This window comes from Persicirhabdus sediminis, assembly GCF_016595495.1.
Classification (GTDB): domain Bacteria; phylum Verrucomicrobiota; class Verrucomicrobiia; order Verrucomicrobiales; family Akkermansiaceae; genus Persicirhabdus; species Persicirhabdus sediminis.
Window position 1 is genome coordinate 216513 of the sequence record NZ_JAENIM010000041.1, and the last position, 57671, is coordinate 274183.

53 protein-coding genes and 1 tRNA gene (1 of these 54 only partly in view) are annotated in these 57671 nt (G+C 48.3%); 23 read left to right on the plus strand and 31 right to left on the minus strand.

Going from position 1 to position 57671, the window contains the following annotated elements; genetic code table 11:
• On the plus strand, positions 1 to 666 hold a 666-nt coding region (locus tag JIN82_RS11630; RefSeq protein WP_425511516.1), incomplete at its 5' end, for a transposase.
• A gap of 140 nt (positions 667 to 806) precedes the next feature.
• On the opposite strand, the gene JIN82_RS11635 is transcribed toward JIN82_RS11630, so the two are convergent.
• From JIN82_RS11635 to JIN82_RS11670, 8 genes are all read right to left on the minus strand, one after another.
• The gene (locus tag JIN82_RS11635; RefSeq protein ID WP_200311822.1) at positions 807 to 2786 is read right to left on the minus strand and encodes a glycoside hydrolase family 97 protein; all 1980 of its coding nucleotides are present in this window, start codon (positions 2784 to 2786) and stop codon (positions 807 to 809) included.
• Between the two features lie 125 nt (positions 2787 to 2911).
• Positions 2912 to 3400, minus strand: a complete 489-nt coding sequence (locus JIN82_RS11640) for an MOSC domain-containing protein (protein ID WP_200311823.1) — start codon at positions 3398 to 3400, stop codon at positions 2912 to 2914.
• Positions 3401 to 3404: 4 nt separating this feature from the next.
• Positions 3405 to 4397, minus strand: a complete 993-nt coding sequence (gene moaA / locus JIN82_RS11645; protein WP_200311824.1) for a GTP 3',8-cyclase MoaA — start codon at positions 4395 to 4397, stop codon at positions 3405 to 3407.
• 2 nt (positions 4398 to 4399) lie between these two features.
• A complete protein-coding gene (locus tag JIN82_RS11650; protein WP_200311825.1) occupies positions 4400 to 4711 on the minus strand; it encodes a hypothetical protein in 312 nt (103 codons plus the stop codon).
• A complete protein-coding gene (locus JIN82_RS11655) occupies positions 4704 to 5099 on the minus strand; it encodes a 4Fe-4S dicluster domain-containing protein (RefSeq protein ID WP_200311826.1) in 396 nt (131 codons plus the stop codon). Before JIN82_RS11655 ends, JIN82_RS11650 begins: the two co-directional genes overlap by 8 nt.
• A 21-nt stretch (positions 5100 to 5120) precedes the next feature.
• Positions 5121 to 5945, minus strand: a complete 825-nt coding sequence (locus tag JIN82_RS11660; protein ID WP_200311827.1) for a hypothetical protein — start codon at positions 5943 to 5945, stop codon at positions 5121 to 5123.
• A gap of 28 nt (positions 5946 to 5973) precedes the next feature.
• Positions 5974 to 8400, minus strand: a complete 2427-nt coding sequence (locus tag JIN82_RS11665) for a molybdopterin-dependent oxidoreductase (RefSeq protein WP_234041958.1) — start codon at positions 8398 to 8400, stop codon at positions 5974 to 5976.
• Between the two features lie 34 nt (positions 8401 to 8434).
• Positions 8435 to 8665: a hypothetical protein gene (locus tag JIN82_RS11670; protein WP_200311828.1), complete on the minus strand. Its 231-nt coding sequence runs from the start codon at positions 8663 to 8665 to the stop codon at positions 8435 to 8437.
• Between the two features lie 151 nt (positions 8666 to 8816).
• On the opposite strand from JIN82_RS11670, the gene JIN82_RS11675 reads away from it, so the two are divergent.
• From JIN82_RS11675 to JIN82_RS11690, 4 genes are read left to right on the plus strand one after another with little or no spacing between them, the layout of a single operon-like run.
• Complete coding sequence (locus JIN82_RS11675) at positions 8817 to 9479, plus strand: hypothetical protein (protein WP_200311829.1); 663 nt, start codon at positions 8817 to 8819, stop codon at positions 9477 to 9479.
• A gap of 11 nt (positions 9480 to 9490) precedes the next feature.
• Positions 9491 to 10447 carry a 4Fe-4S dicluster domain-containing protein gene (locus JIN82_RS11680; protein ID WP_200311830.1) on the plus strand — a complete coding sequence of 319 codons (957 nt, stop codon included), beginning with the start codon at positions 9491 to 9493 and terminating at the stop codon, positions 10445 to 10447.
• 24 nt (positions 10448 to 10471) lie between these two features.
• On the plus strand, positions 10472 to 11740 hold the full coding sequence (dsrP, locus tag JIN82_RS11685; RefSeq protein WP_234041959.1) for a sulfate reduction electron transfer complex DsrMKJOP subunit DsrP: 1269 nt from the start codon (positions 10472 to 10474) through the stop codon (positions 11738 to 11740).
• 7 nt (positions 11741 to 11747) lie between these two features.
• Complete coding sequence (locus JIN82_RS11690) at positions 11748 to 12170, plus strand: RrF2 family transcriptional regulator (protein WP_200311831.1); 423 nt, start codon at positions 11748 to 11750, stop codon at positions 12168 to 12170.
• 122 nt (positions 12171 to 12292) lie between these two features.
• Here JIN82_RS11690 and phoU read toward each other — a convergent pair whose 3' ends face one another.
• The 5 genes from phoU to JIN82_RS11715 form a co-directional block, all read right to left on the minus strand.
• Positions 12293 to 13015, minus strand: coding sequence for a phosphate signaling complex protein PhoU (gene phoU, locus JIN82_RS11695; RefSeq protein ID WP_200311832.1), 723 nt, complete (start codon positions 13013 to 13015; stop codon positions 12293 to 12295).
• Positions 13016 to 13057: 42 nt separating this feature from the next.
• Entirely contained in the window at positions 13058 to 13876 is an 819-nt protein-coding gene (gene pstB, locus JIN82_RS11700; protein WP_200311944.1) for a phosphate ABC transporter ATP-binding protein PstB, read from the minus strand.
• A 101-nt stretch (positions 13877 to 13977) separates the two neighbouring features.
• Positions 13978 to 16131 (minus strand): PstA family ABC transporter permease, encoded by a 2154-nt coding sequence (locus JIN82_RS17720; protein WP_200311833.1) that lies wholly within the window; start codon positions 16129 to 16131, stop codon positions 13978 to 13980.
• A 21-nt stretch (positions 16132 to 16152) separates the two neighbouring features.
• On the minus strand, positions 16153 to 18123 hold the full coding sequence (gene pstC, locus JIN82_RS11710) for a phosphate ABC transporter permease subunit PstC (protein WP_200311834.1): 1971 nt from the start codon (positions 18121 to 18123) through the stop codon (positions 16153 to 16155).
• 185 nt (positions 18124 to 18308) lie between these two features.
• Positions 18309 to 19121 carry a phosphate ABC transporter substrate-binding protein gene (locus JIN82_RS11715; protein WP_200311835.1) on the minus strand — a complete coding sequence of 271 codons (813 nt, stop codon included), beginning with the start codon at positions 19119 to 19121 and terminating at the stop codon, positions 18309 to 18311.
• Between the two features lie 177 nt (positions 19122 to 19298).
• On the opposite strand from JIN82_RS11715, the gene JIN82_RS11720 reads away from it, so the two are divergent.
• Both JIN82_RS11720 and JIN82_RS11725 read left to right on the plus strand, forming a co-directional pair.
• Entirely contained in the window at positions 19299 to 19973 is a 675-nt protein-coding gene (locus JIN82_RS11720; RefSeq protein WP_200311836.1) for a response regulator transcription factor, read from the plus strand.
• A gap of 162 nt (positions 19974 to 20135) precedes the next feature.
• The gene (locus JIN82_RS11725) at positions 20136 to 21224 is read left to right on the plus strand and encodes an ATP-binding protein (protein ID WP_200311837.1); all 1089 of its coding nucleotides are present in this window, start codon (positions 20136 to 20138) and stop codon (positions 21222 to 21224) included.
• 103 nt (positions 21225 to 21327) lie between these two features.
• On the opposite strand, the gene JIN82_RS17725 is transcribed toward JIN82_RS11725, so the two are convergent.
• From JIN82_RS17725 to JIN82_RS11760, 7 genes are all read right to left on the minus strand, one after another.
• The gene (locus JIN82_RS17725) at positions 21328 to 21942 is read right to left on the minus strand and encodes a hypothetical protein (RefSeq protein ID WP_200311953.1); all 615 of its coding nucleotides are present in this window, start codon (positions 21940 to 21942) and stop codon (positions 21328 to 21330) included.
• 177 nt (positions 21943 to 22119) lie between these two features.
• A complete protein-coding gene (locus JIN82_RS11735) occupies positions 22120 to 23085 on the minus strand; it encodes a thioredoxin domain-containing protein (RefSeq protein ID WP_200311838.1) in 966 nt (321 codons plus the stop codon).
• 193 nt (positions 23086 to 23278) lie between these two features.
• The gene (locus JIN82_RS11740; protein ID WP_200311839.1) at positions 23279 to 23659 is read right to left on the minus strand and encodes a LysM peptidoglycan-binding domain-containing protein; all 381 of its coding nucleotides are present in this window, start codon (positions 23657 to 23659) and stop codon (positions 23279 to 23281) included.
• Positions 23660 to 23740: 81 nt separating this feature from the next.
• Positions 23741 to 24544, minus strand: a complete 804-nt coding sequence (locus JIN82_RS11745; protein ID WP_200311840.1) for a TatD family hydrolase — start codon at positions 24542 to 24544, stop codon at positions 23741 to 23743.
• 3 nt (positions 24545 to 24547) lie between these two features.
• On the minus strand, positions 24548 to 26389 hold the full coding sequence (locus JIN82_RS11750) for a POT-type proton-dependent oligopeptide transporter (protein WP_200311841.1): 1842 nt from the start codon (positions 26387 to 26389) through the stop codon (positions 24548 to 24550).
• Positions 26390 to 26396: 7 nt separating this feature from the next.
• On the minus strand, positions 26397 to 27050 hold the full coding sequence (locus JIN82_RS11755; protein WP_200311842.1) for an HAD family hydrolase: 654 nt from the start codon (positions 27048 to 27050) through the stop codon (positions 26397 to 26399).
• 41 nt (positions 27051 to 27091) lie between these two features.
• Positions 27092 to 27304: a hypothetical protein gene (locus JIN82_RS11760; protein ID WP_200311843.1), complete on the minus strand. Its 213-nt coding sequence runs from the start codon at positions 27302 to 27304 to the stop codon at positions 27092 to 27094.
• A gap of 92 nt (positions 27305 to 27396) precedes the next feature.
• Between JIN82_RS11760 and JIN82_RS11765 the strand changes: the two genes are divergently transcribed.
• Complete coding sequence (locus JIN82_RS11765; protein ID WP_234041963.1) at positions 27397 to 28407, plus strand: helix-turn-helix transcriptional regulator; 1011 nt, start codon at positions 27397 to 27399, stop codon at positions 28405 to 28407.
• A gap of 399 nt (positions 28408 to 28806) precedes the next feature.
• Here JIN82_RS11765 and hpt read toward each other — a convergent pair whose 3' ends face one another.
• Positions 28807 to 29343 carry a hypoxanthine phosphoribosyltransferase gene (gene hpt / locus JIN82_RS11770; protein ID WP_200311845.1) on the minus strand — a complete coding sequence of 179 codons (537 nt, stop codon included), beginning with the start codon at positions 29341 to 29343 and terminating at the stop codon, positions 28807 to 28809.
• Positions 29344 to 29803: 460 nt separating this feature from the next.
• Between hpt and JIN82_RS17600 the strand changes: the two genes are divergently transcribed.
• On the plus strand, positions 29804 to 30814 hold the full coding sequence (locus JIN82_RS17600) for a vWA domain-containing protein (protein ID WP_325099506.1): 1011 nt from the start codon (positions 29804 to 29806) through the stop codon (positions 30812 to 30814).
• Positions 30815 to 31213: 399 nt separating this feature from the next.
• The gene (locus JIN82_RS11780; protein ID WP_200311847.1) at positions 31214 to 32416 is read left to right on the plus strand and encodes a vWA domain-containing protein; all 1203 of its coding nucleotides are present in this window, start codon (positions 31214 to 31216) and stop codon (positions 32414 to 32416) included.
• 268 nt (positions 32417 to 32684) lie between these two features.
• Here the strand turns inward: JIN82_RS11780 and JIN82_RS11785 are convergent, their stop codons facing one another.
• Complete coding sequence (locus JIN82_RS11785; RefSeq protein ID WP_200311848.1) at positions 32685 to 34550, minus strand: carbon starvation CstA family protein; 1866 nt, start codon at positions 34548 to 34550, stop codon at positions 32685 to 32687.
• Between the two features lie 316 nt (positions 34551 to 34866).
• Here JIN82_RS11785 and nusA point away from each other — a divergent pair, with 316 nt between their 5' ends.
• The 4 genes from nusA (at position 34867) to JIN82_RS11805 (ending at position 39603) form a co-directional block, all read left to right on the plus strand.
• Complete coding sequence (nusA, locus tag JIN82_RS11790; protein ID WP_200311849.1) at positions 34867 to 36126, plus strand: transcription termination factor NusA; 1260 nt, start codon at positions 34867 to 34869, stop codon at positions 36124 to 36126.
• 74 nt (positions 36127 to 36200) lie between these two features.
• Positions 36201 to 38333, plus strand: coding sequence for a translation initiation factor IF-2 (gene infB / locus JIN82_RS11795; protein WP_200311850.1), 2133 nt, complete (start codon positions 36201 to 36203; stop codon positions 38331 to 38333).
• Positions 38334 to 38354: 21 nt separating this feature from the next.
• Positions 38355 to 38738 (plus strand): 30S ribosome-binding factor RbfA, encoded by a 384-nt coding sequence (gene rbfA, locus JIN82_RS11800; protein ID WP_200311851.1) that lies wholly within the window; start codon positions 38355 to 38357, stop codon positions 38736 to 38738.
• Positions 38739 to 38892: 154 nt separating this feature from the next.
• The gene (locus tag JIN82_RS11805) at positions 38893 to 39603 is read left to right on the plus strand and encodes a hypothetical protein (protein WP_200311852.1); all 711 of its coding nucleotides are present in this window, start codon (positions 38893 to 38895) and stop codon (positions 39601 to 39603) included.
• A 248-nt stretch (positions 39604 to 39851) separates the two neighbouring features.
• On the opposite strand, the gene JIN82_RS11810 is transcribed toward JIN82_RS11805, so the two are convergent.
• The 4 genes from JIN82_RS11810 to JIN82_RS11825 form a co-directional block, all read right to left on the minus strand.
• Positions 39852 to 41906: a sodium-translocating pyrophosphatase gene (locus JIN82_RS11810; RefSeq protein WP_200311853.1), complete on the minus strand. Its 2055-nt coding sequence runs from the start codon at positions 41904 to 41906 to the stop codon at positions 39852 to 39854.
• Between the two features lie 368 nt (positions 41907 to 42274).
• Positions 42275 to 42348: transfer RNA gene (locus JIN82_RS11815), tRNA-Gly, on the minus strand.
• 230 nt (positions 42349 to 42578) lie between these two features.
• Complete coding sequence (locus tag JIN82_RS11820; protein WP_200311854.1) at positions 42579 to 43562, minus strand: M56 family metallopeptidase; 984 nt, start codon at positions 43560 to 43562, stop codon at positions 42579 to 42581.
• Positions 43559 to 43975: a BlaI/MecI/CopY family transcriptional regulator gene (locus JIN82_RS11825; protein ID WP_234041964.1), complete on the minus strand. Its 417-nt coding sequence runs from the start codon at positions 43973 to 43975 to the stop codon at positions 43559 to 43561. The genes JIN82_RS11820 and JIN82_RS11825 overlap by 4 nt, the downstream gene beginning before the upstream one ends.
• Positions 43976 to 44062: 87 nt before the next feature.
• On the opposite strand from JIN82_RS11825, the gene JIN82_RS11830 reads away from it, so the two are divergent.
• Entirely contained in the window at positions 44063 to 44887 is an 825-nt protein-coding gene (locus tag JIN82_RS11830; RefSeq protein WP_200311856.1) for a hypothetical protein, read from the plus strand.
• A 7-nt stretch (positions 44888 to 44894) separates the two neighbouring features.
• A complete protein-coding gene (locus tag JIN82_RS11835) occupies positions 44895 to 45551 on the plus strand; it encodes a DUF4349 domain-containing protein (RefSeq protein ID WP_200311857.1) in 657 nt (218 codons plus the stop codon).
• Between the two features lie 67 nt (positions 45552 to 45618).
• On the opposite strand, the gene JIN82_RS11840 is transcribed toward JIN82_RS11835, so the two are convergent.
• Entirely contained in the window at positions 45619 to 46527 is a 909-nt protein-coding gene (locus JIN82_RS11840) for a PEP-CTERM sorting domain-containing protein (protein ID WP_200311858.1), read from the minus strand.
• Positions 46528 to 46903: 376 nt separating this feature from the next.
• A complete protein-coding gene (locus tag JIN82_RS11845; protein WP_200311859.1) occupies positions 46904 to 47737 on the minus strand; it encodes a hypothetical protein in 834 nt (277 codons plus the stop codon).
• A gap of 262 nt (positions 47738 to 47999) precedes the next feature.
• Here JIN82_RS11845 and JIN82_RS11850 point away from each other — a divergent pair, with 262 nt between their 5' ends.
• The 4 genes from JIN82_RS11850 (at position 48000) to JIN82_RS11865 (ending at position 50831) form a co-directional block, all read left to right on the plus strand.
• Positions 48000 to 49433 carry a cellulose synthase family protein gene (locus tag JIN82_RS11850; protein ID WP_234041965.1) on the plus strand — a complete coding sequence of 478 codons (1434 nt, stop codon included), beginning with the start codon at positions 48000 to 48002 and terminating at the stop codon, positions 49431 to 49433.
• 24 nt (positions 49434 to 49457) lie between these two features.
• Positions 49458 to 50099, plus strand: a complete 642-nt coding sequence (locus JIN82_RS11855) for a L,D-transpeptidase (RefSeq protein ID WP_200311860.1) — start codon at positions 49458 to 49460, stop codon at positions 50097 to 50099.
• 167 nt (positions 50100 to 50266) lie between these two features.
• Positions 50267 to 50524 carry a 30S ribosomal protein S20 gene (gene rpsT / locus JIN82_RS11860; RefSeq protein ID WP_200311861.1) on the plus strand — a complete coding sequence of 86 codons (258 nt, stop codon included), beginning with the start codon at positions 50267 to 50269 and terminating at the stop codon, positions 50522 to 50524.
• Positions 50525 to 50591: 67 nt separating this feature from the next.
• Positions 50592 to 50831 carry a zinc ribbon domain-containing protein gene (locus JIN82_RS11865; RefSeq protein WP_234041966.1) on the plus strand — a complete coding sequence of 80 codons (240 nt, stop codon included), beginning with the start codon at positions 50592 to 50594 and terminating at the stop codon, positions 50829 to 50831.
• Between the two features lie 120 nt (positions 50832 to 50951).
• Here JIN82_RS11865 and JIN82_RS11870 read toward each other — a convergent pair whose 3' ends face one another.
• A complete protein-coding gene (locus JIN82_RS11870; protein WP_200311863.1) occupies positions 50952 to 51875 on the minus strand; it encodes a LysR family transcriptional regulator in 924 nt (307 codons plus the stop codon).
• 100 nt (positions 51876 to 51975) lie between these two features.
• Here JIN82_RS11870 and metE point away from each other — a divergent pair, with 100 nt between their 5' ends.
• The gene (gene metE, locus JIN82_RS11875) at positions 51976 to 54267 is read left to right on the plus strand and encodes a 5-methyltetrahydropteroyltriglutamate--homocysteine S-methyltransferase (RefSeq protein WP_234041967.1); all 2292 of its coding nucleotides are present in this window, start codon (positions 51976 to 51978) and stop codon (positions 54265 to 54267) included.
• A gap of 46 nt (positions 54268 to 54313) precedes the next feature.
• On the opposite strand, the gene JIN82_RS11880 is transcribed toward metE, so the two are convergent.
• Entirely contained in the window at positions 54314 to 54778 is a 465-nt protein-coding gene (locus tag JIN82_RS11880; RefSeq protein WP_200311864.1) for a mechanosensitive ion channel family protein, read from the minus strand.
• Between the two features lie 147 nt (positions 54779 to 54925).
• Positions 54926 to 55153 (minus strand): hypothetical protein, encoded by a 228-nt coding sequence (locus JIN82_RS11885; RefSeq protein WP_200311865.1) that lies wholly within the window; start codon positions 55151 to 55153, stop codon positions 54926 to 54928.
• 120 nt (positions 55154 to 55273) lie between these two features.
• On the opposite strand from JIN82_RS11885, the gene JIN82_RS11890 reads away from it, so the two are divergent.
• Both JIN82_RS11890 and JIN82_RS11895 read left to right on the plus strand, forming a co-directional pair.
• Complete coding sequence (locus JIN82_RS11890) at positions 55274 to 56467, plus strand: transposase (protein WP_200311866.1); 1194 nt, start codon at positions 55274 to 55276, stop codon at positions 56465 to 56467.
• A 191-nt stretch (positions 56468 to 56658) separates the two neighbouring features.
• Positions 56659 to 57671, plus strand: partial view of a M16 family metallopeptidase gene (locus JIN82_RS11895; protein ID WP_200311867.1) — the beginning only. 1450 nt of this gene lie beyond the right edge of the window; only the first 1013 of its 2463 coding nucleotides appear in the window; the start codon lies at positions 56659 to 56661; its stop codon lies off the right edge, out of view.

Sequence of the window (57671 nt, forward strand, 5' to 3'; positions counted from 1 at the left end):
AAATACAAAGAGCGTTTTTGTAACTTAGAAAAATTCGTTAAAGAACTCAAAGAGCGCTACAGCCGATGGTATAACAAAACTCACGGTAGACGCGGCGCGCTATGGATGGGCCGTTACAAAAGCGTACTGGTTGAGTCGACTAACAAAGCCGAAGAATACGAAACTGGTGAAGATTTCACCGCGCTGCACGCCATCTCTGCCTACATCGATCTGAACCCAGTTAGAGCGTGCATCGTTAGCGATCCAAAAGACTACCGCTGGTGTGGTTACGCCGCCGCGCTAGCTGGCAGCAAACGCTGTCGCTACGGGCTCTGCGAGGTGATGCGCGTAGCGCAAACTAGCTGGAAGAAAAACGCCCATCGATACCGACTCTGGCTGATAGGAGACGCAGCTGTCACTGATGAAAATGCCAAATCCCAGCTAGAAAATGAACGTGCTAGAGAGGGCAAAATCTCACCCGCCGAGCTGCTACGACACAAAATAAAATACTTCACCGACGGCGTCGCCATCGGCGGCAAAGCCTTTATCAACAATCAATTCAGAACTCACCGCAAAAAATTTGGCAAGAAACGCAAGCAAGGCGCAAAGCCTATCACCTCAGCTGGCCAGCCAGCTGAAAGTCCTAGCAAACTCTACAGTCTGCGCGGATTCCATGGCTCGAGTTAGATATGAAAAAAGAACTAGCTTAAAGCTTCAAGAAAATGAACTCGCTGGATAAGGCGAATGACGCCAATTTCCCAGCGAGCTAAATAGGATGGGGTTTCTCGCCCGCATTAATGTACGAGCGGGTTGCTTCAGCTGATTGTTTATTTGCTCTGCGTAAACTTCACGCAGGCGCCGCCGCCAGGAGCAAGTTTGAGCTCTAGAGTATCCTCAGCGCTGACTTGTAAAGTTTTGCTTTGGTAGGCCTCTTTGTTGGATTCAAAATGAGCGTCAGCTGCGTCTTGGAAGATGGTGGCTGTCCATTGGCCAGCTTTTAAGAATTTGAGATCAACATTGAGCTCGCGAGCTTGTTCGTTAGTTGTAGCAGCTAGCAGAATGTTATCTTTATTGCGGCGCATCATCACTGCGTATTCGCCGATTTCACCAGCTAGCGTGCGGCTCTCTAACCATGGTTGTGATTGGTTAGCGATGAAGTCAAACAGCTCTGGGTGCTCGGCGTAAGATTCAGGCGCATCGAGAATGATACTTTGTCCGCTGAATACGATCAATGTACGAGCGCATTCACCAACGATAGTTGATGGGATCGGCTGGAAAACGCGCGGTCTATCAGTATGTGCATCTGTGAGGCCAAACATGCCGTTGTTCATATCGATTGGCCCACCGAGCATGTTGACAAAGATTGAGGTGTGGAAAGTCGTTGGGCTAAATGAGCGCTTGCCGTCAGCCTGTGCGTGACAGTACTCGCGAGTGGTGCAGTTAGGCCAGGTGCGGTAATCGCCGCTAGGCATTACTGGGTTGTCGTGGAAGTTACACATCAGCTTGTACTTCGCACAAAGCTGGATGATTTGGTTAGTTTTGTTGACCTTGTCCTGACGGCCTTTGCCGCGCATGAATCCATATTTGATTCCAGCTGCGCCCCACTCTTGGTAGGTTTTCAGCGTATTTTCGAAGTCGTAGTTGATGCGAGCTTTGTCGTTAATGTAGAGGAAGATGCCGACGTTTTTCTCATTACCATATTTGATCAATGCTGGGATATCGATAGGGTCTTTCCAGTCAGCTGGGGCATCCTTGCGCTCGATGTGGCCATTGTCACTCTGGAAGACTAGGTGGTCACGGCTCGTTGTTGGATCTGATTTTGGGTCAAACTCTTTACCGTACCAGTTAGCGTCTAGCAGTAGGTAGGGGACGTTAGTGGCACTGGCGTAGTCGATGAATCTTTTCCATGATTTCATATCGAGCCCGTACTCGAAGCCGTCGTCAGTTTTGTACCCCCATGTCCTCCAGTCCCAGAAGGTGACGCCAGGTTTCACCCATTCGAACTCACCGTTAGGTGCGGGAGGGTTGAGGTTTTCTACCAGTGAGGCATCTATCAATCCACCTGGAGTATCGCTGGTGAGGAGGACTCGCCATGGTGTGCTAAATGGTAGAGTTACTGTGGAAGGCTCTATTTTACAGTAGAAATGCGTGCTGTTGGATTTGCTAAAGATGTCCATCCAGCTGAAATTTACCAGCTGTGCTTCAGTGATAGAAAAGTAACCTTGCTCAGATTTGACGGTGGTGGGCAGCCGGCGGGTACCGTCGATTTCGCTAAATGTCTCAGGGCCTACATTTGGGCGCTCGCCATTATACGACCAGCTAGTGCCATCGATAGCAAAATGAAATTCGCTCAAGTCTTGGGTGATAGATAGTTCGCTATTTGGGTTTTCACCATCGATAGAGGTGAGGTGATAGCGGTAGGCTATGCCTTCATCGTAGACACGGAAAATAACTGTGAGATCTACTTTGCCGCCGTCAGCTGGGTTGAGGTTGATCTGCAGCTCCTGATAGTCGTCGACAATATTTTCCCGTTTGCCAAACACTGGCTGCCAAGTGGCATTGTGGTGGCTGGTATTCATCGACTCGACTTTCCATACTGGCGCGATATCACCCCACTGGAGACCAAGGGTACTTTTGGCTAGAATCGCTTTGCCATCGCGCTCCAGTTGATAGTAAATCTCGCCATTTTCCTCAAATACGCTCAGCGCATTGCGGCGGTCTGGGGAAAAGTGCTGGTTATCATCTGCTGAGATCAACGCGTTTGAACACAGGATAAGGAAGGCAGAAGTTTTGAGTGTTTTAGTCATCAGAGAGCCAAAAGTAGTTCTTTTGGTGATGATGAACAAAATTTAGCCGCCTTGCAATGCACTCTTTTAGATTTGGTAGATATATTTTCTAACTCATTAGAAAATGATAACTATCTCACCCTGATCTAGCTGGTGATTTGTAAACTAGCTGAGCCTAACTTAAACGATCCACTAGAGAGGATTTTACACCTCAGTCCACCATTACCTTTGAGGATTTCCTCTGTGCCCTCGCAGCCAGTAGCGCTATCCATCCAGTAGCACGGTCGGCACTCCTCGGTGGCGAGGAAACGGATGCCGTTGATGGTAAACTCTTTACTGATTAGGCAGTTAAGGTCGACGCCCGTGGTGATCACATTGCGGCGAAAGGTGCTGGCGGGTAGCTCTGGCTGCTTGGTAAAATCGCGAACTTGCGCAACGATAGCTGAGTTGAAAAAGGTGATTTGTCCTTTGTAGTCGTCTTTCCAGTCAAAGAAACGATCGTCAACGATGCCGCGGCCAGCTATCAGTTCGATTTCATTTTGTTCGATGATAGGGCTGGTTCCAGCTGGTTTGCCGTGGTGGCCAAAGTAGTTGTGCGCTTTGGAAGTGAAAAGGTGATCGATATTAATGAGCATGATGTTAGCCTCCTAGATAGGACATCTCGGGTTTGGTGTGGGTTGCCGACGAGCGGATCTGTGAGTAGCGGTCGTTGCGGAAATGCCAGATTTCAGCCAGCCTAGCAGCTAGCTGCTTATCATCCATGTCTGAGCGCAGTAATGATTTGATGTCGTGACCGTTAGCAGCAAAGAGACAGGTGAATAAATGACCGTCAGCTGACAGGCGGGCTCGTGTGCAGTCACCGCAGAATGGCTTGGTGACAGAGGAAATAAAACCTAGCTCGGCGTCGCCAGCTTTGAACCTTAGAGCGGTTTCTCCCAGCTGGCTGGGTGGCAGTTCTTCCAGCTGGTAGTGTTTGGACAGTTCCTTTTGAATCTCGGCGGATGGCATGACTTGGTCTAACTTCCACCCGTTAGTGTTGCCGGTGTCCATGAATTCAATGAATCGCAGGGTAAGCCCGTGAGCCATAGCGTATTGGCTTAGGGGAATGATTTCCCTCTCGTTGACACCTTTTTGGATTACCGCATTCACCTTGACGCCAAGTCCGGCGTCTTGCGCGGCTTCGATGCCCATCATGATGCTTTCCACGGATGATTTATCGCCATTCATTGAGCGGAAGATGCTAGCAGAAATGGCATCTAGCGAAACAGTAACGCGGTGCAAGCCTGCATCTTTGAGTAGCTGTGCTTTTTGCGCTAACATGGATCCGTTAGTGGTCATTGCAATGTCGCGGATTCCTTCTAGCTGGCTGAGCTGAGCGATGAGGATGTGGAGGTCTTTGCGCAGCATTGGTTCGCCGCCAGTGATGCGGATTTTTTCCACGCCGAGCTGGCTGGCTAGACGGGCGGTACGGGTGACTTCCTCGAAGCTGAGGATTTCAGCATGTGGTAGAAATTGATAGTTTTCCCCAAAGATCTCAGCAGGCATGCAGTAGCGGCAGCGAAAGTTGCAGCGATCCGTTACTGAAATTCGTAAGTCGCGCAATGGGCGCGTTAGTTGATCTAGGGTCTGCATGCTTAGAAGTTGTGCTGGATACGAGTGATACGAAATGCGCCCTGTGGTGCCTGCATGATGGTATCCCACCACTGGGATCCTTCGTGCTGGTAGCGTATTTGTAGCCCTCGCAGTTGCCCCGCAATAAGCATGGCGGCAGCCTCATGCAACTCCAGATTCTGCTGATCATTGACATATTCTTGAGCGGCAAACTTCGGCAAGACCTCTATCAGCTCCGTACACTTGTTGATGTCGTCAATTAAGTTGTGGATGAATGAGGCGTCGATATCTGCTTGGTGTAGATCTTGGGTGATTGTAGGTGATTCTTCAGACATGGTTAGGGTGATTTGCTAGTTGGATAGCATTTTGGGGAGCTGGGCAACGGTCGATACACTGGCCGCAGCCAGTGCAATGATCGGCGACGATCGTGGGTTTACCATAAGTTCTAGCAATCGCACCTGGCTCAGGGCAATGCTCAACACAAGTAGAACAAAATGAACCCTGCCATGCGAGGCATTTAGCTGTATTGATAATGGCACACTGTGCGCCAGCTGGGTTTTCTATATCATCATCCAGCTGGTGGGATGTCTCTGTTGGAGCTTGGGTATAGGCGACTAGTTGGTCATCATTAGCGGCATGTTCATCTGGCTCAGGGCGAATGATTTGGCGAAACCTGAGAAATAAATCACGGCGCGAGACGACTTTAGGGCGATGCTCAGACATTTTAGCGATCAATGGAAACCATTATTCTGATAGAGGTATGGGCGACAATGGCATGGAATGGTTTTCCCTATTATCAAACAGGTCGTTAGGCGCGTGGCATTGCAGACAGTTTTGGCGATATGGGTGCGGGGAAGAAATAGCATGCGGTTGCTCAGGTCCGTGGCAGGAGTTGCAGTTTTGTCTCATCCATACTGGGTGGGGGACTGTAGGTGGCGCTCCGGGATAGGCTCTAGAGCCAGCACCCGGACGCAGAGTGCCGACAAAGTCGCTAGAAATTTTGAGACCTGTCGGGCCTGCGTATCTAGCAAATCCAGCGCGATCACCACTGACGTGGCATTGCGTGCAACTGCTCATGTATGGGTGGGAAATCTCAGGTGCTCTTCTGCCAGCTATAATCCAGTTAGAACCAATGGCGTGGCAAACGATACACGACTCATTGTCGCGCGAGTTGATAGCATGTGGAATCACTGGTGGCGCACCGTCAAAGGCACGGCGAGCAAACCGTTCGATGAGGATTTGGTCGCGCTGAGCTGGAGTGAGAGCTACCGTTTCCGCCATGGATGGTGGTTTTTGTGGCAGTTTGGTAAGCACGTTATTCCAGTTATTGTTAGCCTGCCACGTGGCATCGGGAATGTCGATGTAGCGTGGCGCTACTGGATAGTGCACCTGATCGCTAGTGCTGGCTTGAGCACCAGCTAGCCATGGTGACTCAGCCTCATCGTCTAGCTTGTTTTGGCGCAGTCCCATAAAAAATCCTGAGACAGAAATCATGCCCACAATCATAAGCACGACCATGAGGATGTCTCGGTGTTTGGCAAAATACCCTTGGTTTTGGTCCGAATTCATAAGTGAGCTGGATTTTCAGTTAGGATTTTTATGGTAGCGGTTGTTCTGGCTGAGCGTCTGGATGGAATTTCTCCACTCTAACGGCGCATTTTTTGTAATCCGGTTCTTTAGAAACTGGGCAATGGGCGTCGATGGTGACGTCATTGATGAGTTTGGTTTCATCAAAGAAAGGAACAAATACAGTGCCCTCTGGTGGGCTGGCGCGGCCGTTGATCCACACGGGAAGAATCATTTCTCCGCGGCGGGAAATCACGCGGGCTTGATCGCCATTGTTGAGTCCTTGTTTTTCTGCGTCCTGAGGGTTCATCTCCACGTAGGCTCCGGGCATGGCATTGCGCAGTTGTTCTACGCGCATGGTCATTGAGCCACTGTGCCAGTGCTCGAGCACGCGACCGGTACACAGCCATGTTGGAAATTCTTCGTCGGGTGATTCTTCAGGATCTTCGTACGGGCAGAACCAAATGAGCGCTTTGTCGTCCTTGGTGACGGAGTGATAGAATTGAATACCTTTGCCTTTTTCGACAAATGGATCGTCAAATTCAGAGAAGCGGAAGCGGGTTTCACGGAAGGTGCCATCTTTCTGCTCAACCACAGGCCAGCGCAGTCCTTGTGATTTCACCAGCACATCGTATGGGGCCACGTGTTTGTGTTTCATGTGGCTGAATGGGCGGTATTCTTCGTAGAGTGCTTTGTCGGTATTGATGTCGTGGTAATGATCGTAGTCCCAGATAGGCACGACTTCACCTTGTTCGTCTTTGACGGTGAATAGGAAGTCGCCGTTTTTGTCTTTCATGCCAGGGTGACCCATTTCGAAGAGTTTTCTAGCAATGGCAATGGTCATCCATGCGTCTTCGCGTGCTTGCCCTGGCGGTTCGACTTGTTTGAACCATTGCTGAGTTCTGCGCTCTGAGTTGCCGTAAATACCGCCTTTTTCTACCCAAAGAGCAGCTGGGAGAACGAGGTCAGCTAGCTTGGTTGTAGCTGTTGGATAGACTTCGGAAACGATGAGGAATTTGTCATCAAGACCTTCCTTGGCGGTGAAAAGTTTGGCTAAGTTAGGCAGCGTGTGGCCAGGGTTAGTGACCTGTACAAAGATGGTGGAAATGTCGCCACCTTTATCTGCTGGTGTGCAGAATTTTTCCCACATTTTCACTGTGTGGTAGCCAATCTGCGGGTTGATGCGCCCACGTTCCACGTTCCACCTATCTTCGCAGTCGCTTCTATCTGATTCTTTGGCGATGAGGCGGCCACCGGGCAAGGTGTGACATAAGGTGCCTACTTCGCGAGCTGTGCCGCATGCTGATGGTTGTCCTGTCAAGCTGGTTGGGGCATTGCCGGGAGTGCCAAAGTGGCCCGAGAGCAAATGAATGCCGTGGACGAGTCGGTTGATGGCGGTGCCGCGGAAATGCTGGTTCATGCCCATGCACCAGAGCGAGGTGATTTTCAGCTCTTTGTCGGCAAAGGTTTCAGCTAGGATTTTCAGCTGTTCTTCAGGGATGCCCGATAGCTCACTCGTATACTCAAATGTGTAGGTTTTGAGGTTTTCTTTGTATTCTTCAAAGGTGGACGGGCGGCCCATGAGGTCGCGAGTTTCGTCATCGACATCGATGCGGAAGTTGCAGTGTTTGGAAACAAACTCTTTGTCGTAGAGGTCGTTTTCTACCAGATAGTGAGCGATGCAGTTAGCAATGGCTAGGTCTGTCTGGGGTTTGAAATTCATGTAGTGATCGGCGAATTCGGTAGAGCGGGTTCTGCGCGTGCCGATGTCGATGATGGTGACTTTTTCGCCGCGTGACCTGCGGTCAACGATACGCGAGAATAATACGGGGTGCATTTCAGCTGGATTGTTACCCCAGAGGATAATCACATCGGCTTCGTCGAGGTCGTCATAACAGCCAGCTGGCTCATCAACGCCGTAGGTGGAGATGAAGCCGGTAACTGCTGAGGCCATGCATAAGCGGGCATTGGGTTCGAGGTGGTTGTTTGATAGACCTGCTCGCATGAATTTCTGCGCTGCATATCCTTCTGGAATGGTCCACTGGCCTGAGCCGTAGATGGCAAATTCTTTGGGTTTTTCGTAGATTCTTTTGGCAATGACTTCGATGGCTTCGTCCCAGCTGATGGGCTCGAGTTTGCCATTTTTCCGCAGCATTGGCTCCGTCAACCTGTCTTCGCCGTAGAGGATGCCGCCGACATGATAACCTTTCACACAGAGCAGCCCTTTGTTTACTTCTGCGTCTTCGTGGCCAGCGATGGCAACAACTTTACCGTCTTTGGTGCCTACTTTGACATGGCAGCCTGTACCGCAGAACCGGCAGGGAGCTTTGTCCCAGTGGATACCTTGGATGGTTTGGCCATGTTGTGTTGGCGCCACACCGGCCTTTGCTTTGGCAATGGAGGTGGCGGCTGCCATGGCCGATATTTTTAGGAAATCACGACGCTCGATGGATGACATAAGGATAGATGGTTGGTTGATTGATTAGTGGGAGTTAGGAAACGCTAGCGAAAACGATATCGACAAAATTGACGCCTGGTAGTTGTTCAATCCACTCGTGGAGCTCGTGTGAATTTTTGGTATTGTTGCTCTCCGCGACTACTGGCAGCCAGCGATCTTCCAGCTGGCCAACTTCAATTTGGCTATGGTTAGAAAGCTGCTCTAGCGCAGACTTTCGTTGTTCTAACGAGTCGTTTAAAGTGAGCAATAGGGCATTAACAGGCATAGTTATGAAATTTACTGTATTAGGAATATTTAACCATTGATTCAGGTAATGACAATCTCGAATAAAATATATTTCTTTGATAGCCAAAGAGATAGAAGTGAGTTAAATGTATGAATGAATTGCGTTTTTGTACGCATCTTCCAACAAGTCTATGGCCAATAAACAAAATGCAGGCAGGTTAGTTATCGCCATCGCGATCTTGATGATCGGAGGCATTATTACCGTCCTTTTCACCAGTTACATCATTGATGAACAGGAGCGGGAAGAATACGAAATTTACGAAGATGGGATTCAGACAACATGGACGCCAGGTGAAGCCCAATTTGAGGTAGAAATTAACAGACCAACAGGCGTGCCTATGGTCGACTCGGGTAAGAAAAACTACGACGGTGAAGCGGTGATGGTGCGCTGCAATACCTGTCACGATAGCAAAGAGATGAATTTGTTAGTGACGAGCTCCAGCCAGCTTAAGGATTTCCACCAAGGTTTGGTATTTAATCACGGCGAGCTCAGCTGCTTGAGCTGCCACAATGCGGATAACTACGAAACATTGCGCCGTTCAGATGGCCAAGTGATCGCCTTCCAGAATGTGATGGAGCTGTGTGGCCAATGTCATGGTCCACGCATGCGAGATTACAAGAGTGGATTGCACGGCGGCATGGTTGGCCACTGGGACCTGCAGCGTGGTGGCCGCAAGCGTAACAATTGCATCGATTGTCACGACCCGCACGCGCCAGCGTATCCGCAAGTTATGCCCGTATTCCCGCCAAAAGTTCGTGCGGGAAAAACCGTTAAAACTGAAACTAATCATTAAACAGATCATATATGAGTGAAACGAACCAAGGTGGTTGTGGAGGAGATTGTTCATGCAGTGGTGGTGGATCCGGTGGATTCGACCGCAGAACCGTGCTGAAAGGTGTGGGGGCTACTCTGGGTGTGGCTGCATTTGCTAAAGCGATGGCTCCTCTAACGGAGTGGAAAGACAGCACCTCGGTTGATGAGTTTTTACAAATGCACTACCGCGAGCTGGATAAAGATCAGCTGGCGGCTGTGATGAAACGGCTAGAAGATGAGACGAAGGCAGACTACGGCGCCGATGTTTCTATTTCTGACGTAAAAGCACAGAAGGGTGTTAAGTTTGGTTACGCCTTGAATCTATCTGTTTGTGTTGGTTGTCGCCGTTGTGCGAAAGCTTGTCATGAAGAAAATAACCATGATAGAGCGTCAGGGAATTCATACATTAGAGTGCTGGAAATGACGAAAGGGTCGATGGATATGGAGCACGGCAATGCCGACTATAACCATGCGGTTCCCAAGTCCGATAAGTTTTATATGCCGGTGCAATGCCAGCAGTGTGAGAATCCACCCTGTGTAGATGTTTGTCCGGTAGAAGCCACTTGGAAAGAAGATGATGGCATTGTGGTAGTCGACTACAACTGGTGCATTGGCTGCCGCTATTGTGAGGCAGCATGTCCATACCACGCACGTCGCTTTAACTGGAACAAACCAGAGATTCCCAAGGAGGAAATCAACCCAGATCAATCCTATCTGAGTAACCGCATTCGCCCTCAGGGGGTGATGGAAAAGTGCACCTTTTGTTTGCACCGAACTCGCAAAGGAAAAATGCCAGCCTGTTTAGAAGTCTGCCCAACAGGCGCTCGGGTATTTGGTAACTTGTTGGATCCGAATTCAGAAATTCGCAAAGTATTGGCTCAGAAACGAGTCTTTGTACTTAAAGAGGAATTGGGCACTCGCCCTAACTTCTTTTACTTCTTCGATTAAGATAACGCCCAGCTACTACGATATATGAGTAATCACTCAGAGGATAATATGAAACCTGATCAGCCGCATAGCGCGTCGTTTCACGCCACTAGTTATGGCAAGTTTCTGCGCATTGCCTTCAGGCTAGCTACTACTGGAAGTTGGACATTTTACGTGTGGATGATTTTCCTAACCTGTGTGGCTCTTGTTGGAGCTAACGCATGGGCTATCCAAGTTAGGGATGGCATGATACGCACTGCGATGACTGACCACGTATCGTGGGGATTGTATATTGCCAACTTCACCTTTTTGGTAGGACTGGCGGCGGGGGGTGTGATGATGGTCATTCCCGCGTATATCTACAAAGATGAGGATATGCATGATACGGTGATTATTGGTGAGCTGTTAGCTATCGCCTCCATTGTTATGTGTCTGATGTTTGTTATCGCTGACTTGGGCCGACCAGATCGATTCTGGCATATGTTGCCCTTAGTGGGGAAATTTAACTGGCCGATATCGATGCTTACCTGGGATGTGATTGTGCTTAACGGTTATCTGTTATTGAACCTGCATATCTGTGGCTACCTGCTTTACAAAAGGTTCATCGGTGAGAAACCTAACCCAAAATGGTATGTGCCATTTGTTTTCATCAGTATTGCGTGGGCTATTTCTATCCACACGGTGACTGCGTTTTTGTACTGTGGTTTGGGCGGTCGACCATTTTGGAATAGTGCCTTGTTAGCGCCGCGATTTTTAGCCACGGCATTTTGCGCAGGCCCAGCATTTATTATCTTGGTGCTGCAATTGATCCAGCGACTAACTTCAATGCACGTCGGCAAAGGCGCGGTGAAAACCTTAGTGAGCATCATGCGGATCACGATTTTGATTAACCTGTTGATGTTAGTTTCCGAGCTATTTACTGAGTTCTACACGGGTGGCGCTCACGCTGAAGCCGCGATTTATATGTATTTTGGTCACAATGGCATGAATGCGTTAGTTCCATGGGTTTGGACCTCAGCCATCTTTGTTGTTATAGCTACAGTTTTGTTACTGCGGCCTAATGTTTACCAGCATACAAAGACGCTAACAGTCGCGTGTATTTTGATATTTATCGGTGTTTGGATAGAAAAAGGCATGGGTCTAATCATCCCTGGATTTATCCCTTCAACACTGCACGAATGGGTTGAGTACGTGCCTAGTGCGATAGAGTGGAAGGTCTCCGCGGGCATCTGGGCAGCGGGTCTATTAGTTTACACTGTATTGTTAAAGGTTGCGATTCCTATATTTACAGATAGAGTCCGTGGCGACTCCTAATGAATGTATGAATTGTGGATATGGAAAAATGTCTCGTTGTGCCGTTGCGGCGGTGAGTTATCTAGCTGAATGTTATCCTAGTGGCCATAGAGCCAATTCTAGGGAAATAGCTGAGAATCGTAATTTGTCCCAAGCATTGGTGGCAAAGATTCTCACTGTGCTTTCGCGCGAGAAGATTGTTAATGGCACGCCTGGCCCAGGTGGTGGATATCTGCTGAACGTGGCTCCTGAGAAGTTGAGCCTAGCAGACATTGTACTTATCTTTGAAGATCCAGAGAGCACAGACATGTGTCCTTACGGCCCTGATTGGTGCGGGTCTGAATCTCCTTGTCCTATGCATGACATGCTTGTGGAAATGCAGGAGTCTAGCGTGCAGAAAATGCGCGATACTCCATTTAGCATTTTCATCGGCAACTCGGCTAAAATTTAGTCGAAATCAAGAAATTTAGTTAGTTGTAATTCAAGTTAGACAACTAAGGAGACACAAAAAAAGCGGTATGAATTGCGAATGTCGCAATTCCCACCGCTTGTGTTAGCTAGCAAGTCCTGCGACTATGCTTGGTTTGTTTGATTAGCAGCCGCTTCTAATACGGAGCTAGGGATATCGTCGCTGTGACGGATATCTTCTGATGAAGCCGCAAAGACAACTTCTTCAGCGATGTCGATTGCTAGCTCGCCAATACGCTCGAGCCATCGGCAGATGAATAGAATGTTGAGGTACTCGCGGTACTCTGGGCATTCGTTTTCTACTTCGCGTGAGAACTTGCGAGAGATCTTTTTGTGCATTTTGTGCACTTCCTCTTCTTGGTTGATGAGGGCGATGGCTTGGTTGAGATCAAGGTCGCTGTAGGCAGTAACCGCATTTTTGAGCATGGTGCTGACTAGCTCATAGAGTGGCTCGATGGCAGTAACACGTGGGATCTCTTGGCCTTTGATGATTTTGCGTGAGCGCTTGGCAATGCTTACAGCTAGGTCAGATGCGCTTTCAAAGTTAGAAGAAATCTTCATGGTGGCGATGACCAAGCGAAGGTCTGAGGCTACCGGACGGTATTTCAGCATGATGGCCATGCCTTGGCGGTCGACTTCGAGCTCGAGTAGATCTTCGTCGTCATCAGCTGCGATGGCTTGGTTGCATAAGGTTTTATCGCGCTCGATCAATCCGCGAATGGAGTTGTCGAGGTTGCGCAGCGCTGCTGAGCCCATCATCAATGTTGTGGACTTGAACTCGGTGAGTGAGTCGTTGAATGAATCTAGAATGTGTCCTCCAGTGTGCATATAAATTGTTTCTAGTTAAAGTTAGTAATCGGGGTGTGATTCTTAGCCGAAACGGCCACTGATGTAGGCCTCTGTACGTTGCTCAGCTGGGTTGGTGAAGATTTTGTTAGTTTCATCGTATTCGATGAGTTCGCCAAGGTAGAAGAAGGCGGTTCTATCTGAAACACGGCTAGCTTGCTGCATGCTGTGCGTAACGATGACGATGGTGAAGTCTTGGCGCAGATCCATGATCAGCTGCTCAACTTTAGCGGTGGCGATAGGATCGAGTGCGGAGCACGGTTCATCCATGAGGATGACCTTTGGCTGAACGGCAATCGTTCTGGCGATGCAGAGACGTTGCTGCTGACCACCGGAGAGCCCGAGCGCGCTGGTTTTGAGACGGTCTTTGACCTCGTCCCAGAGAGCGGCTCCACGCAGGCTTTTCTCCACAGCTTCATCGAGCTTGGATTTATTTTTGATGCCTTGAATGCGAAGTCCGTAGGCGACGTTATCGTAGATGCTTTTTGGGAATGGATTGTATTTCTGGAATACCATGCCGACTTGCTTGCGCAGCTCGATGGCTGATACATCCTTGGCGTGAATGTCTTGGCCCATGATGCGGATTTCACCGTGGCTGATCATGGATGTTTCCACCAGATCGTTCATGCGGTTGAGACAGCGAAGAAGGGTCGATTTACCACAGCCTGATGGGCCAATAAATGCGGTCACCTGCTTAGGCGCAATATCGAGTGAAATGTCTCTGAGTGTATTGGTTTTGCCATTATCGTAGCTGAAAGAAACATTATCGATTTCAATCACTGGTTTGGTCTCAGTGGCTGATGGTGTTGATGCGGCGGAAGATGGCTGTGTGTGCTGGTCCATGGTCTTAGGCGTGGTAGACGGCGTGTCAGAAATTGTTGCCTTGGCGGCGGGCTCTTTGACGAGAGTATCCATATTAAATAATTTGTCGATTGTGGAGGGGGTTACCATTTGATCTTGTTACGAATGCGAATGCGCAGGTAAACTGAGACGCCAGCCAATGACATGACGAGCATGAGGAATACGAGTACGGATCCGTACTGCATAGGCTCAGTGTATTGTGATTGTGGGATACGTCCGGCGACGGTGTAAATGTGGTAGGGCATGGCCTGCACTGATTGCTGGAGGAATTCTAAGAAGGCACCAAATCCATGTGATTGAAGTCCTTCCCAAGGCAGCAGCGAGCGCTCGGCGACGGCGGCTGTGAACATGATAGGGGCGGTCTCACCGGCGACTCGAGTAATGCCGAGCACCGAGGCTGTGAGAATACCAGGGAATGCGTATGGCAATACCGCAGTGCGGATGGATTGCCACTTGCTGGCTCCCAGCGCGAGTGAGGCTTCGCGGAAGCCCATCGGCACCGCTTGCAGTGATTCCTCACAGGCGGTAATGATGACGGGGAGAACCATGATCGCGAGAGTGAATCCACCAGCGAGCATACATGTTCCCCAGCCTTGGAAGCTGAGATATGTCCAGCCATTGTAGAAGCGAGCCTTGCCATTGGCTGAGGCGGCGGCAACTACGTCTGATGTCTTATGATGGCTTTCGGCCATGAAGATGCTGTTATTTTCAATGTCGCGCAGGTTTGGTTCGCTGGCGATTTTGGCTAGAGGCACACGCAGAACAACGTTGTTACTAGATGATGGTGTATCTGTGATCTGTGGGGCGATGAGCACAAAGAGGCCCAGGCCAAAGAGACCAAATACGATGGATGGCACACCAGCTAGGTTGAGCATGGCAAGGCGAACGGTTTTGAGAAATCTTCCTTTGCGAGCGTACTCGTTGAGGTAGATAGCGCTGGCAATACCTGTGATCAGAGCAACAGTCATGCAGATGATGACGAGCAGGGCGGTACCAATGATTGGGCCAAGAATACCACCACCTGAGTAGGAGTGTGAGTGTTCGTCGAGAATGTTCAGCGCTCCAGAACCTGCATTTTCACCTTTGAGTTCTAGCTGAACTTCATTTGGCGCGAGAATTTGAGCGTCTTTGCTGAGGTCAAATCGCACAAATGGCTTTTTCACTTCGTAGTTGCTCACATTGCTGATTTTGAAATCAGGGTTGTCGCGTACGACTTGCTCAAAGGCGGCTGTAGGCAAGCTAAGAGTAACAGCTTCTTTGAGGTCTAGCTCGACGGCTCCACGCTCAGTATTGTGCAGACTGACAAAGCTGGCATTTGGGTTGGCTAATTTGAGAATATCCAGGACTTTTGAAGCCAGTTCGTATTGGCCAGCTGGCATGGAGAATTGCAGGAAGTCTTGCACACTTACTTGCGGTTCTACTTTGCTGAATGGCAGACCACCTTCTTCAGCGAGACAGGCTGCGTACTGAGCTTGGCTAAGTGTGACGACTTGGCTGTTGGGGATCTTGGTGGACCTGATTTGATTGCGTTCGTCATCGTTGAATGACTGCAGCATGATGTAAATCAGAGTCGTTGGGTTGAGCGCGTCGTAGGTGGCTTTGTTAATCTCATAGTCGCCTTTTTCTACGCGGACGCGGAAGTAGTTGGTCTCTTCTGAAACAGGAGTCAGCTCACCAGCTACGATTTCAGGGTCGACTTTTTTGATTTCTTCCAGCTGCTCGCTGGTGACGCGGAACTCGGAGTCAGCGCTGAGATTGAAGCCAACTTGGGCATCTCTAGAGCGTGACAAGAAACCAACGCGGAAGTCGTGGTTATTGTTTTCGATTAGCTGCAGGTAGCCGTCACCGATGATGGTACCTGGCTGCAGATCGAAGCGAGTGTGCGGGTAGCTTTTTTCAAACTCCTCACTGTTTTCAACAGGAAGCTTCTTGTTGTCACCTACGATTCTTTCAAATCCATCAGCTGAGATTTCTAGGCCTTCCGTGGCGGCAACATCAAGTACAGTGAGTGTTTGAGGTTTCTCCGTGAGGAAGCTGAATCCTTTGTCCCAGAGAACTGGTGCGCCATTTTTGATGATGGTGCCAAAGACGACTAAGGCACTGATGAGGATGGAATAAGTGGCAATGAGAAGAACTGAGCGCTGGATGCGTTCGATGGTTCTCAAACGGCTTTTGCCTTGCTTAAATGGGTTCAAGCTAGTGGCAATAGCGTCTTTTTTATCAGGTAAAGAGCTCATGATAAGAAGTGTGTAAAGTGATTAACGATCGCTGTAACGACGCAGAATGGTCTGAGCGGTAAAGTTGAGACTGAGAGAAACAATAAAGAGAACGAGGCCGACCATAAACAGGGCTCCCCAGTGGAGTGAGCCTTGTACGACTTCGCCAATTTCTTGCGCGAGAATACCGGTCATCGAGTGAGCTGGATCAGTGAAAGCCGTTGGGATTTTAATCCGTCCACCCATGACGAGTAGAACGACCATGGTTTCACCGACGATGCGGCCAAAACCAAGCAGAACAGCGGCGATGATGCCTGATAGGCAGCTAGGAAGAATAACCTTGAGCACCGTCTGCAGATTAGTTGCGCCGAGTGCAAGTGAGGCTTCCTTGTAGGATTTTGGCACGTTATTCAGCGCATCTTCGGCGAGAGTGAAGATGGTTGGGGTAGCCATAAATGCGAGCAGGATGCCGGCGTTGAGCATGGTGAGGCGACCTTCAATAGGGAAACCAGGAATCCAGGAAAGCGCTGGGTTTTGGCCAATATCAAAGAGGAACTGACCGAGCACAACCACACCAAAGAAGGCGAGTACGATTGACGGAATGGCCTGAATAAACTCGATGACAGGTTTGACGATGTTTTGCTCAACTGGTGAGGCAAGGCGGTTGACGTAAATGGCTCCGCCTACGGCAAATGGTACGGCGAGTACAACCGCAATGATAGCGGCTCCGAGTGAACCGGTGAACAGTGGGAGAATCCCGTAGAAATCTTGCCAGCTGGAGTTAGTGATCCACTCCGTGCCAAAGAAGAAGCCGGTAACTGCTTGGCTCATTGGGTAGGCTTTGGTGTGGTCCCAAACTTCCATTTTCGCGCGGTTCTCGGCGAAGAGGTCGTAAATGCCACTCTTGATAGATGCGATCTCCTTCAAGCGCTTTTTCGCAGCTCCTGATTCAAATCCATCAGCTGATGGGATTTTTTCTAATGCCGCACGTGTGCTTGCTTCTAGCTGGGCCTGTAGCTCAGCGTGTTTGTCGAGCGAGTTGTAGAGCGGCTGGTTGAGTTTGGTGTAGTCTGGCTGGATTGTTAGGATGCGCTTGGCCTCAATGGCAAGTCGCTCTTTATCTTCATCAGAGCTGGCCAGTGCCGCACCTGACTCCAGAGCTAGACGTCTAGCTGACGAACTTTGATATTGCTGAGCTTGTTGTTTGGTAGAGATGGTTATTTTACGCAACTTGCTAACAAACTGGTCAAAATCTCTCTGCGGCTCACGCAGTAATGTATTGGCTTCAGCAAGGTCGAGCAGGTTTTGGTCCTTACTGATTTCGATAGATTTTTCAGCTAGAGATTTTTCGATTCTCTCGATGAATGCTGATTTTTCTCCAGTGACCAGACGGGTGACAGCTGCCTGTCTGAGGTCGTCGAGATATTTAGGAGATGTCTCTAGCGTCTTGTCGGAAAGGTCGTTGTAGTTGATCGTTAGGGAGGCTTCTTCGGCTGCTTTTTTCAGCTGCTCTTGGGCTGTAGCTACACGCTGATGGCGGGCTTGTTTTTCAGACTCCTCAAGGTTCGGGTAGAAATCAATTTCTTCTACTTGTTCCTCAGCGCGCTTCAGTTCTGTGATCTCGCTGTTCACTTTATTGCGCAGCATGTTGCGGATGGCACTATTGAGGCTTGGGATGTCGCCTTCTACGCCTTGGCGGTATTTGATTTCATAGCTGCGTGCCTCGGTAGCTAGTGAGGCGAGACGCTTCTGGGCAACAATCTGCGCCATTGGGTAGTCGGCAAATTCTTGTCCTGAAAGTCGGTATAACGAGAGGTTCTTGCGATAGTCAGGGAAGAAGAAAAAGGCTTCTTTTACCAAGAATAGGCAGATCAAAAAAATGACAATAATGGCGATAATGGCGTTGCCTCCAAAGAAGTATTTTATCGCTTCTTGTTTACCAATGCCCATGATGCGGAAGCCTCCTTTTTTGGTTAGAAGGTGCTCATTAGTTGATGATTTTTTTGCTCTCATTTTTTAGGCTACTGCGTTGAGTTCGAGTTGGTAGCTAAAGGGGGGAAAAGCCGTACTCGATGATGGGACTCGAGTACGGCTATATGTGAATTAGTTCAATTTAAATTCTTAATTATTCGCGAATTAAGCATATGATCGGCATTATTAGCCAGTCTAATTAGCTCAATTGTAGTTTGTTAAGGAAATTATTTTTTAGGGGCGATGAAGCCAACCTTTTGGATAACTTTACCAGCGATTGGGTTTGTAGTTGCCCAGTCGATGAACTTTTTAGCTTCGCCTGTTGGCTGGCCGTCTGAGTAGTAGTAAAGGTTACGCGCGTATGCGTACTTGTCAGCATTTTCAGCAGTTGGAGCAACGCCGTCGATAGTTACAGGAATGAGGCCGTCACGGTCTGAGTATGCGAGACCAACATAACCGATGCCGCGAACGTTTTTAGCAACTTCAGCTGCGATTTGCTCGTTACCAGCCATTTTCTGAGTGTCTGTACCGTAGTCTTTTTTGTTCAGCGCGAGCTTCTGGAAAGTAGCGTATGTGCCTGATGATGTATTACGTGTGAATACAGCGATTTTACCTGGAGTACCACCAACTTCAGCCCAGTCAGTGATGGCGCCTGTGAAGATGCCTTCGATCTGCTCTTTGTTGAGTTCTTTAACTGGGTTTGCTTCGTTAGCAACCACAGCAATCATGTCTACGCCAGCTACGATTTCTACCAGCTCTTTGCCAGCAGCAGTGAAGTTGTTCTTCTCTTGGTCTTTAGCTGCACGTGATGACATGCCGAAATCAGCTGTGCCAGCGAGCAGGTTAGTGAAGCAAGTTGAAGAACCTTCAGCTGCGATTTCAAAGTTAACGTTGTTGCCTTGTGCTTTGTACACCTCAGCAAGTTGAGGAACCATCTTCGCGCCGAGGGTGTCAGATCCCTTAACAACGAGGTTAGTCTGAGCTGAAAGGCTAACTGTTGCAGCTGCGAAGATACCGGCTAGTGTGTGTGTCAGTTTCATGATATGAATTGAATATAGATTTGCTCGTAACCCGTGATGGGCTCGACACCGCAGTATTTCGCACTTTGACATGAAATCGGCAAAAGCTTCTTTGTCACAAAAGTGTGACATTCACATTGTTCTGGTCGGAATTTCCCATGGTATATAGGGTGCGGGTGACCGAAACCCGTTTAATTAATGAAAGTTTTAATAGTAGAAGACGAAGTGGATATTGCAGATTTGATTAGCTTCAATCTCAAGCGGAAGGACTATGAAACCTTCATGGCCCACGACGGCATTAGGGGCTTGGAAATGGCTCAAGAGATACAGCCTGATATTGTTATCTTAGATCTTATGATGCCGGGAATGGATGGGCGCGATGTATTCAAGCAAATGAAACGTGATGCGCGGACAATGAATATCCCGGTGATTATGCTTACCGCTCTCGGCCAGACTGAAGATAGAATTAAGGGATTGGAACTTGGCGCGGATGACTATTTAACAAAGCCGTTTAGTACTAAAGAATTGGTCTTGCGGGTGGAAGCAATACTCAAACGTACCACTCAAAAAACGGGTTCCACTAAGTTTAAGTTAGGGCCATTCAACTTCGATAAAAACACACTGTCATTCTATATTCACAGCGAAAGAGTGGATCTAACGTCTACTGAGTTTAAGCTCATGCTTTACTTGTGTGAGCGTGGTAGCGCCGTGCAAGACAGACACCAAATCCTGCGTGAAGTGTGGGGCTACAGTGACGATGTGCATACACGTACCTTAGATACGCACATGAAGCGCTTGCGCAACAAGCTAGGCGAACATGCTCATCTGTTGGAAACCGTGCGAGGCAAAGGTTACCGTATTAACGCTGAGTGATAGTTAATTTCGCCAATTAATTCAATGGATGCTTTTTTCATAATCTTGTTCGCCTTCACCACGATCATCGTATCTTGGAGGTGGTTTCTGGCTCATCAGCAAAGCCTTCATTTGGAGACTAGGTTGAGTCAGTTAGGGGCAGCTAATCCCGCCCGAAAAGGGGTGGTTCTTAGCCGAGATCAATTAATAGACGACTTAGATGATGCCATTCTAATCATCACGAAAGATGGATTGATAGAGTTTGCCAATAAACAGGCGAGCCGTCTTTGTGGCGATCGCCAGCTGAATGGCAGAACATTGATAGAAGCATTTATCGATGACCGCCTAGCCCAATCAATCTTGGATTGTGTTGCAAAAGGTGGCGAGCAGAGTGATTCGATTGTTCTTCCTGGTTTTTCTAGCCCATTAAACCGCGACCTTGGACGCAGTGATAGTGCGTGGTCGCTTTGTGTTTCCCCATATAAAGATTCCAGTGGTGTGGAGCACGGCTGGTATAGGGTAATTATGCGAGATGCCACAGAGAGTTATAATACTGACCAAGTGAGAAGAGATTTTGTGGCTAACGCATCGCACGAACTGAGAACTCCTTTGGCTATCATCAGCGGTTATTTAGAAAACTTGCTAGACGATGACCTTGTCGAAGATACTGAGCTGGCTCGCCGCTTCATGGGAAAGATGCGCAAGCACAGCGATCGTATGGCGCGGCTAGTTGATGAAATGCTCATGCTCTCACGCATGGAATCTGGCATTGCGCAAAACATCAGTGCTGAAGAGTTTTATTTGATAGAGTGCATCGATGATGTCCGCGAACGGCTTTCTTCGATTATCGTCGAGCAGAAAGCTAAACTCAAAGTTGAGGTGGCTGATGACTTGTTAATTATAGCTGATAGATTTTATCTAACTCAGGTGCTGTTCAACCTTATTGAAAATGCTCTCAAACAAAACCGCAATGAAAAGGTGCGTGTTGTAGTTAGCGCCGGATATGATAACGGCTCAGTAGCGATTAAAGTAACTGATAATGGTATAGGAATTCCAGCTAACGATATTCCATTTATTTTCCGCCGATTCTATCGTGTTGAGAAACATCACAACAGAGATCAGGTAGCTGGCACTGGGCTGGGCCTATCAATTGTGAAACGAGCTGTGGAAGCTCACGGTGGCGAAATCTCTGTGAACTCTCAACCTGGCTTGGAGACCTGCTTCACGATGCGCCTGCCATGGGTGCAGAAATCTGCTGAAAAATCAGACTAGCTGAGCCATCGCCTGAGCTGACGATCATACAATAAAAAACGAGAGAGGTGAGTCCTCTCTCGTTTTTGATGAAATTGTTAGTTCGGCTATTCAACAGGTGTAGTTAGGACTTAGTCTCCGCGTTCTCTTGAACTGGAGCATTTACCTCAGCTACCTTTTTAGTGGCTCTTTTTTTAGCGACTTTCTTTTTGGCGGTCTTCTTACTCACCTTTTTTACAGCCGCTTTCTTAGTCACCTTCTTTGTTGAAGTCTTCTTCGCGGTCTTCTTGGTGACCTTTTTCTTTGCCGCTTTTTTAGCGACCTTCTTTTTAACCACCTTCTTAGCTACCTTTTTCTTGGCAGCTTTTTTAGTGACCTTCTTTTTGACTGCCTTCTTAGCTACCTTTTTCTTGGCAGCTTTTTTAGTGACCTTCTTTTTGACCGCCTTCTTAGCTACCTTTTTCTTAGCAGCTTTTTTAGTGACCTTCTTTTTGACCGCCTTCTTAGCTACCTTTTTCTTAGCCGCTTTTTTTGCGACCTTCTTCGTCACCTTTTTGCTAGAGGTTTTCTTAACCGTCTTTTTAGCCACTTTTTTACTCAGCTTCTTTTTAGCTACTTTCTTGCTAGGTTTCTTTGCAGCAGGTTTTTTTGCTAGCTTTTCAGCGGCCTTGTTGGAGGATTTTTTTGCAGCCTTCCGGCCAGCTTTCTTCTTGAGCGTTGACTTTTTCTTTGCTGCCATAATCTAGTTAGTTAGGTGATCTAGCTTAAATATAGATGCTATAAGTTAGGTATGGGGGAAATGAACATGTGAGTCAAGAGCCTAATTTATAGCTGTCTGGGTATTTGGCAGCAGGCCAAAAATATGATTAGAGGTTAATGGTGTTAGCTTTTGAGGAGATTGCTTTCTATTAGCTTGTTAGTGATTGTGGCCTTGATGAGGCTGGGCATTGGGTCTTTGCAACTCAGGAGCTATGAGTTTGACCGTATTCCAAAAATTAGGATCGCTAGGAGCGCCATTGAAGAGAACTTTGCCTTCGGGTGTTAGTAAGCATACTGTTGGAGTATCTCTTACCCGCAATGTTCCGGAGAGAGAATTGTTCTTGGTATCCTGCAGCCAGAAGTAGGGAAGGTCTTTATTGTGTAATTTGTAGATGTACTGGCCCTCGCCTCTGCCCTCGATCGTGATGTCTATCAGGGTGTGAAGAATCGCGATGTTGTGTTTATTGAGTTCTCTAGCAGTGAGGATAAAATCAGCCATGCTAGCTTCACTTGCTTCACTCCACGGAGACCAGAAATGGATTAGAGCTGCGGATTTACCTTTTAGAGTTTCTTTAAGGGCAATGCCATCATCGACATTGAGTTGCAGAACTCGTTGCTCAAGGTCTAGCGTGAGCTGCTTCATGGCTTCGGCGGTTTTGGTTTTCTCTATGATAGGCGTATAGGCTGAAGCTTGTTGAGGGCTTAACCAAAAGGCTTCGGTGATGTTCTTTTTGAAGCCCTCGATATTGCCTTGTTCTAACTCCGCTAGAGATTTGGTGAATGAGATGATTGCTAACCAGTCATCTTCGAGGCTGAAGATTTCCGAGTCATTAAGGCTGAACGTATCTTTCTTGGCTTCCAGTTCATCTGCCATTGCCGCTAATGCGCGGTGATCTTGTTTGTCGATTAAGAATAGAAATCTGGCTTCAGTTAGAGATTGTTCACTAAATCCAGCTTTGCGCGCTTCGTCGATTGCTTGCTGCAGCGCCGCTTCGCTTCGAGCGCTGAACAATCGCTCAAGAGTTTCTTGGCGGCTGTCGTAGCGAGGAATCTCCTGAGCATTGCTAGGTAGGGCAAATGCGGTGAGTAAGGCGATACTAAGAGATAGTTTGATGCGTTTCATAATAGCGGATACAACTGTAGCTGGGCTGCGGTGGAAATATGCCATTGCTATGAGCAGCCGTCAATCTCGCTAGCACCCCTTATCGGGCTAATGATATATGCTAGCTGGCATTGATGATGAGGCAAAAAAAGCGCCCAGTCGAGGTCGACTTGAGCGCTTTGTTAGTTTGTTTGAAATTTTTCGATTCAGCTACTTATGGAGCAGGAATGCGAAGTGTTTCGCCTACTCTGATAGTTGTTGTTGTAAGGTTGTTAGCTGATTGGATAGCTTCTACTGTTGTGTTGTATTTTCTGGAGAGAGCCCAAAGACTATCACCTGGAACCACTGAGTGAGTGCTTGCGATAGCTGCTGGTTCAGGGCTCGGCGCTGGAGCACTGGTTTGTGGCGCTGAGTCCGCTACACCTGGTAGAGATTGGTAAGGTGCCTGTGAAGCATCGTCAGGAACTCCGTATGGGTTGCCGCCTGCGTCAGCTGCTGGAGCTCCGTACGGGTTATCGTCGTAGTTGTCTGTTGGAGTACAGGAAGTGAAGGCTGCAAAGGCAATAATAGATGGAAAAATTAATAATGATTTCATTTGAATAGAAGATATCACTTTGGATTTGATAAGTAAAATGGATCTTTGGCAAATTTATGCACTAGGGTTTTGTTATATTCATTACGCTAACTTAAAGAACTCTTTAGCACATTTTTCGCTATGTTCTGCAAATGATTCTAATGACTCACCTCGAGCTTTGGCGATGTGTTCAGCTGTATGTTGGGTGTAGCTAGGTTCATTGCGTTTGCCGCGGTGTGGCACTGGCGCTAAGTATGGCGCGTCGGTTTCTACCATGATGGCTCCAGCTGGTGTTTGCACCGCTGCATCTAGCACGTCGGTGGATTTTTTGAAGGTTGCAATCCCTGTGTAGGATAAGACTCCGCCGAGCTCAACGACCGCTTCGCCGCGCTGCCATGGGCCTAGGAAGCAATGGAAGACAGCTCTAACTTTGTGGGCATAGAGCCGATAGATGGCCAGCGCATCTCTGAATGATTGGTCTCCTGATTTGTCACGAGTGTGGATGACGATGTTTAATCCGAGCTCTGCGGCGAGTTCAAAATGTGATGTTAGGAAGTCACGCTGGCGTTGGTGATAGTCGGCTTCTGTCCAGCCATCTGGAGCTGGGTGGAAATAGTCGAGGCCTGTTTCACCAATGGCAACACACTTGGCATGTTGCGCATGGACTTTCAGTTCTGCTAGGTAACTGTCGGGAGTTTCATGAACGTCACACGGGTGAATGCCGAGGCAGCAGTAGATAGAATCGTATTGTTCAGCCAGCTGGAGGTTAGATGGAAAATCTTCTAAGCTGGTAGCTAGGGTGATCATACGGTGGACGCCGGCTTCTTGGGCGCGATCTATCAGCTGGGGGATTTCGTCAGCTGGAAATTTATGAGATGCTAGATGGCAGTGAGTATCGGTGATCATATCCTATTTTTGGAGAATCGTCTTTTCTGGGTAGAGTCTAGCTACGGGTACGTAAAGAATGGCTGTAGCTAGCATGATGCCTGTGAAAAACCAAAAGTAGTCGGCTCCTTCAAGCTTATCTTGGCCACCGGCATAAAAGTTCAAATGTTTACCGCCCAGTTGTTCGGGCGCAATGTAGTTGAGCTCAAGGCTGCGTCTCTCCAGCCAGCTAGGTTTATTTTCACTTAGAGTGTCATCAGTGGTTGTGAAATCGACGCTTTCTATGAGGCCGACGTCCCACTGAGTGGTCGGCAATTTATCAGGTCCATTAGATTGTATTCTGTAGGTGAGCTTGTTGAGGCGTTGGTAACTAATTGGCTCAGACCATGAATCTAGCATTCCAGCTATGAGTTCATTGCCTTGCTCGGTGGTTGGCAGTGATTGATTGTCCTGGCTCCAGTCGCTAATGATTGTGTTAGCTAGGGTGAGTTGTTGCTGTGATGGTACTTCTAGCTGGCTGATTTGATCATCATTGAAATGTACGATGATGTCGTCAGCGGTATTCAATTTTTGGTCAAAACCAGCATAGCTGATAGAATCAGTAGGTGTTGGCAATTTTCGGAAATCGTCGAGCGCAGAAGCAATTGGGCTAGGGGTTTGGATGAACCTATTGACTTGAGCGGTGATAAAGTTGCCCATGGCCACACTGAGGAAAAACAATGCCATGATGATAGACTTCATTGCCTTGGGTGCTTGGGTGTAGGCGAACTCAATACATACAACCGAAACCATCACTTCTGAAGCGGTGAGCAATAGATAGGCAAATAGCTGCCAGAGAATTGTTGGGCTTTTACCGGAGTCGATAGCAGCCTGCACGAGAGCTACGGTTGAAAAGGCGGCGACCATTAAGAAGAGCCCTGCGCCGATTTTTCTGAGTGGCGTTAGAGGGATGATTTTATTGACTGTTGGATAGATGAAGAAGGTGAACAACGGGATGAGGAGCAGAATGAGAAACGGGTTCGCTGCTTGAATCTGCGAGGGGAGAATTTCAATGCCAAAGAGCTGCCTATCCATATCGACAGCTTGAAAAACCATAGACGAGCCGGTTTGCTCAAACAGCGCCCAGAAGAAGGGGATGAAAAGAAAGATGATGCAGGGTTTTAAGGCTGATAGAAATTCTAGCGGAGATTTCATTTCGCGCAGAAAGCCTAGGCCGGCTGCTGGCACGTGGATGAATTTGTTGCGGCCAAACCAGAATGCTAGAGTAGCCAGCGCCATGAGCACGCCGGGGATGCCAAATGCCCAGTGAGGGCCATACCATTTTAGAATCCATGGAATGCAGAGGTTGGAAATGACTGCACCAAAGTTGATAGAAAGGTAGAAATAGTTATAGGCAATGCTGAGCCTGTGTTGGTTATTTTTCCCAAACTGGTCACCAAGGTGAGCTGAGACGCAGGGTTTGATGCCACCCGAACCTATGGCAATTAGTCCTAATCCAGCCAATAGCCAGAGCGCTGGTGGCCCACTAATACCCACCATTGCTAGAGCTGCGTGGCCAAAGCAATAAACCACTGAGAGCACAATGATGGTTTTGTATTTTCCCCAGCAAACATCTGAGATGATAGCACCTAATAATGGTGTGAGGTACACACACATGACAAAGTAGTGGACGTATTCGTTAGCCTTGCTGTTGGAGACGGGCATGTCCACCTGTGGCCCCATGAGGTGGAGGTATTGGGTGATGAAAATCGCCAAGGCGGCTTTCATGCCATAGAAGCTAAAGCGCTCGGCAGCTTCGTTGAAGATGATGTAGGGCAGACCGGATGGGTAGTCCGAGCTGTTGGATGGTTGGGTGCGGTAGCTCATAGGGAATTTATAGTCCCAGATACTGAGCTAGCTGGGCCACTGAATCAACGAGATTATCTGGTTGTTCATCGATAAGGCGCTGACGGTCATGGTATCCCCAGGTTACAGCTAGATTTGCCATGCCGGCATTTTTAGCCGTTTGGATATCGATGGTAGAATCGCCGATGAACAAGCATTCCGCTGGATCGATGTCTAGCTGGTCTGCCACTAACTGGGCAAGTTCAGCTGAAGGTTTGATTGCTAAGTGCTCTAGAGCTCCAGTGTAGGCGGCAAATGTACCAGCTGGAAAAAGCGTCTCAATGATAGCTGAAGTAAAGGCGTGAGGTTTGTTGGAGACGACGGCGAGTTGCAGATCAGTTGCTTGAAGTTTTTTTAGTAATTCAGCAATGCCCGCATACATCGGGCTGCCATCTTGCCAACATGAGGCGTAGTGAGTTTGGAAAGCGGTGACGCCAGCTGTAGTTAGGTCGACTGGAGCACGGTGGGCAATGAGAGCTCTCTCAACTAACATTCTAGCTCCGTCGCCAATGAACGATCTCACCGAAGTGTCTGAATGAGCTGGCAGGCCAAGGTCTGCTAGAGCGAGATTGAGCGCTTTGCCAATGCCTGGCAGCGAGTCGATGAGAGTTCCGTCGAGATCAAATAAGAGAGCCGTGTTCACGCCCATGTAGTGACTGGGAACATGCTTTTCGCCAAGTGGAATTATTTCAGCCAATAGCAAATCATGATGGTAGCGGCGCTGAAGAAACATGTGGTGATGAGGAAGACCGGGATCATGAAGTCGGCCTTAGTTGGGTCACTGAAGGGCGCTAGCCACGCTGGAATTTCTTTTGCTAGCCAGCTGACTTTGTTTGCCTTAAGCTCTCTTCGCGTTGCTTGGATGTATTCTATCTCGTGTTTAATATAGCTGTTCACGTGAACTACTATACCGCTTAGGGTGGGACAAATTTGGGGGGAGGGCTAAATTTGTTATTTTTTTTCAATATTTTTCAGCTTAACTGATGGTAATGAGCGATGAACGTAGGAAATCTGGTGGGCGACAAACGATGGCACGGGTGTATTATATTCATGAAGCTGTTCGCTCAGGAGGCTATCCCAATTGTTCACAAATCGCTGAGCATTTTGCAGTGTCGCGTAAGACGATTCAACGGGATGTCGACTTCATGCGCGATGAGTTGAGGTTGCCGCTAGAATATGAATCTAGCCAGCACGGTTACTATTATGGATCGCCGGTTGATGACTTTCCGATCTTTGATTTTACCTCATCAGATCTAGCGGCTCTGTTTTTGACCAAGCAGGCACTGAGTCAAGTTAGGGGAACGTCATTGGCCAAATCATTAGGTGAATCGATGAACAAGTTGAGCCAGGTGCTAGACGGCAAGGTCTCCCTATCTTGGTCTGAGCTGGATGAGGCATTTTCTGTCAAACAGAGTGGTGTGGTGGATGCCGACCTCAAACTGTTTGGCATGATTGCTGAGGCGGTTTTGCAGCAGCGCGAGATTAGATTTAGCTACCGAAAAATGGGAGCCAAACAATTAGAGAAGCGCCAGCTTCACCCCTATCATGTGGGCGAGATTGAAGGTGGCTGGTATGTGATTGGTTATGATCCGATGCGTGAGGGGATACGTACTTTTGCCCTTCAGCGTATGGTTGGCGCTCGGGCATTGAAGAAATCCTTTGAGCGACCTGCTGATTTTCATATTGGTGAATACCTGAGCGGCAGCTTGGGAATTTGGTCGACTCAAAATCAACAACCTCAGTTAGGCGCAGAGGAAGTTGTCATCCACTGCCGCGATTGGGTGGCTAGAGTGGTGCAAGAACGCCGCTGGCATCCGACGCAAAAAACAAAAGTGCTAGATGATCATGGAGATTTGGTGGAGCTGCGAATGCGTCTGGATTCGCTGCAAGATGTGATGCGCTTAGTTTTGAGCTGGGGGAGAAATGCGAAGGTGAAGGCGCCGAGAAAGCTGCAGATGATGGTGACGCGTGAGCTGAAGGCGATGCAGCAAAAATGGTAGTTAGTTTGGCAGGTCTGTCTTCTAGCTGGGAGTCATTTTGCTAGAAATCTTGGGCAATGAAGTTGACTTAACTATCTCATTGGTGGTCAATAAGTAGTGAATTGTTGGTTTTGTTGTCCGACTACTCGGATGTGTAGAAAAAAATATTTATGTTAGTCATTTACCCTCAAAGCCGCATGGTTGTTGAGTTGAAATTGTTTGCATAAAGTGAAATGACTAAACCGAGAAAATTAAACGGTTGTTTTTCCTTGTCCATAACACTTTCTGATGCTAATTTCATTTCAGTGTTAGTGTGTGATAATAAAGACACCCCTTCTAGCTGGTAGGCCTGAGGGGGTGTTTTATTTTTGTCCTGAAATTGATATAATTTTCGCGCTATCGTTAGCCAATCATTAGACCTTAGTCTTGGTAAACACTTTGCTTGAGCACGCCAATAAACGGCAGATTTCTGTAGCGGCCGTTGTAGTCTAACCCGTAGCCAACAACAAATTCATTAGCGATATCAAATCCGCTGTAGTTAGCCTCTTTAAAATCTTCACGCGGGATGTCCTTGGTGAGCAGGACACAAGTTTTAATCATCGAGGCGCCATTGTCGGATAACTTCTCGGCGACAGCTTCGAGTGTTCTGCCTGTGTCTAGAATGTCGTCGATGATGAGCACATTCTTGTTGGCGACATCGGGTAATTTTTTATCCAGGAAGGAAACGATGCCGGTGCTGGAGGTTCCTTTATAGCTAGCTACATTGAGGCATTCAATTTCTAGATGAATTGGCAGCCGGCGCAGTAGGTCTGCGGTGAAAACCATGGCGCCCTTTAATAAGACGATGGCGACGAGTGGTTTTCCTTCAAAGTCGGCGCGGATCTTTTCTGCTATATGATCTAATCTCTTGAGGATGATATCTTCGTCAATGAGAACGCGGTCGATGTCTTTGTGCATGGGCATTCCTCAGAATATCATGATTTGCTGAATCATCAATTCGCGAAAGTGAGCGTGCTAGCTGGTTTCTTATCGGTGAGAAATGGGCAAATAATTCACTGGCTGACAGGTGATTTAGCTCTAGCTAGATTTTTTTTAATGGCGAAGTTTGTTTATGGAATACGTTGATAGTGAGTGGGCACAATGCTTTTAGTGTTAATGTTGGCCTGTTTTATGCAAAAATTTATCTTAAAGGTACTGTAAATTAGCGATTTATAGTCGATTGGTCCTAATGGAATGATACGCTTGTATGTTAAATATAAGAGAACACACAAATTAAGAAATTATGGCCTTACATGCAAATCTTACACCTGAAGCCCAGCAAGCTTTATTAAAGCAGCGGCGCAATACAGCGATCAGTAGTACTTTGATTGCTGTTTTGACGATCGTTTTAGCCTCCGTTGTCCTAGCTATCTTTTTTGTGGCGAACATAGAAAAGGATAACGTGCAGATTGTATCCTACCAGGGACGCCCTGAGGCCCCTATTGACCAGATGCAAAAGCGCAAGGTTACTAGGCAGGTTGAGCGCACACCGAGTTCACCATCATCCAGCATGGCGCGAGTGATTGCGGCGAATACGGTATCTAATGTGGCAGTACCTGTGCCCGAGCAGGTCAGTTTGGAAATCTCGGAGGATTTTGGTGACGGCAATGACTTTGGCGACGGCTGGGGTGATGGCGGTGGCATCGGTGGCGGTGGTGGACCAACATTCTTTGGTCAAAAGGTGAGCGGTGGCAATATTGTGTTTGTCATTGATTACTCAAAATCAATGGGCGGTCGCCGCGAAGAGCTGATGCGTAAGGAGCTGTCAAAATCTATTGGCGAGCTGGCTCCAGAAACTAATTACCAGCTGATCTTTTTTGCCGGGCCAGCATGGGTAGCTGGTGATGAAGTTATTGGCAAATGCTCTGGCACCTCAAAAGGCTGTGAGGTGAAACATGAGCGCAAGACCTATGAATATACCAACTCAGGTGGCTTTCACGGTTGGGAATTCAAGGACAAGATTATCAAACCGGACTGGATTAAAGTCAGTGACCGCAATCTGAAGAAGAGCATCGAAATCGTCAATACACAGAAGCTTGTTACAGGCACGGTATGGAAGCTGCCGCTACATCTTGCGATTGAGGAAATGGATCCTAAGCCAGATACCGTTATTTTCATGACTGATGGTGTGGCTGGGCATGATTCTTTAGAAGTAGCTGAGGAGTTTGCTGACATTGCGCGGAAGAAAAAGATCACAGTAAATGCCATCGCATTGATGGAACCAAAAGCTTACGAGGCGATGAAGGCTCTAGCTGAGGGAACTGGCGGAACCTTTGCTCTAATTAATTCTGAAGGAGAGAAAGAAGAGCTCAACGACCGTGATATCCGCAAGAAAGAGAAAGAGAAGAAAAAGGAGAAAGAAAAGAACAAAGACAAAGATGATGAATAGCTAGAATGCTGGCCACGGTCTGGCTAGCAGTTCAGTAAGGTCTTAATTTACAATCAATGGCTCGCTCCCACCAGTTTGGGGTGAGGCCATTGATTTTTTTTGTGCATTCAGCTCGGGCTTGAACTCTGTGGCAGCGAGATTGTGGTAGCTTATAGAGTTTTAACAGTGGGCAGGGTGTTGCGCTGGTGAATTTGCTTCAAAGTCCATGTATAGCCAGCTGACAACTGTGGGGATAACAGCGGCGCGGTTAAATTAATGGGTTTAATGTTAAATTGCTACGGCCAAATAGTCGGTTTTGTAGCCCTTTGGTGGGGAATTTGTGGCTAGAGGTCTAAATGGGCTAATAAAACCGTATCTATAGGTGTTAATAGGGCGAAACCTTACAATTAGAAAAACACTATGGCACTTCACGCAACACTTACACCCGAAGCTAAGCAGGCTTTAGAAAAACAGCGTCGCAATACAGCGATCAGTAGTACTCTCATCGCTATTCTCGCGGTGGTTTTGGCAGCCGTTCTGTTGGCGATCTTCTTTGTCGCTAATATTGAAAAAGAAAATGTGCAGATTGTTTCTTATCAAGGCAGCCCTGATGCGGCGCAAGAAACGACACAAAAGCGCAAGATTAACCGTCAAGTTGAGCGTACCCCGAGTTCACCTTCCTCAAATATGTCACGCGTGATTGCGGCGAATACAGTATCTAACGTAGCTGTTCCAGTGCCTGATCAAGTAAGCTTGGAGATTGCCGAGGACTTTGGTGACGGCAACGACTTCGGTGACGGCTGGGGCGAAGGTGGCGGATTTGGCGGCGGTGGCGGCCCAACTTTCTTTGGTCAAAAAGTGAGCGGTGGCAACATTGTGTTTGTGATCGATTACTCAAAATCAATGAGCGGTCGTCGTGAAGAGCTGATGCGCAAAGAACTTTCCAAGTCTGTGGGTGAGCTTCCTCCTGAGACAAACTACCAGCTGATCTTCTTCGCTGGCCCAGCTTGGGTTGCTGGTGACGAGGTGATTGGTAGTACATCCGGCAGCTCAAAAGGATGCGAAGTGAAACACGGAACTCGCAAATATGATTACGTTAACTCAGGTGGCTTTAACGGCTGGGATTTCGAAGATTATGATAAGATCATTAAACCTGAGTGGATTAAAGTGAGTGATCGTAATTTGAAGAATAGTATCAAAATTATCAACGAGCAAAAGCTCGTGCTTGGTACTGTATGGAAAATTCCACTTCATATGGCCATCGAAGGAATGGATCCTAAGCCGGAGACCATTATTTTCATGACTGATGGTTCTGCTGGTAATGATTCCGTAGAAGTTGCTACGGAGTATGCTAAACGTGCTAAGAAAAATAACATCACCATCAATGCCATCGCCCTGATGGAGCCAAAGGCATACGAGGGCATGAAAGCTCTGGCTGAAGGAACTGGCGGTACATTTGCCTTGATCAACGAGCAGGGTGAAAAAGAAGAGCTTAAAGATCGCGATATGCGCAAGAGCCAGAAAGAAAAAGCCAAGAATAAGGGCAAAGACAAAGATAAGGACAAAGATAAGGAAGAGACCAAAGACAAGGAAGAGACCAAAGACAAGGAAGAGACCAAATAGACCTTCTCTGATACTTAGCTTATAGCGGCAGGCGATTGCCAATGCTCGCTAGCTATCGGTCCTTCTTAGACCTGATGAATTTATAAAATGGCTGCCACCTTTGATGAGGTGAGCAGCCATTTTTTTGTGATGCGATGAATTTCACGGTCGCCAGCTGGAGAGGGAGTCAGCCGAGCGGCTGGTTAACTTGCAGCGCTGGCGGTTTCTCTGATACCAGAATAGGGGACCAGCTGGGGTGAGTTTGGTCAGCTTGAGCGAATGAGAGCGATTAACTTTGCTCTACCGTTTGTGGAGTGATGGGATCAGCTGCACGCTGAGATTTCCAGCCAAGTACGGCTTCGGCGATCATCCACAGCTCGAGGGCGATGGCAGATAGGCCAATAGAAACGAGCAGCCATTGTTGTTTGTCGATCCAGCTCTGGTTTGAGCCAATGGCGGCGACAAAGATTTGGTAGCCCATTGCCCAGATAGGTAAAATCAGCATGAAAATGGCGGGTGGAACGACAAACCAGATCGGCATCTTCTGCTGGCGCATCCAGAATAGGATCACCAAAAAGGCTAAGCCACCGAGCAGCTGGTTGGTGGCGCCAAAAAGTGGCCAAAGAATGAGCCCGCCGGTGCCAGCTGGTTTTCCCGGAGCAGCGGGTAGCGAGGCCATCCACCAGGCGATGGCGATGGCAAAAAGCGTGGCGCCATGTTTGTGGCACAGCCAGCTGATGGGATTGGCGGTGATTTTGATGCCGGTATGTGGCGCTGTAGTTGGCTGGTGGCGTACCATGGTGGCTGCAATTTCCTGGATCACATAGCGCTGGAGTCGGCAGGCACTATCCAGTGTGGTGGCAGCAAATGAGGCGACAAACACGCCCATCAAAGTAGTGGCAAATGTGGCGCTGATGCCGAGCGCTTTGAGAAAGTTGGCGGATCCATCAACAAAGGCGGAAACTTTGGCCGCCAGCCCTTGCGTGCTTCCCCAGTCGGCGTAGCGCGTCTGCCATGCCTCAGCTCCCAATAAGGTGCCTCCTTGGCTGGAAACTCCGAGCCCAAGGCCAGCGACACAGGCGAGGATGACTAAAACCGCGAGGAATCCTTCGGTGAGCATGGAGCCAAACCCCACCATCTTGGCGTCAGTTTCGCAGCGCAGTTGCTTGGATGAGGTGCCTGAGGAGACTAAACAATGGAAACCAGAGACCGCTCCGCAGGCGATGGTGACAAAGAGAAATGGGAAGATCAGTGGCAGGTTTTTGGCGGTGAAGTTGCTCTCCACTGCAGGAGCGGCAATTTCCAGCGGCGGGCGGATGCCGGACACTGGCGCGCCACCAAAAAATCCAGCTACCACGAGGCCGACGAGTAGTAGCGCCAATGCGCTGAGCAGTTGCAGTGAATTAATGTAATCGCGTGGCTGCAGCAATGTCCACACGGGCAAGACCGAGGCGACGTAGGAATAAACCAGTAGGGCTGAGACCCAAGTCATGATGCTCTGGCTAGCCAGTGTGGTATTAAATTGATGCAAAAATGGGGTATCGGCAAAGGTAACGGACAAGTACATCAGCCCCAGCGCGATTAATGAAGGGATGAGAATTTTCCCGCCCTTGCGGTGGATGAGTAGGCCAATCACGGCGGCTAGAGGAATTTGGATCAGGCATGGAGTGACCGCTTGTGGGTATTGCTTGAAAACGGCGGCGATGACGAGGCCAAAGATGGCGAGTACAATCGTCAGCGCGAGCGCGAGAATGAGCAAAAATAACATGCGCACACGCGGCGTGATCACGCGTCCGGCGATGTCGCCGACTGTTTGTCCGCGGTTGCGCATCGAGATGATCAGTGAGCCAAAGTCGTGCAAGGCGCCAATGAAGATAGAACCAAACAGCACCCAAAGCAGCGCAGGCAACCATCCCCACATCACCGCAAGCGCCGGACCAACGATGGGGCCAGTGCCTGCAATTGAGGTAAAGTGGTGACCAAAGACAATATTCTTGTGAGTGGGCACATAATCGCTGCCATCTTCCAGCTCAATGGAAGGAACACGGGCCTTGCTATCGAGGCGAAAAACTTTCTCACCCAGCCATTTTCCATAGGTATGGTAGGCCACAAAATAGAGGATAAATGAGCCAAGTGCGATGGCGAGCGTGATCATGACTATGGCATAGCCTGAGGATCATTACTGGGACAAGTGTTTAATTTTTGTAAAGTCGCTGTGCTAGCTGCCGATCTACGGCTGATGAATTTGCTCGGAAATAGCCTGCTAGCTAGCTAATTTGCCTGCATTTGTAGTTTTTTGATATTGAGCGTAAATTTGCTATCTAGTGCCATTTTCCTAGCGTAGATTGTGCTTGCTAATAGGCAATAAGTACATTAAGGCCTCTTGCACAACTCTTCGACACTGCGTGGGGTGGGTTCTAAAGACCCACTCTTTTGTGTCTAAGGATCGAACAATTTAACAACGCCAGCACATGACAAACGATATCGTAGCCCTGATCGATTATTACGAAAGAGAGAAAGGAATTGACCGTGAGAAGGTTGTGGCCTCTCTCCAGTACGCCTTTATCTCGGCTTATCGCAAAATGGTGCCAGGAGCGGATGCCATTGAAACCCTACGCGCAGAAGTAAACCCAAAGAAGGGCATTACTAATGTATACGCAACTTTGGAAGTGGTAGAGGACGAAGAACTTACTGATAAGTACAACCAAGTGCCTCTCAGCCTCGCTCAGAAGAAGACTCCTGAAATCACTCCGGGTGAAACGATCGAGTTCAATGTGACTCCAGCCAACTTTGGCCGCATTGCTACGCAAACAGCGAAGCAAACCATGATGCAGCGTCTGCGTATGGCGGAGAAAGAAATGCTCTACGAAGAGTTCAAGGACCGCGCTGGTGACATCGTCAGCGGTACCGTTCGTCGTTTTGAAAAGAGTGACGTGCTGGTTGATCTCGGCAAATTTGAAGGCCGCATGCCATCACGTGAGCGCGTGGTGACTGAAGATTACAATATCGGCGACCAGATTCGTGTTTACGTTGTCGCTGTAGAAAATGACCAACGTGGACCAGAAATTATCCTTTCTCGTAGCCATCCAAACTTCGTGCGTCGTCTCTTCGAATCAGAAGTGACTGAAATCGCCGACGGTACTGTGCAACTGCGCGGCATCGCTCGTGAAGCTGGCTACCGTACTAAAGTAGCTGTTGATTCTCAGGACGAAAATGTCGACCCTGTAGGAGCCTGTGTTGGCCTCCGCGGTGCTCGTGTGAAAAACATCGTTCGCGAACTCAATAACGAAAAAGTCGACATCATCCCATGGGATGACGATCCTAAGGAATTCATCGTTGAAGCACTTAAGCCTGCTACTTTGAATACCATTAAACTTGATGAAGAGAACAAAGTCGTTCATGTCAGCGTCGATGAGTCCGAGCTTAGCAAAGCAATCGGTCGCCGCGGACAAAACGCACGCCTAAGCGCCAAGCTTCTCGGCTGGGAAGTCAAAGTAAGCAAAGACGATACTGAGCACGAACAATTCGAAGCAAAAGTATCTGACGCTGCAGGTGGACTGGCTGATACTCTGGGTCTCGACCCTGAGCAGGCTGATAAACTTTTCAGAGCTGGTGGCATGACCATCGAGCTCGTCCAACAAATGCCAGCAGACTACATTGCTGCGGCATTAGGGGTATCTGAAGAAGACGCGCAAAGCGTTCTGGACAAGGCAAATCAAGCATCTGCCTAAACCAAAATTCTCATTCTAGATCCCGAAGCAAAATCCCCAAAATCATAACTACTTAATTATTAAGCTGAATACAGATGGCCGACAATAGCGATAGCAACGAAAAAAAGAAAAAGGTCCTCGATCTGCTCTCAGACGAAGCACCGAAGAAAAAACTGTCGCGTCGCGAACGCCAGCGTGAAGAAGCTGAAGCGGTCAAGTCACTCGATGACCAAAAGCGCGAAGCTTTGGACATTTTTGAGGAAGACGGCAAGAAGAAAAACTCTGGTATTCGCAAGACCGTACGTTCTGGCAAGAACGTCGTGCAGAAGATTTCTCGTGGCAATGAAGGCACTGATGGTGCCGACATCGACATGCAAGCCAAAGATGGATCCCCATCAGCAAGCGTCTCTGCCGCTGAAGCCGCTAAAGAAGCAGCTGTGGCTGAAGGCAAACTCATTAGCTTGAAACCACCAATCGTCGTCAGCACACTGGCTGAGATGATGGACCTCAAGCCATTCCAGCTGATGGCTGACCTCATCAAATTGGAAGTATTTGTCGCGCCACATCAAGCCATCGAGCCTGAAATCGCCGAGAAACTTTGCCAACAGCACGGTTTCCAGTTTGAGCGCGAAAAACGCGAAAAAGGTGGTGGTGTTCACAATCCTAAGAAAAAAGTCAAAGAGCCAAAAGCTAAGCACAAAGAGCCAGCTGACAAGCTTGAGCTGCGTGCACCAATCGTGACCATCATGGGCCACGTTGATCACGGCAAAACAACTCTTCTCGACTGCGTTCGTAATGCTCGTGTAGCTGCAAGTGAAGCTGGTGGAATTACCCAGCACATCGGCGCCTACCGCGTTGAGCACAACGGCCGCCCAATTACTTTCATCGATACTCCAGGTCACGCCATCTTCACAGACATGCGTGCTCGCGGAGCTGATGTCACAGACATCGTGGTTATCGTCGTTGCCGCCAATGACGGCCTGATGCCACAAACCAAAGAAGCCATCGAGCACGCTCGTAAGGCTGGTAAAACCATGATCGTTGCTGTCAATAAGTGCGACGTTGAAGGTGCTGATCCAGTTCGCGTTCGTACCCAGCTGATGGAATTCGGTGTCAACCCAGTTGACTTTGGTGGTGATGTTGAATGTTGTGACGTTTCCGCTCTCACTGGTGACGGTATGGACGACCTGCTTGAGCTCATCGCTCTGCAAGCTGAAGTTCTCGAACTCAAAGCCAATCCAAATGCCAATGCGCGCGCTCACATCATTGAAGCTCGTGTACAGGCTGGTAAAGGTGCTACCGCTTCCGTCATCGTTGAAGCAGGTACTCTGAAAGCCGGCATGCCATTCATCTGTGGCCCATACTCTGGTAAGGTGAAATCCATGCTCGACGAATGGGGCAAGCCGCTCAAAGTTGCTGGCCCAGCCACACCTGTTGAAGTTATCGGATTCTGCGAACTGCCAAACGTTGGTGACGAAATGGTGGAAATGAAAAATGAACGCGCCGCTAAGAAGCTCTCTGAAGAGCGTCAGCTGGAGCTTCGTCAATCACGCCTCGCTCGTCCTAAGCGTAGCCGCATGGAAGACATGCTCAGCTTCGTAAGTGAAGGTGACGCGGTACCATGTCTCAACATCGTTCTTAAGACTGACGTGCAAGGATCTGTGCAAGCGATCCAGCAGGCGATTGGTCAAATCGAATCAAACAAAGTAGACGCTAAGTTCATCCACGCTGCGGCGGGGGCGATCACTGAGTCTGACATCCAACGCGCTAGCTCATCTGACGGTGTAGTCATCGGTTTCAATACGAAAGTAGAAGCCAATGCCGTACGCGCTGCCAAATCAGAAGGTGTACAGATCAAGCTGTTCTCAGTCATCTACGAACTCATCGACACCGTTCGCGAATCTCTGCTCGGTCTGCTCGAGCCAGAAACTCGTGAAGCGATCATGGGGCACGCTGAAGTTAAGCAAGTATTCAAAGTACGTCGCGGACGTGCAGCTGGTTGCATAATCACAGATGGTAAGGTGAACCGCAAAGCCCACGCTCGTGTGCTGCGTAAGGGAACACCAGTGTTTGATGGTAAGATGTCTACACTTCGCCGTCACCTCGACGAAGTTGAAGAAGTTAAGGTTGGTATCGAATGTGGTATCCGTCTTGGTGACTTTGACGAGTACGAAGAAGGCGATGTGATCGAGTGTTACAACTTGGAAAAAGTTGACCAAACTCTCTAATCTACAACTGAATTTACCGCTATGTCTTCACAGAGAATTGATAGAGTAAATGCTCTTTTGTTACGCGAAATCAGCACGATTTTGCAGCGTGACTTTGAGTTTAAAGGATCACTTGTGACCGTTAGTGAGGTGGAAACCACACCGGATATGCGTGAAGCCAAAGTCTTCATCTCTGTACTCGGTGGAAACTATAAAATTGCTCTCGAGAAGATCCGCAATAAGCGTGCCTTCATTCAGAGCAAAATTGCCAAGCGTGTAGTTCTGCGCAATACACCAATTCTCGACTTCCGTTACGACGGCAGCGCGAGCCGCGGTGTTTCTATGGTTAACTTGCTAGACGAAGTCGAAGAGTTACCAAAGGCTCCTGTCGAAGATATCGACGATAGCAAAAGCAGCGAAGACTAAAGCTCGACCATCATCATTAGATTATTTCTAGCTGGCGCTCCATCATGGGGCGCCAGCTTTTTTTTAATCATCATCATTCTTTTTGTTGATGTTGTTAGTTGGCTATATTAATTTAGTTCGCGTGAGTATTTTAGGATTAAGAGCCTGTATTTTTATGCTATTGGCTAATGGCAGTCTATCAGCTTTGGCTGGAGATTTTGTTAAGCTTGATGATTTCCAGCAAAAGGACACATCTAAGCTGCCCGATGGTTGGCGATTTACCCGAGGCACAGAGCAGAACGCGGCAAAGCTTATGCTCACCGGCAATGAGGACGACATGGCATTTGGCTGGGGGGTACAACAAAAAGGAAGTATTGCCGGTGTCTATCGTCCCGTTCCAGAGCTCAACAAAGGGTCAACTTATACCTATTATTTTGAATTCAAGCTAGCTGAAGGTGGAGCTAATCATAGCCTTGGTTTTTCGCCTAAGTCAGATCCTAAAAGATTTGATGATTATTCCATCCAGCTGATTCTATCTTCCGGACTCACAGGAGAAACTGACTTGTTAGTTCGTAACAGTTCTGAATTTGACGTGCAAGTGCGTGGTCTATCACATCAGCCTACCTATAGTGTGTGGTTAGTAGCTGATTATTCAGCCAAGACATTTGATGTCTATCTAGCTGAGCAACGCAAGCTAGCGAGTGCTGATTACATGGTGGCTAAGTCAGTGAATTTTCGCGACACAGCTAGTCATGATGTAGTGAAAAGCTTGATGTTAGTTACTCCAAAGAAGAGATACAGCGGTGACTATGCCGTGCGCATTAATAACATTTATTATGCCGATGGGGTGAACTTGAATTGCCCTGTGGTTCAGCCCGCTCGCTGAGTAGTTATTTCATTCTTCCTGTCAGTTAGCTAGATGGCTTTTGCTTAGCGATCTAGCTAGATTTTTATCCATGTTCGAGTAGCCAGCTATACGAATGCCTCAGCCTCGGGCTAGAAGAAAATCCAGTTGGCCATGGCGACGGTTTCGCCGCTCAAATGGCATTAGCTGGTTTAGGCGTGATCGTCGGTGCAAAAAATGCCCACTCCAGCTGGCTGGAGTGGGCATGCTAAAAGTTGATCTAACTCGAGCTAGAGCAGTGGTGCAATCACCAAGCTAACAATAGCCATGACATTGATGAGAATGTTCATGGATGGTCCTGAGGTGTCTTTGAATGGATCACCAACGGTATCTCCAACAACACAGCCTTTGTGAATCTCGGAATTCTTGCCACCGTGGTGACCTTCTTCAACGTACTTCTTCGCGTTGTCCCAAGCTCCGCCTGCATTCGACATCATTAGCGCGAGTAGAATACAGCCGAGTAGTGCGCCACACAGTGTGCCTGTGAGAGCGATCGCTCCTGCTCCGGTAGCCTTGAAACCAAAGCCAACGGCAATAGGTGTACCAACCGCAAGGATAGCTGGCATCATCATGCGCTTGGTAGCTGCTGCAGTAGCAATGTCGACACACTTATCAGAATCTGGCTCAGCCTTACCTTCTAGCAGTCCTGGGATTTCGCGGAACTGACGGCGGATTTCATTGATCATGTCAAAGGCTGCTTTGCCCACGGCATCCATGGTGATAGCACCATTGAGGAAGGGAACCACGCCGCCAATGAATAATCCAACAAAGAAGGTTCGCAGGGTAGATTGATCGGTGAAATCAAAGCTATCAATATGCGCTTTTTGAATGAATGCGGTAATCAGAGCAAGTGCTGCTAGACCAGCGGCGCCAATTGCAAAACCTTTACCAATAGCAGCGGTGGTATTGCCAACGGCGTCGAGCCCGTCAGTGATTTTACGGGTTTCTTCACCCATGTGGGACATCTCAGCGATGCCGCCAGCGTTGTCGGCAATAGGGCCATAAGCATCAATCGCCATGGTGATACCAACTGTTCCAAGCATGCCTACGGCAGCTAGACCAACTCCATATAAGTTAGCAAATTCAAATGAGATGTAGACGGTAGCTGCAATTGTTAGCAGCGGAATGGCTACTGATTTTAGACCCAGTGATAGACCTGAGATCATGATGGTTGCCACTCCTGTTTCCCCTTGAGCCGCTAGATCGCGGATGGGTTTGCCGCCAGTGTAGTACTCGGTAACGGTACCGATGATGATACCACTAACGGCACCGCAGAGGATGCAGTATGCTATGTTGAAGCTAAGTGAAAGCATGGAGCAAACACCAAAGGCTGCAATGATATAGAGGATAGCTGAGCCCATCGTGCCGTAGCGCAGGGCTTTGGCTGGCTCTTTCGCTGCCATCATGTTGACCAACAAAATTCCGAGGATAGAGCAAACGATGCCAACCGTTGTTAGCAGCAGCGGCAAGTACATCAATGTTGGGATGGCCTCTGGGCCGCTAACACCAAATTTCTCAAAAACTTCAGCGCCAGCTCTGGTAGCTAGAGATGCGGCAATGGCGATGGTGGCGATCTGTGCACCGCAGTATGACTCAAAGATATCTGAGCCCATTCCTGCAACGTCTCCAACATTGTCACCAACGTTATCGGCAATTACGCCAGGGTTGCGGGGATCATCTTCGGGAATGCCAGCTTCTACCTTGCCGACTAAGTCTGCTCCAACGTCAGCTGCTTTCGTGAAAATCCCGCCACCTACACGATAGAACAAGGCGACAACGGATGCGCCCATGGCAAAACCTTCCATGATTTCGGCTACGTGGATGTTTTTGTTGAAGGCGTAGAATAGGCCACCGAGACCTATTAGGCCCATGGCGGCAACGGTTAGTCCCATCACAGAGCCACCTGAGAAGGCGATTTTCAGCGCAGCTGCTGTGCCCGAATCTCTTGCGGCAATCGTCGTGCGGATGTTAGCTCGAGTGGCCGTATACATGCCAATGAAGCCAGCGACACTTGAGGCGATGCAACCTAAGAAAAAGGCGATGGTTTGCTGGCCGGCGTATTCAGGCTTTTGGAAAAAGTAAATCAACGCGCCAATGATAACCGAGACTAATGAGATTAACATGAACTCTCGCCTCATGAAAACCATCGCGCCTCGTTGGATCTTTTCGGAGATGCTAACAGGCACGCCCTCTCCCTTGGATTTTTTCAAAATGCCCGCTAGGATTATACCTGCTACGCCAAGGCCTAGGATTCCTATGATTGGGGTAATCGCTGGTGATACCATGTCTTTTTATGTTTGTTTTGAGTATATGTACGAATGTACATATTTAAGCATTAAACACTAGATAGACTTGTGATTGAGGCAATGAAAAAGAGCCATTAGAGGTAAATTATAAATGTAATATATTGAGGTGATCTGTATGATTTAATAGGTAGCGTACGACAGTGGCATGCTGAGTGACGACAGAATTCCGAAATTATCGGTATCGTATTAGCATCTCTAGCTAGCTGTTATGCGACATATTTCTAGCTAGTAGTTAGCTGAGGGGCTTGATTTGCCTCGTCAATTTATCGCCAAGCATGCTTTGCGATTTCATGCAATTCAGCCCAGTCGTGGGCAAAAAAAATCCACTTCATGATGAAGTGGAAAAATGGAGCGGGTAGCGGGAATCGAACCCGCATGATCAGCTTGGAAGGCTGGAGCTTTACCACTAAGCTATACCCGCTTTTGGCGCTTGCGCGACAGAGAAATGCATTAAATCGGTCCCATTGTCAAGAATTCAGCATTACTTTTTTGTAATAATTTCCAGCTAGTGCTCACATAGAAATCCATTTCTTTAGCTAAGTGATTTGCCGCCAATTTGTAAGGTGAATTCAATGAGCTGTTTTGGCTAGCTGTAATCATCTTAGCCAACGAGCATAAGCGGCAATTGATGACTCCTTTGCGAGTTCAGAATTAAAAATTCGCCGGGAATGGGTTGGCGCTGAGCCTCAGTTGAATCTCCTCTGCAGTGTATTCACTAGTCCCAGGGGCATCATAATTTGCTGCCTGCTGGAGACTGTTCAGCGCTACGGCACTGGTGAATAGGCAAAGGCTGAATAGAGCGGTCAGAAACTTGCGTGGTGGTTTGCTAGAGCCAATTGATAGAGCTCGCTGCTGAAGTGATGCGTGACCACTCATCGCAGCTACGAGCTCAGAGTTAGTTTTCTGTTTGGCTAGGGTTAAGTCGCAAAGGGCATTGAGGTAATCGCGCCTGTTGATGCCTTGTTGGATGGCGATCTGATCACAGGCGTACTCACAGGTCTCGTTGTAGAGAGCTTTGATTTTCCAGACAAATGGGTTGAACCAAAGTAGCGCGCACAGCCAGTGGCTGAGTTCTTTCACCCATAGGTCTCGCCTCTGAAAATGCGCGAGTTCATGAAGTAAACAAGCCTCCAGCTGAGAGCTTGACCATTGGCTTGCCTGCGCCGGCAGATAAATAGCTGGCTTAAGCAGACCCGCAATCAGCGGTGCTTGTAGATGTGGGTGGGTGAAACAGGGCACACTTTTGTTGATTTCTAACTTACCGTGGCATTGGACCAATGTTTCATGAATTGCTGAGCTAGGAGATATCGGATTGGAAATTGTCCGCCAGTTAGCTAGTTTGCGGTGGGCTAGCAGGTGCCTAGTGGCGAGCAATACGGTGAGTATTATCCAGCAGACTGCGAGCCATGGTTTGTCTGCTGGTAGGGTGGCATTTGCCGACCAGCTGGAAAGAGGCGAATCTAGCTGGCTAACTGTTAATGGAAGACTCTCAGCTGGCAGCCAATGGAAAAGTGGCAGTAGAGCTAGAATGATTAGACTGCATAGGCTCATCTGACTGCGATGCTGAAACGGGAGCAACAGGCATAAAGAATATGCCAAGCCAGCGAGGAAGATAGATGTGATGGCCAAGATCATGATTCGTCTAATGATTTACGGATCTTTTCGATTTCTTCTTCAGTCAATTGTTGATCTTTTGGGTCTAGCAGCATGGCTACTAGTTGGTCAGCCTTGCCGTCAAAGAATGTGCTCAGTAGGTTTTTGACCGCGCTTTTACGAGCGATTTTTTGCTCCTGAGCTGGTTTATAGATGTATTGTTTGCCCTGCTTTTTGTGGGTAACTTTCTGTTTGTTCAGCAGCGTTGTTAGTAGGGCGCGAACGGCCGAGTACGATGGAGCGTCATCCATTTCTTCCATTACCTGCTTGGCTGATGCTTCGCCTAGCCGGTATAGGATGTCGATGATTTGGCGCTCACGGCGAGATAGTTTACTGGTATCGATTTCGCTCACAACAAATTCATAGTGGCTTAGATCTGTGTGGCAATCAATCATGAAGTGCTAAAAAAACTGCATTTAAACTTGCGTTATTCGGCAAGTGCTGTTTTTTTAGCACTTGTTATGCAGATGCCATTCACAAAAATGAAGAAACCAATCCACTGGCCTGTGGCTGCAGTGAGCTTGCTGAGTCTATTTATATTTAATGCCTGCGCACCACCATCGCCAATGTCGGCACCCTATATAGGTGCTCCTGACGATTCTGATGGGAAAAGTTTTGGATCTCTAGCTGAAAGGCAGCGTCCGGGATTGGGCACTGGCTTTGGCGATGAAATTTCGGCTGAGATGAGCTATGCCTCATTTAGTAGAGCTAGCAAAAATCCAGCTGGCTTAGAGTCTATCTATTACAATGACAAAGAGGGCGTCGATGCGATGAAACAAGCGCTCCATGCTTCAGCTGGCATGCAAAAGGCTGCTAACGGGCTGGTAGAGTGGGGCATTAAAAATGACTGGCGTTATGCCAAAAACTACAATGATTACCGCTTTAATGGTGGTGATAGGAAGTTGTTGAACCGCTATGTAGTTGGCAAAAAAGGCGGTAAATATTCCATCGTTGTTAGGAATCTTTGTAAGTCTCGATTAGAACTTGTTCTGAGTGTTGACGGTTTAGACGTGGTTGATGGTAAAGCGGCGAGTTTGAGCAAGCGTGGATACATCGTAGCTCCAGGCAAGACATTAGAAGTGAAGGGATTCCGCACCAGTGAAGAAGCGGTGGCCGCTTTTGAGTATTCGTCAATGAACCGGTCTTATAGCAATTTGAAGCATGAAACGACACGTAATGTTGGCGTGATAGGAATGGCAGTTTTTACGGAAAAGGGAGTGGATCCGTGGAAATGGACTAGCCAGCGCGTGGAAGCTAGGAAATCAGCTAGAGCATTTGCAGAAGCCCCGCAGGAATTAGCGAACTAACAAAAAAATGAAGTTACATAACATTTTGATATTCGCAGTCACGGCGAGTTTGTCGATTTCCTGTTCTTCACATGAAGTGATGCCAGCTCCTTATATACCAGCTGGACTAGGTGCGAGTTCTCATTCAGCTAGAGTCAAAACTCATTCAGCAAAAATGGCAGTGGAGGTTGATGATACCAATCAGCGAGCGAAAGAGGTCGAGTCAATGGTTAGAAAAAGCTCTGGTATCCTTGTATCAGTTGACCTCAATGATAAGTCATCGAGTTTTGTGAATATGAAAGTTCCAGAGGAGAAGTTAGAACTCATGCTCGATGAAATCGGAACCTTAGGCAAAGTGACTTCTCGGCGAGTTAAAAGTAAAGACATCACCGAGCAGGTCGCGGATGCAGCGGTGAAGTTAGAAAACTTGCGCCAGCTCAGAAGCCGTTACCGAAAGTTATTAGACCGCGCTGAGAAAGTGGATGAAATGCTCAAAATTGAACGTGAGCTCGCACGGGTGCAAACTGAGATTGAACAACTCGAAGCTAGAAATAGAAGCTTATCCCAACAGGTGGCAATGGCTGATGTGGAATTAAAGCTGTCGCAGAAAATAGTCCCTGGCCCAGTGACTCTAGCAGGCAAAGGTGCTTATTGGACATTGAGCAAATTATTTGTACTCAATTAAACGAAAAAATGCGGCTAGTTAGCTCTGAGCTAGCTGGCCGCATTTGGTGATTATAGATGATAGTTATCTACCTGCGACGTCTTAGAAGTGTGCTGATTCCAGCTAGAGCTATCAGGCTGATAGAGCTTGGTTCAGGCACGGGAGTGAACGATGTCTCAAAGGTGAAACTTCCCTCTGCTGCGACTGCGTGGTTAGGTGTATTATTTGTTGGAGTTAGGTCTGAGTGGTCAAAAAAGTACAGGTTGATGCGCTCAACTGGGCTAGCAAAGTAGAGCGTTGCAGTAGCATCAGCAGCCTCTGCAGTTGAGCTGCCTTCGTTATCCCAGCCGTGTGTATCGATATCTCGGTAGACGGTATCTAGGTTGTAGGTGCTAGTATCTAGCATGAGTTCGCTGCCTCCTAAGTTCCAGTTTGCTAGAACATCGCCAGTGCCCAATGTGGGATTAAGCGATTGAGAACTCCAGCCTTCGGCTGCAAGTGTGTCGATCCAGTTTTTTGCGGATCCCTCATCGGAGGAATCAATGTCTAAGATGCTCCACGAAAAGTTGTCGACCGCCTCGCTAAAAGTAATGGTCCAAACTTGATAGTTTTCGATTTGTTTGACTCCTTCAATGGTAGTTGTCTGATGATCAACTGACACGGAGCTGTTACCCATGATAAACCCGTCGCCAGCGTTGTCAGCTGAAGTTGATAGGTTTTTGTCAAGATTGTGGGTGGTAGCTGTACCCGCATAGGTACTGGAGAAGCTTACTGATACTCCGGCGACCGAGCTGGTCCCTGAGCTGTAATTACCATCATAACCATTGCTGTTAGCTGAGCCACCTTCTTGTGAGTGGTCCCATTCGCTAGTTGCTGGTGATCCTGGATATTGGTCTTGGGCGTCGGGGAGGAAGCTGACGTATGCTGTGCCAGCTAGAGCGTGGGGGCTGGCTGCTACTAAGCTAATGAGTAGAGCCAACGGGGATATGTTTTTCATTGGGATATTAGGGCAAGGGGAATTGTTATCTAATAGAGTGTCTATCAGATGTCGGCTAGTTACTAATTGGTTTTAGCTTTGTCGACTTAATATCCAAATATATGTAAGCGTATCTTGCTAGAGTGTATGTAGATGAATTACTTAGAGTGGGCCTGTCTGACGGGTTTTGATCAGAGCGCTAAAGGTGTTGGTGATTCTCTCTGCTGGAGAATTTTTTGCCGATTGATAGCTAGCTAATACTAGCGACGCATACTGGATGCAAAAATGTGAGCCAGCTGGGATCTTGATGCACGAAAATGCTGCACCAACGACACGCTGGCGAGATGGTAGGTGATTTTGCTAGTTAGTTAGGTCTAACTAGCCGTGGACATTCAGCTTATTTCCTTCTAGCGAGTCCTAGCTCTACGAGCTTTCCAGCATCTTTGGTCATGGCTGCGATGAGCTCAGGTGTTGGATCTTGGCCTTCGACGAGGGTCATTTTTACTCGCAGGCTGGAGATGAGAGCGCGCATGGCTTGCATATTTTCTTGTTCAGATATGCGTGGAGCGAGCGTGCCGATAGACGCTTCATAATATTCGGCGATGTCTTCGCGCATGAGGTGTTGGGCTCGGCTGATAGTGAAGCGCTCGTTGACGGCGACTGTGCCAACTTCAAGCGCGCGGATCCAGCCGCCTAGAGAAATGAGGTGGGCTAGGTCTGCGTCGCGCAGGTGAACGAGTTCTACTTCGACATCGCGTTGAGTGGCGGCGAGCTCTTTTTTGAGTTCGTCGATGTTGCCAGCTCTGGCATTTTCTAGCAGGCTAGCGGCGTGGCGGTTGACACGTTCGCCAGCACCGAGTGCGCGTCCGTAGCGGTTGAGGTCGCGCGCTAGCGGTTCGATGTCGTCCATCTGGCCAGTATGCACGGCGAGGAATCCATTGGCGATAAGGAAGCCAATTTCCAGCGCGAGGTCTGTGCGGTCGAGCGGCATTCTCAGCGGGATTTCATGTTTCACCTTATGAAGTGGCAGCGGGCTGACTTCTGCGAGGTCATCGAAGATGCGCTCGATGGATGGCGCGGTGAATTCGTTGATGCCGAGTTCTTCTCTGACGTGTGGGTCGTCGATCAAATCCGCTGGGATTTCAGGTGGAGCTGGCAGGTCGTACCCGTCGTCTTCGGCATGAGCTAGGGATAAACTCAAACAAGTGACAAAGATGATACGTTTTTTCATGAGCATATTTTGACTAGTGGGTGGTAATTTGAAAGTCTGAAATGACCTGATGAGTAGCAAATTAACAGCTTTTACTGATAATGACACAGAAAACTGCTGTCTTGACAATGGTTTCATTTCCTGACACTTCGGGGCAGGCTGAAGCCCAAAATTTCCCCCCAAAAACAATTATTATTTAAACACAAAGATTATGGAAGTTATCTGGTATGTCTCTTACTTTCTCGTTCTGATAGGCTTATCAGGATATGGGTTTCACCGCCTTATGATCTGGTTCCTATACTGGAAGCATTCCCGCCAGCGTCCGGAGCCGAAAAAGCACTTTGATGAGCTACCAGTTGTTACTGTTCAGCTGCCAATGTTCAACGAGATGCACGTGGTGAAGCGCTTGCTGAAGGCTGTTTCTGAGATCGACTATCCGAAGGAGAAGATGCAAATCCAGGTGCTGGATGATTCTACCGACGAGACCATTGAGATCTGTAAAGAGGAAGTGGCTAAGCTAGTTGAGCGTGGCTACGATGCTGAGTACATTCACCGTACTGACCGTACTGGCTTCAAAGCTGGCGCGCTGGAAGAAGGCACTAAGGTGGCTAAAGGTGAGTACCTGTTCATTCTCGATGCTGACTTTGTTCCAAATCCTGATGTTCTGCAGAAGACGATTCATTACTTCTCAGATGATAACATTGGCATGATCCAGACTCGCTGGGGGCACATCAACCGCGAATACAACTTGCTGACTCGCGTTCAGGCGATGTTCTTGGACGGTCACCTTGAGCTCGAGCAAACTGCGCGTAACCGCAGTGGTCGCTTTTTCACTTTCAATGGTACTGCCGGTATGTGGCGTAAGTCATGCATCATTGATGCTGGTGGCTGGGATCACGATACTCTGACTGAAGACATGGACCTGAGCTACCGCGCTCAGCTGAAAGGTTGGAAGTTTATTTTCCTCAACGACGTGGAAACTCCAGCTGAACTTCCAGTGGACATGGATGGCTTTAAAAACCAGCAACACCGCTGGACAAAAGGATCTATTCAGGTTTGTAAGAAAATCTTGGTTCCTATCTGGCGCAGTGATGCTCCGCTTGTTTGTAAGCTGGAAGCGACTGCTCACCTGACATCGAACTTTGCATACTTGCTCTTGTTCCTGCTCTTGTTCCTCATTTCTCCAAAACAATACTTCCGTCCAGATTGGGCGTGGCTGCAGACCCATCCGTGGGCTGAGCATTTGCTTAACGTGCCAATTTTCTTCTTTGGTAGTGTTTCTGTAGCTCTGTTCTACGCGGCTAGCCAGAAGGCGCTTCGTCCTGGTACTTGGAAAAAAGACATCCTCTACCTACCGCTACTACTGGCGCTCGGCATCGGCATGTCTATCAACAATGCTAAGGCAGTGCTCGAGGCTGTGTTTGGTCACGAGACTGGATTTGTTCGCACTCCTAAGTATGGCATCGATAAAGATGAAGAGAAGAAGTCCAACAGCTGGAAATCTAGCCGTTATAAAGGCATCAAATCTCTAATGCCATTCTTTGAGCTGGCCTTCGGTATCTTCTTCCTTGTAATTGTAGTAGAGAACCTGATCACGATGAACTGGGTAACTGCAATTCTGCTGATGCCATTCCCTGTCGGATTCTTCTATACTTCTCTATCCTCAATAGCGCGCGTCATGCCGGAATTATTTGCTTCTAAAGAGCAGAAAAACTAGTGCATGATACGCATCGAATAAACGATGCCTGATTTAAAAACTCTCGATTGTAAAAAAGTCAAACTCCCGCGATGCTTCCAGCTAGCGGGGGCGATGCTGATTACCTTGCTGGCTGTAGCCTGTGGCCCCAGCCATCCCAACAATGTGATCGTTTCTGTGCAGGACCAGCAGCTACTACTTGTTTCTGAGGGCCAGCCAGTCAAAGCATACCCGATCTCGACATCGAAGTTTGGTCTAGGCGACCAGCAGGGGAGCATGCGCACTCCTGTAGGTAAGATGGAAGTGGCCAAAAAAATTGGCAACGGCGCGCCAGCTGGAGCGGTCTTCAAAGGCCGCAGACGTACTGGTGAAGTACTGCGACCAAATGCACCTGGCCGCGATCCTATAGTCACTCGTATTTTGTGGCTGAAAGGGAAGTCAGGAGGCACTCGCAATGCCTACGAGCGCTACATCTACATTCACGGCACACCAGAAGAGCGCACCATCGGCCAGCCAGCTAGTTACGGCTGTATTCGGATGCGCTCCAGTGACATCATCGACCTTTACAAATACCTCGGTGTCGGCTCAGAAGTACGTGTTATTCGCGGCTCACTGGGGAGAACTCACCAAGGTCAGGCGCATATCGCCAATTCAGCTGCTTTAACTCCTGTGGGCAGCGATTCCTAATCATCTAGCCTAGCTAGTTGATATTCAATAAGTCAAAACACTCACGCGGTAACTTGTTACGAATAATTTTCAAATTTGCTAAGCCAATGCTTGACATGATGCGAATTCTGACTAGTTTGCCCGTCCCAAGCAGCAATCTGCAATCCAATTTTCTATTTTAATTCATTATGGCTAACTCAAAATCAGCTCTCAAGCGCGTTCGTCAGATCGCAGTTCGCACTGAACGCAACAAGTCTCTCAAGACTCGTGTAAAAACTCTTCATAACAAGACCGTCGCAGCTGTTGAAGCTGGCGATAAAGAGGCTGCTCAGGCATCACTTAGCGACTACTCATCAGCAGTAGACATTTGCGCCAAGAAAGGCATTTTCCACGCCAACAAGGCTGCAAACCTTAAGAGCAAAGCTGCTAAGCAAGTTAAGGGTTAATTCCTTCTGCCGCAGATTGATCTAATTTTTGAGCGGCTCCGCCATGCGGTGCCGCTTATTTTGTAGAGTGAAAAATAAATCTACAGCTATTGACTCCGCACGCCTAGAGAAGGCTAAGGAAATCGCCAACAACCCCGCAGAATATAAAGTCTGCGAAGGATGCGACTCCATTGTCGGCTCTGCCACGGTCATCTGCCCAAACTGTCACGGCTACCGCTTTGACGGCTCAGCGGATCGCGTCGTCGATCAGGCTGTTTACCTTGGTGTACGTGAGCAAACATCCGTCACTGCCGAGGACATGGTCTAAGTCACATCGGCTCAGAGACAAATTTATTATGCGAGGCCGCTGCCTCGCATTTTTTTTGCCTGGAAATCAGCAAGCGTCCAGCTGGCTGATGATTTCTATTGGTGTTCAAGCCGCTGAAGATCAATCTAGAATCTCCACATCCTTGAACATCTGCGCCATCGTCGATTTCATCATCTGGACAAAATCCACCATGTACGGCTGGCTGGTACTCTCTCGGCGCACCGCGGCGTATAGCTCGCTTGTCAGCCCCGAGCTAGTGATCTTCTTTTCATTGATGTAGCCGGAGTCTAGGTATGTGGCCACCGCCCAGCGCGGCAGCACGCTCACTCCACGCCGGCTAGCTACTAGCTGGAGAATGGCCACAGTGAGCTCAGTACGACGTTGTGAGCGGGGCTGCACACCAGCTGGGCGCAGTACTTTGCGGAAAATATCCATGCGCTCCTCAGGGATTGGATAGGTGATCAGATTCTCCATTTCAAAATCCCGCGCGGTGACATAATCTTTATCATTAAGCGGGTGGTCGTGCGCCAGCAGGAGTGGCATCTCAAATTGGAACAAAGGAAAGTAGTCGGTCATCTTGCGCCGTGATTTCTGCGAAATAATCACCAAATCAGCGCGCCCCTCATCAAGCAAACCACCTGGATCAGCGTGGAAGCCAGAGATCAAATCCATCTCAACCTCAGGCCACGCTTCACGGAATAAATCCATGCTCGGCATCAGCCAGTCGAAACACGAATGACACTCCACCGCAATCCTCAGCTGGCCAGCTACACCTTGTTGAATCTTGCTCATCTCGCGCTCCGCGTCATTTACAGATCTGCGAACGTCATAGGCCAAACCAAGCAGACGCTCGCCTAAGCGTGTCCACTGGATGGGCGAAGTTTTGCGCACAAAAAGCTCACCTCCATAATGGTCTTCTAAGGCCTTCAGCTGGTGCGATAAAGCACTCTGACTCAAGTGAACACGCTTTGATGCGCGGGTAAGGCTGCCCGTTTCAGCTAAAGCAATCATGGTGTCGAGGTGACGCATTTCTAGCAAACTCATACATGTTGGTTAAATCATGAGTTCATTAGTTTCAATAATAATGATTCGCAATAACTTTCAGCAGATTCATGTGGCCATTTGGTTCATAGTCACTGCGTTTATGATTAACTATCAAACACATATCCTCGGCTACCCAAGAATCGGCGCACAACGTGAACTCAAGTGGGCATTAGAAAAATTCTGGCGCGGCGAAATTGACGCCAGCCAGCTAGAACAACAGGGACGTGAGCTGCGTAAGACGCATTGGCGTGAACAAGCGGACGCTGGGCTCGACTTTGTTAGCGTCGGAGATTTCTCATTTTACGATCAGGTGCTAGATACCGCCTGCCAGTTTGGCATCGTGCCCGCACGCTATGGCGTTAACTCAGCTAATCTCAGCCTAACTGAGTATTTCACTCTAGCTAGAGGAAACCAACAGCACGCACCGCTAGCGTTGACCAAGTGGCTAGATACTAACTACCATTACCTCGTTCCCGAGCTAGCTGACGATTGTGAATTTAAGCTGAATACTAACCGGCTGTTAGCTGAGATCAAAGAAGCTCTCAACGAAGGTCACTGTGTTAAGCCCGTGATTCTTGGGCCAGTCACCTTACTCAGCCTCTGCCAGCTGGAGGGAAAATCGACAACCACTCCACTATCTAGGCTCAATGAACTACTGCCTATTTATGTTGAGCTGCTAGAAAATATCCAGCGCCTCGGTGTTAGCTGGGTGCAAATCGATGAACCTATTTTTTGCACAGACCTCGCGCCCGACCAACAACTCGCTCTCAGTAGAGCCTACGAAAATTTGTCAGGCGTGGAGGGAATCAACATCTTGTTAGCTACTTATTTTGGCGAAGTGCGTAACCATCTGAACTTACTTCTCACCTTGCCAGTGGCTGGCATTCATATTGACGCCAGTCAGTGTGATGAAGATGCCATCAGAGCTGCCAAATATTTAGGTAGCCAGAAAGTTCTATCTCTAGGCATTGTTGATGGACGTAATGTTTGGCTTAACGATCTACAGGTTAGCCACCAGCTGGTGGAGAAAATCCGCCACCACGTGGATGATTCACAAATCTGGCTGGCGAGTTCTTGCTCGCTACAGTACGTGCCGCACACCGTGGCTAACGAGTCCAACCTAGAGCCTCAGTTGCGGAGCTGGCTTAGCTTCGCGCGTCAGAAGCTAGACGAAATCGTCCAGCTTGCCCAGCCGCTAGAATCGCTGCTTCCAGCAATTGAAGCCAACCAGTTAGTATTAGCTGAAAAACTACTCACAGCAGGAGTGATAGATTCTGCCGTGAGAGAGAGGTTAGCTGAGGAGTTGCCGAATATTGATAGAAACCGAACTAGCTACCAGCAACGTAAACACAAGCAACAAGCTGCACTCCAGTTGCCATTATTGCCATCCACAACGATTGGTTCATTTCCCCAAACCAAAGAAATCCGCAAGGCAAGGGCGCAATACCTCAGCGGCCAGATCAGCGCAGCGGATTATCAACAATTTCTGCAAGCCGAAACCCGTGAGTGTATTCACAAACAGGAAGAAGCTGGCATTGATGTTCTTGTCCATGGCGAGTTTGAGCGTAACGACATGGTAGAATATTTTGCCAGCCAACTCGCTGGATTTGCCTCAACTTCAGCTGGCTGGGTGCAAAGTTATGGTTCTCGCTGTACCAAACCACCATTGATCTGGGGCGATGTTTCGCGCCTTCAGTCAATGACATTAGATTGGGTGAAGTTTGCTCAGAGTATCACTAACAAACCCGTGAAAGGCATGCTCACGGGAACGACCACCATCCTGCAGTGGAGTTTCCTGCGCAACGATATTCCTCGCCGACATGTATCTCAGCAAATTGCCCTAGCCTTGCGCGATGAGGTGCTAGAACTAGAAGCTAACGGTGTGCAGATCATCCAAGTTGATGAGGCTGCTTTGCGTGAAGGACTACCATTAAGAAATGATAAACAGGCTGACTATTTAGATGAGTCTGTAGATTCATTTTTAATTACAACTTCGGGCGTGCGCGAGGAAACACAAATTCACACGCATATGTGTTATAGCCAGTTTAATGCAATCTACGAATCTATCATCGCGCTGGATGCTGATGTTATCTCAATCGAGGCGACACGAAACCAGATGAAGTTGCTCGATGTATTTAGCCAAAGCGCCTATCCTAATCAGATTGGACCAGGTGTGTGGGATATTCATTCGCCTCGAGTTCCAAGCGTGGCTGAAATCAAATCTCTAATCAAAAAAGCACTATACTACATTCCAGCTGAGCAGCTGTGGATCAATCCTGACTGCGGGCTCAAAACTCGCGGCTGGCTTGAAACCGAGGCGTCGATGAAAAATCTCGTTAGTGCGTGCCGAGAAATCCGAGCTGAGCTGTGTGAATCGGCTATCACTCACTAATAATTGTAGCTACTAATTCCAGCTGGCGCAGAACGTCAGCTGGAGATTATTTTTGATGAATCGTCACTTTGTTGCTAAGTAATAGTGAGTTAGGGATGAGGTGGGTGAGACCATCTGATTCTAGTGTTAGGTAGCGCAAGTTGAGGTCAACTACCTTACCCTTGGTATTGGCTACTTCGATTTGATTGCCCAGCTCGACGGGCTGGTAGATAACAATCATGATTCCTGCAACTAAGTTAGATATGGCGTCTTTGAGAGCAAACCCCAAAGCAAAACCAGTGAGACCAAGGCCGGCGACCAGAGCGGATACGTTGAATCCAAGCTTCGACAGCGCTAGAATGAGACCAATGAAAATCAATACCGTACGCTGTGAATTCGCCAGTAAACGAAAGGCTTCATTGGCGTTAGCATCGTAGTGACGGGCGATTCGTTTCAGTGTGAGATCAATAGCTGTGGATCCTAGCAGAAATAGAATGAAGATCCCCGCCGCTAGCCAGATGTTCGTTTGCATGCACTGTTGATTTCAGAAAACTGGCTGATTTGTCAATCATTCAGTTAGGAAATCATCCGACTCCTAGCACCGAGTAGAGCTAATAAACTACCTAGGGGATTTTATATCCCTCGTACTGCGGCGCTCTTAATTAACGTTTAGCTATGATCACTCCTGCGAACCGAAAAATGCCTCAGCTTCAGCCAGCTTAGTGTCATGGGCGTAATTCCAAACTATTTTAAATATAGCCTCATCCCTCATCCAGTCTTGTTCTTCTATCCTGCCCAAATGGTAGTCGAACAGCTGATTTGCTAATTTTTCTAAGAGCTTCTTTTGATTTGGGTTTAAGTCACCGAGCTGATCAAATTTCAGCTCTGATATAATATCTAAATCCATGAGTCATAGCCTAGCTTATTATAGTGAGCATAGCAACATAGAAGGGGGCGGGGATTATCAGCTAAAGATGCACGGCATTTTTCAAATGCATGTTTCTAATTCTGTGCGATATTAGTGATTATGAAATCTCCAGAACCATTGCAGAATCAACAAAAATCAGCGGAAACGAAGCCGCTGACGCCGCTGCAGCTGGCGGATTGTAAAACGGGTTTTTCTGGTGGCGCGGCGGGCATGATTTGTGCGCCGCCGTCTGGCGGGCATGTGCGCATTGTTGGCGATCATCAGCACTCGTATTGCTACCACGTGATGAGTCGCACGGCGGGCGGCGATTACCTGTTTGGCGACCAAGAAAAAGAAGCGTTTTTGCGCATCATGTGGCGCATGGCGCGCTTCTCAGGCATAAAGATACTGACTTATTGTTTGATGGATAACCATTTTCACTTGCTCGTTCGCGTGCCTAGCAGGGTGAAATTCAATGCCAAATTTGAAGCCTATGAGTCACAAGGTCGGCCAGATGAAAGACCGTCGCAAACCAAGCAGCAAGGGGAAGAGCGGCTGATCGACCACCTGCGAACGCTGTATAGCAAAGCGTACATCCGCCAGCTGCGAGCCGAGTTGGCGCACATGCGCGCCAATGGCATGGAGCGCTATGCTGATGAGCAACTAACTAAATACAAAGAGCGGTTTTGTAATTTAGAAAAATTTGTTAAAGAACTCAAAGAGCGCTACAGCCGGTGGTATAACAAAACTCACGGTAGACGCGGCGCGCTGTGGATGGGCCGTTACAAAAGCGTGTTGATAGAATCTACTAACAAACCAGCCGAATACGAAACTGGTGAAGATTTCACCGCGCTGCATGCCATCGCCGCCTACATCGATCTTAATCCAGTTAGAGCGGGCATCGTTAGCGATCCAAAAGACTACCGATGGTGTGGTTACGCCGCCGCGCTAGCTGGCAGCAAACGCTGTCGCTACGGGCTCTGCGAGGTGATGCGCGTAGCGCAAACCAGCTGGCTCAAAAACGCCCATCGCTACCGACTCTGGCTGATAGAAGACGCTGCCATCACTAATGAAAATGCCAAACCCCAGCTAGAAAATGAACGTGCTAGAGAGGGCAAAATCTCTCCCGCTGAGCTACTGCGGCACAAAATAAAATACTTCACCGACGGCGTCGCCATCGGCGGCAAAGCCTTCATCAACAATCAATTCAGAATTCACCGCAAAAAATTTGGCAAGAAGCGCAAGCAAGGCGCCAAAGCTATGACCTCGGAGAACTCAACCTGTGTAATCTACTCGCTTAGGCGGTTTTCATGATGTGTTGCTCGTAGCTAGATGAGTACCCCTAGTGGGAGAATTGCGAACTCTGATTGATTGTTAGCTCACAGCGCTTTGTTGAGCAGCTTAATTCCTTCACTTGCTAGGTCGACAAATGTGAATGCTTCGTCCAGCTTATGGCTATGGAATTTCCTGCAACGCACGCTAGTTTACATGAATTGTCGAATGGCATGAAAGTCATCTTGGATGTGGATCATTCGGCGCCAGTTATAAGCACCCAGCTGTGGGTGGAGACGGGGAGTATTCATGAAGGAGAGTTTGCTGGCGGTGGAATTTCCCATTTGCTAGAGCACATGGTGTTCAAGGGAACCAAGTCATTTTCCGGCAGTGAACTTTCCGAGGTGGTGCAGGCCGCTGGTGGTGAGTGGAATGCTTACACCACTTTTGCGCGCACGGTTTATTATATCGATGGTCCATGTGAGAGCGCTGAGGTATTTTTGCAATGCCTCACAGAAATGGTCTTTCACCCAGCATTTCCCGAGGATGAATTTGAGAAGGAGAAAGATGTCATTCGTCGCGAGATTGAAATGGGCGAAGACGACCCTGACGATCAAACATCGCGTTTGCTCTACAGCACTGTATTTGGCAATGACCCGCGGAAATATCCAGTGATTGGTTTTGTTGAGCTTTTCAATGAGCTCACCCACGCTGACATGTGTCAATACCACGCCGACCGATATACTCCTGAAAATGCCTTTTTAAGTATTTCGGGGAGTTTTGAAATCGCAGCAATGATCGAGTTGCTAGAAAGCTTGTTAGCTGATGTGCCGCGCCGGTTTACAAAGGCAGCCGAAGTTGTTGGGGAACCCAAACAGCTAGGGGCTCGTGTACGTCGTAAACAGTTTGCGGTACCTAGCAGTAAATTTGCACTGGCATGGCAAACGCCATCTATTGACCATGATGATGCACCTGCACTCGACCTGCTAGCTACGATCTTCGGCGCAGGAAGATCGTCACGACTATATCAAAATCTACGCGAAAAACTGGGACTCTGCCACCACATTGGTGCGTGGTGCTCACAGCCGCCTAAGCTTCCTGGGATGTTTGCCATGAGTGCAGTGGTTGATCACTCCAAACGCGAGCAATTGCGTGAAGCTGTGTTGGATCAAGTGCAGCTGTTATTGAGCGAAAATCTTAGTGGCGAGATTGAAAAGGCTGTGCGCATGGCGTTGTCTAGCCAATT

Bases quoted from the DNA above. Each gene is read 5' to 3' on its own strand.
- JIN82_RS11635 (WP_200311822.1), bottom strand. From the start codon at position 2,786: ATGACTAAAACACTCAAAACTTCTGCCTTCCTTATCCTGTGTTCAAAC.
- JIN82_RS11640 (WP_200311823.1), bottom strand. From the start codon at position 3,400: ATGCTCATTAATATCGATCACCTTTTCACTTCCAAAGCGCACAACTAC.
- moaA (WP_200311824.1), bottom strand. From the start codon at position 4,397: ATGCAGACCCTAGATCAACTAACGCGCCCATTGCGCGACTTACGAATT.
- JIN82_RS11650 (WP_200311825.1), bottom strand. From the start codon at position 4,711: ATGTCTGAAGAATCACCTACAATCACCCAAGATCTACACCAAGCAGAT.
- JIN82_RS11655 (WP_200311826.1), bottom strand. From the start codon at position 5,099: ATGTCTGAGCATCGCCCTAAAGTCGTCTCGCGCCGTGATTTATTTCTC.
- JIN82_RS11660 (WP_200311827.1), bottom strand. From the start codon at position 5,945: ATGAATTCGGACCAAAACCAAGGGTATTTTGCCAAACACCGAGACATC.
- JIN82_RS11665 (WP_234041958.1), bottom strand. From the start codon at position 8,400: ATGTCATCCATCGAGCGTCGTGATTTCCTAAAAATATCGGCCATGGCA.
- JIN82_RS11670 (WP_200311828.1), bottom strand. From the start codon at position 8,665: ATGCCTGTTAATGCCCTATTGCTCACTTTAAACGACTCGTTAGAACAA.
- JIN82_RS11675 (WP_200311829.1), top strand. From the start codon at position 8,817: ATGGCCAATAAACAAAATGCAGGCAGGTTAGTTATCGCCATCGCGATC.
- JIN82_RS11680 (WP_200311830.1), top strand. From the start codon at position 9,491: ATGAGTGAAACGAACCAAGGTGGTTGTGGAGGAGATTGTTCATGCAGT.
- dsrP (WP_234041959.1), top strand. From the start codon at position 10,472: ATGAGTAATCACTCAGAGGATAATATGAAACCTGATCAGCCGCATAGC.
- JIN82_RS11690 (WP_200311831.1), top strand. From the start codon at position 11,748: ATGAATTGTGGATATGGAAAAATGTCTCGTTGTGCCGTTGCGGCGGTG.
- phoU (WP_200311832.1), bottom strand. From the start codon at position 13,015: ATGCACACTGGAGGACACATTCTAGATTCATTCAACGACTCACTCACC.
- pstB (WP_200311944.1), bottom strand. From the start codon at position 13,876: ATGGACCAGCACACACAGCCATCTTCCGCCGCATCAACACCATCAGCC.
- JIN82_RS17720 (WP_200311833.1), bottom strand. From the start codon at position 16,131: ATGAGCTCTTTACCTGATAAAAAAGACGCTATTGCCACTAGCTTGAAC.
- pstC (WP_200311834.1), bottom strand. From the start codon at position 18,123: ATGAGAGCAAAAAAATCATCAACTAATGAGCACCTTCTAACCAAAAAA.
- JIN82_RS11715 (WP_200311835.1), bottom strand. From the start codon at position 19,121: ATGAAACTGACACACACACTAGCCGGTATCTTCGCAGCTGCAACAGTT.
- JIN82_RS11720 (WP_200311836.1), top strand. From the start codon at position 19,299: ATGAAAGTTTTAATAGTAGAAGACGAAGTGGATATTGCAGATTTGATT.
- JIN82_RS17725 (WP_200311953.1), bottom strand. From the start codon at position 21,942: ATGGCAGCAAAGAAAAAGTCAACGCTCAAGAAGAAAGCTGGCCGGAAG.
- JIN82_RS11735 (WP_200311838.1), bottom strand. From the start codon at position 23,085: ATGAAACGCATCAAACTATCTCTTAGTATCGCCTTACTCACCGCATTT.
- JIN82_RS11740 (WP_200311839.1), bottom strand. From the start codon at position 23,659: ATGAAATCATTATTAATTTTTCCATCTATTATTGCCTTTGCAGCCTTC.
- JIN82_RS11745 (WP_200311840.1), bottom strand. From the start codon at position 24,544: ATGATCACCGATACTCACTGCCATCTAGCATCTCATAAATTTCCAGCT.
- JIN82_RS11750 (WP_200311841.1), bottom strand. From the start codon at position 26,389: ATGAGCTACCGCACCCAACCATCCAACAGCTCGGACTACCCATCCGGT.
- JIN82_RS11765 (WP_234041963.1), top strand. From the start codon at position 27,397: ATGAGCGATGAACGTAGGAAATCTGGTGGGCGACAAACGATGGCACGG.
- hpt (WP_200311845.1), bottom strand. From the start codon at position 29,343: ATGCACAAAGACATCGACCGCGTTCTCATTGACGAAGATATCATCCTC.
- JIN82_RS11780 (WP_200311847.1), top strand. From the start codon at position 31,214: ATGGCACTTCACGCAACACTTACACCCGAAGCTAAGCAGGCTTTAGAA.
- JIN82_RS11785 (WP_200311848.1), bottom strand. From the start codon at position 34,550: ATGATCACGCTCGCCATCGCACTTGGCTCATTTATCCTCTATTTTGTG.
- nusA (WP_200311849.1), top strand. From the start codon at position 34,867: ATGACAAACGATATCGTAGCCCTGATCGATTATTACGAAAGAGAGAAA.
- infB (WP_200311850.1), top strand. From the start codon at position 36,201: ATGGCCGACAATAGCGATAGCAACGAAAAAAAGAAAAAGGTCCTCGAT.
- rbfA (WP_200311851.1), top strand. From the start codon at position 38,355: ATGTCTTCACAGAGAATTGATAGAGTAAATGCTCTTTTGTTACGCGAA.
- JIN82_RS11805 (WP_200311852.1), top strand. From the start codon at position 38,893: ATGCTATTGGCTAATGGCAGTCTATCAGCTTTGGCTGGAGATTTTGTT.
- JIN82_RS11810 (WP_200311853.1), bottom strand. From the start codon at position 41,906: ATGGTATCACCAGCGATTACCCCAATCATAGGAATCCTAGGCCTTGGC.
- JIN82_RS11820 (WP_200311854.1), bottom strand. From the start codon at position 43,562: ATGATCTTGGCCATCACATCTATCTTCCTCGCTGGCTTGGCATATTCT.
- JIN82_RS11825 (WP_234041964.1), bottom strand. From the start codon at position 43,975: ATGATTGATTGCCACACAGATCTAAGCCACTATGAATTTGTTGTGAGC.
- JIN82_RS11830 (WP_200311856.1), top strand. From the start codon at position 44,063: ATGAAGAAACCAATCCACTGGCCTGTGGCTGCAGTGAGCTTGCTGAGT.
- JIN82_RS11835 (WP_200311857.1), top strand. From the start codon at position 44,895: ATGAAGTTACATAACATTTTGATATTCGCAGTCACGGCGAGTTTGTCG.
- JIN82_RS11840 (WP_200311858.1), bottom strand. From the start codon at position 46,527: ATGAAAAACATATCCCCGTTGGCTCTACTCATTAGCTTAGTAGCAGCC.
- JIN82_RS11845 (WP_200311859.1), bottom strand. From the start codon at position 47,737: ATGAAAAAACGTATCATCTTTGTCACTTGTTTGAGTTTATCCCTAGCT.
- JIN82_RS11850 (WP_234041965.1), top strand. From the start codon at position 48,000: ATGATCTGGTTCCTATACTGGAAGCATTCCCGCCAGCGTCCGGAGCCG.
- JIN82_RS11855 (WP_200311860.1), top strand. From the start codon at position 49,458: ATGCCTGATTTAAAAACTCTCGATTGTAAAAAAGTCAAACTCCCGCGA.
- rpsT (WP_200311861.1), top strand. From the start codon at position 50,267: ATGGCTAACTCAAAATCAGCTCTCAAGCGCGTTCGTCAGATCGCAGTT.
- JIN82_RS11870 (WP_200311863.1), bottom strand. From the start codon at position 51,875: ATGAGTTTGCTAGAAATGCGTCACCTCGACACCATGATTGCTTTAGCT.
- metE (WP_234041967.1), top strand. From the start codon at position 51,976: ATGATTAACTATCAAACACATATCCTCGGCTACCCAAGAATCGGCGCA.
- JIN82_RS11880 (WP_200311864.1), bottom strand. From the start codon at position 54,778: ATGCAAACGAACATCTGGCTAGCGGCGGGGATCTTCATTCTATTTCTG.
- JIN82_RS11885 (WP_200311865.1), bottom strand. From the start codon at position 55,153: ATGGATTTAGATATTATATCAGAGCTGAAATTTGATCAGCTCGGTGAC.
- JIN82_RS11890 (WP_200311866.1), top strand. From the start codon at position 55,274: ATGAAATCTCCAGAACCATTGCAGAATCAACAAAAATCAGCGGAAACG.